At 65.6% G+C, this 55,843-nt stretch carries 50 protein-coding genes and 2 riboswitches; of the genes, 31 read left to right on the top strand and 19 right to left on the bottom strand.

Annotated features, from left to right (window positions below; translation table 11 throughout):
- The coding region (locus DY468_RS13050) for an acyl-CoA dehydrogenase family protein (RefSeq protein ID WP_164605232.1) at nucleotides 1–852 on the bottom strand (852 nt) is incomplete at its 3' end.
- Nucleotides 853–1,514: 662 nt separating this feature from the next.
- On the opposite strand from DY468_RS13050, the gene DY468_RS13045 reads away from it, so the two are divergent.
- The 6 genes from DY468_RS13045 to DY468_RS13020 all read left to right on the top strand — a co-directional run bounded on the left by DY468_RS13045 (nucleotide 1,515) and on the right by DY468_RS13020 (nucleotide 9,046).
- The gene (locus tag DY468_RS13045; protein WP_054164597.1) at nucleotides 1,515–1,991 is read left to right on the top strand and encodes a MarR family winged helix-turn-helix transcriptional regulator; all 477 of its coding nucleotides are present in this window, start codon (nucleotides 1,515–1,517) and stop codon (nucleotides 1,989–1,991) included.
- A gap of 308 nt (nucleotides 1,992–2,299) precedes the next feature.
- Nucleotides 2,300–3,445 carry an ABC transporter substrate-binding protein gene (locus DY468_RS13040; RefSeq protein WP_164605231.1) on the top strand — a complete coding sequence of 382 codons (1,146 nt, stop codon included), beginning with the start codon at nucleotides 2,300–2,302 and terminating at the stop codon, nucleotides 3,443–3,445.
- Nucleotides 3,446–3,563: 118 nt separating this feature from the next.
- Nucleotides 3,564–6,425 carry an ABC transporter permease subunit gene (locus DY468_RS24975; protein ID WP_164605230.1) on the top strand — a complete coding sequence of 954 codons (2,862 nt, stop codon included), beginning with the start codon at nucleotides 3,564–3,566 and terminating at the stop codon, nucleotides 6,423–6,425.
- Nucleotides 6,422–7,201 carry an ABC transporter ATP-binding protein gene (locus DY468_RS13030; protein WP_246700964.1) on the top strand — a complete coding sequence of 260 codons (780 nt, stop codon included), beginning with the start codon at nucleotides 6,422–6,424 and terminating at the stop codon, nucleotides 7,199–7,201. Before DY468_RS24975 ends, DY468_RS13030 begins: the two co-directional genes overlap by 4 nt.
- Nucleotides 7,202–7,256: 55 nt before the next feature.
- Nucleotides 7,257–8,009, top strand: a complete 753-nt coding sequence (locus DY468_RS13025; RefSeq protein ID WP_164605229.1) for a class II aldolase/adducin family protein — start codon at nucleotides 7,257–7,259, stop codon at nucleotides 8,007–8,009.
- Nucleotides 8,010–8,056: 47 nt separating this feature from the next.
- Entirely contained in the window at nucleotides 8,057–9,046 is a 990-nt protein-coding gene (locus tag DY468_RS13020) for a ketopantoate reductase family protein (RefSeq protein WP_164605228.1), read from the top strand.
- A 186-nt stretch (nucleotides 9,047–9,232) separates the two neighbouring features.
- Here the strand turns inward: DY468_RS13020 and atzF are convergent, their stop codons facing one another.
- The 7 genes from atzF to DY468_RS12985 are packed head-to-tail and all read right to left on the bottom strand — an operon-like array spanning nucleotide 9,233 to nucleotide 18,834.
- On the bottom strand, nucleotides 9,233–11,056 hold the full coding sequence (gene atzF, locus DY468_RS13015; RefSeq protein ID WP_164605227.1) for an allophanate hydrolase: 1,824 nt from the start codon (nucleotides 11,054–11,056) through the stop codon (nucleotides 9,233–9,235).
- Nucleotides 11,056–14,604, bottom strand: coding sequence for an urea carboxylase (gene uca / locus DY468_RS13010; protein WP_164605226.1), 3,549 nt, complete (start codon nucleotides 14,602–14,604; stop codon nucleotides 11,056–11,058). Before uca ends, atzF begins: the two co-directional genes overlap by 1 nt.
- A gap of 2 nt (nucleotides 14,605–14,606) precedes the next feature.
- Entirely contained in the window at nucleotides 14,607–15,242 is a 636-nt protein-coding gene (locus DY468_RS13005; RefSeq protein WP_047307426.1) for an urea amidolyase associated protein UAAP2, read from the bottom strand.
- A gap of 2 nt (nucleotides 15,243–15,244) precedes the next feature.
- Nucleotides 15,245–16,084: an urea amidolyase associated protein UAAP1 gene (locus tag DY468_RS13000; RefSeq protein WP_164605225.1), complete on the bottom strand. Its 840-nt coding sequence runs from the start codon at nucleotides 16,082–16,084 to the stop codon at nucleotides 15,245–15,247.
- Nucleotides 16,085–16,122: 38 nt separating this feature from the next.
- Nucleotides 16,123–16,914 (bottom strand): ABC transporter ATP-binding protein, encoded by a 792-nt coding sequence (locus DY468_RS12995; protein ID WP_164605224.1) that lies wholly within the window; start codon nucleotides 16,912–16,914, stop codon nucleotides 16,123–16,125.
- On the bottom strand, nucleotides 16,911–17,729 hold the full coding sequence (locus DY468_RS12990) for an ABC transporter permease (protein WP_164605223.1): 819 nt from the start codon (nucleotides 17,727–17,729) through the stop codon (nucleotides 16,911–16,913). Before DY468_RS12990 ends, DY468_RS12995 begins: the two co-directional genes overlap by 4 nt.
- A gap of 34 nt (nucleotides 17,730–17,763) precedes the next feature.
- Nucleotides 17,764–18,834: a putative urea ABC transporter substrate-binding protein gene (locus tag DY468_RS12985; RefSeq protein ID WP_164605222.1), complete on the bottom strand. Its 1,071-nt coding sequence runs from the start codon at nucleotides 18,832–18,834 to the stop codon at nucleotides 17,764–17,766.
- Between the two features lie 75 nt (nucleotides 18,835–18,909).
- Nucleotides 18,910–19,015, bottom strand: a riboswitch (guanidine-I (ykkC/yxkD leader).
- Nucleotides 19,016–19,232: 217 nt separating this feature from the next.
- Here DY468_RS12985 and DY468_RS12980 point away from each other — a divergent pair.
- The gene (locus DY468_RS12980; protein ID WP_164605221.1) at nucleotides 19,233–21,620 is read left to right on the top strand and encodes a PAS domain-containing protein; all 2,388 of its coding nucleotides are present in this window, start codon (nucleotides 19,233–19,235) and stop codon (nucleotides 21,618–21,620) included.
- A 25-nt stretch (nucleotides 21,621–21,645) separates the two neighbouring features.
- Here DY468_RS12980 and DY468_RS12975 read toward each other — a convergent pair whose 3' ends face one another.
- The gene (locus DY468_RS12975) at nucleotides 21,646–22,437 is read right to left on the bottom strand and encodes an IclR family transcriptional regulator domain-containing protein (RefSeq protein ID WP_164605220.1); all 792 of its coding nucleotides are present in this window, start codon (nucleotides 22,435–22,437) and stop codon (nucleotides 21,646–21,648) included.
- 363 nt (nucleotides 22,438–22,800) lie between these two features.
- Between DY468_RS12975 and DY468_RS12970 the strand changes: the two genes are divergently transcribed.
- The 7 genes from DY468_RS12970 (at nucleotide 22,801) to DY468_RS12940 (ending at nucleotide 30,535) form a co-directional block, all read left to right on the top strand.
- Complete coding sequence (locus DY468_RS12970; protein WP_164605219.1) at nucleotides 22,801–24,159, top strand: aromatic ring-hydroxylating dioxygenase subunit alpha; 1,359 nt, start codon at nucleotides 22,801–22,803, stop codon at nucleotides 24,157–24,159.
- A 31-nt stretch (nucleotides 24,160–24,190) separates the two neighbouring features.
- Complete coding sequence (locus DY468_RS12965; RefSeq protein ID WP_164605218.1) at nucleotides 24,191–25,621, top strand: glutamine synthetase family protein; 1,431 nt, start codon at nucleotides 24,191–24,193, stop codon at nucleotides 25,619–25,621.
- A 45-nt stretch (nucleotides 25,622–25,666) separates the two neighbouring features.
- Nucleotides 25,667–26,839: an ABC transporter substrate-binding protein gene (locus DY468_RS12960; RefSeq protein ID WP_164605217.1), complete on the top strand. Its 1,173-nt coding sequence runs from the start codon at nucleotides 25,667–25,669 to the stop codon at nucleotides 26,837–26,839.
- 374 nt (nucleotides 26,840–27,213) lie between these two features.
- The gene (locus tag DY468_RS12955; protein WP_164605216.1) at nucleotides 27,214–28,080 is read left to right on the top strand and encodes a branched-chain amino acid ABC transporter permease; all 867 of its coding nucleotides are present in this window, start codon (nucleotides 27,214–27,216) and stop codon (nucleotides 28,078–28,080) included.
- A 1-nt stretch (nucleotide 28,081) separates the two neighbouring features.
- Complete coding sequence (locus DY468_RS12950; protein WP_164605215.1) at nucleotides 28,082–29,080, top strand: branched-chain amino acid ABC transporter permease; 999 nt, start codon at nucleotides 28,082–28,084, stop codon at nucleotides 29,078–29,080.
- A complete protein-coding gene (locus DY468_RS12945; RefSeq protein WP_164605214.1) occupies nucleotides 29,077–29,841 on the top strand; it encodes an ABC transporter ATP-binding protein in 765 nt (254 codons plus the stop codon). Before DY468_RS12950 ends, DY468_RS12945 begins: the two co-directional genes overlap by 4 nt.
- On the top strand, nucleotides 29,822–30,535 hold the full coding sequence (locus DY468_RS12940; RefSeq protein WP_164605213.1) for an ABC transporter ATP-binding protein: 714 nt from the start codon (nucleotides 29,822–29,824) through the stop codon (nucleotides 30,533–30,535). The genes DY468_RS12945 and DY468_RS12940 overlap by 20 nt, the downstream gene beginning before the upstream one ends.
- Nucleotides 30,536–30,556: 21 nt before the next feature.
- Here DY468_RS12940 and DY468_RS12935 read toward each other — a convergent pair whose 3' ends face one another.
- Complete coding sequence (locus DY468_RS12935) at nucleotides 30,557–33,094, bottom strand: HWE histidine kinase domain-containing protein (protein ID WP_164605212.1); 2,538 nt, start codon at nucleotides 33,092–33,094, stop codon at nucleotides 30,557–30,559.
- 261 nt (nucleotides 33,095–33,355) lie between these two features.
- Here DY468_RS12935 and DY468_RS12930 point away from each other — a divergent pair, with 261 nt between their 5' ends.
- Nucleotides 33,356–34,096, top strand: coding sequence for a Crp/Fnr family transcriptional regulator (locus DY468_RS12930; protein WP_164605211.1), 741 nt, complete (start codon nucleotides 33,356–33,358; stop codon nucleotides 34,094–34,096).
- A gap of 12 nt (nucleotides 34,097–34,108) precedes the next feature.
- Here DY468_RS12930 and DY468_RS12925 read toward each other — a convergent pair whose 3' ends face one another.
- Nucleotides 34,109–34,840, bottom strand: coding sequence for a Crp/Fnr family transcriptional regulator (locus DY468_RS12925; protein ID WP_164605210.1), 732 nt, complete (start codon nucleotides 34,838–34,840; stop codon nucleotides 34,109–34,111).
- Nucleotides 34,841–35,025: 185 nt separating this feature from the next.
- On the opposite strand from DY468_RS12925, the gene DY468_RS12920 reads away from it, so the two are divergent.
- Nucleotides 35,026–35,601, top strand: coding sequence for a histidine phosphatase family protein (locus DY468_RS12920; protein WP_164605209.1), 576 nt, complete (start codon nucleotides 35,026–35,028; stop codon nucleotides 35,599–35,601).
- Nucleotides 35,602–35,654: 53 nt separating this feature from the next.
- A riboswitch (cobalamin riboswitch) is annotated at nucleotides 35,655–35,853 on the top strand.
- Nucleotides 35,854–36,045: 192 nt separating this feature from the next.
- Nucleotides 36,046–36,381, top strand: a complete 336-nt coding sequence (locus tag DY468_RS12915) for a cysteine-rich small domain-containing protein (protein ID WP_164605208.1) — start codon at nucleotides 36,046–36,048, stop codon at nucleotides 36,379–36,381.
- 61 nt (nucleotides 36,382–36,442) lie between these two features.
- On the opposite strand, the gene DY468_RS12910 is transcribed toward DY468_RS12915, so the two are convergent.
- Nucleotides 36,443–37,588 carry an acyl-CoA dehydrogenase family protein gene (locus DY468_RS12910; RefSeq protein ID WP_164605207.1) on the bottom strand — a complete coding sequence of 382 codons (1,146 nt, stop codon included), beginning with the start codon at nucleotides 37,586–37,588 and terminating at the stop codon, nucleotides 36,443–36,445.
- Between the two features lie 164 nt (nucleotides 37,589–37,752).
- A complete protein-coding gene (locus tag DY468_RS12905) occupies nucleotides 37,753–38,196 on the bottom strand; it encodes a MarR family winged helix-turn-helix transcriptional regulator (protein ID WP_110787906.1) in 444 nt (147 codons plus the stop codon).
- 158 nt (nucleotides 38,197–38,354) lie between these two features.
- Between DY468_RS12905 and DY468_RS12900 the strand changes: the two genes are divergently transcribed.
- From DY468_RS12900 to DY468_RS12870, 7 genes are all read left to right on the top strand, one after another.
- Nucleotides 38,355–39,554 (top strand): substrate-binding domain-containing protein, encoded by a 1,200-nt coding sequence (locus DY468_RS12900; RefSeq protein ID WP_164605206.1) that lies wholly within the window; start codon nucleotides 38,355–38,357, stop codon nucleotides 39,552–39,554.
- Nucleotides 39,555–39,718: 164 nt separating this feature from the next.
- Nucleotides 39,719–41,233 (top strand): amidase, encoded by a 1,515-nt coding sequence (locus DY468_RS12895; RefSeq protein ID WP_164605205.1) that lies wholly within the window; start codon nucleotides 39,719–39,721, stop codon nucleotides 41,231–41,233.
- 36 nt (nucleotides 41,234–41,269) lie between these two features.
- On the top strand, nucleotides 41,270–42,127 hold the full coding sequence (locus DY468_RS12890) for a branched-chain amino acid ABC transporter permease (protein WP_114358697.1): 858 nt from the start codon (nucleotides 41,270–41,272) through the stop codon (nucleotides 42,125–42,127).
- 4 nt (nucleotides 42,128–42,131) lie between these two features.
- Nucleotides 42,132–43,355, top strand: a complete 1,224-nt coding sequence (locus tag DY468_RS12885; RefSeq protein ID WP_164605204.1) for a substrate-binding protein — start codon at nucleotides 42,132–42,134, stop codon at nucleotides 43,353–43,355.
- A gap of 181 nt (nucleotides 43,356–43,536) precedes the next feature.
- On the top strand, nucleotides 43,537–44,580 hold the full coding sequence (locus DY468_RS12880; protein WP_164605203.1) for a branched-chain amino acid ABC transporter permease: 1,044 nt from the start codon (nucleotides 43,537–43,539) through the stop codon (nucleotides 44,578–44,580).
- Nucleotides 44,567–45,301 carry an ABC transporter ATP-binding protein gene (locus DY468_RS12875; RefSeq protein WP_164605202.1) on the top strand — a complete coding sequence of 245 codons (735 nt, stop codon included), beginning with the start codon at nucleotides 44,567–44,569 and terminating at the stop codon, nucleotides 45,299–45,301. The genes DY468_RS12880 and DY468_RS12875 overlap by 14 nt, the downstream gene beginning before the upstream one ends.
- Nucleotides 45,294–45,995 carry an ABC transporter ATP-binding protein gene (locus DY468_RS12870; RefSeq protein ID WP_164605201.1) on the top strand — a complete coding sequence of 234 codons (702 nt, stop codon included), beginning with the start codon at nucleotides 45,294–45,296 and terminating at the stop codon, nucleotides 45,993–45,995. Before DY468_RS12875 ends, DY468_RS12870 begins: the two co-directional genes overlap by 8 nt.
- A gap of 123 nt (nucleotides 45,996–46,118) precedes the next feature.
- Here the strand turns inward: DY468_RS12870 and DY468_RS12865 are convergent, their stop codons facing one another.
- Nucleotides 46,119–46,988, bottom strand: a complete 870-nt coding sequence (locus DY468_RS12865; protein ID WP_164605200.1) for an alpha/beta fold hydrolase — start codon at nucleotides 46,986–46,988, stop codon at nucleotides 46,119–46,121.
- Between the two features lie 243 nt (nucleotides 46,989–47,231).
- Here DY468_RS12865 and DY468_RS12860 point away from each other — a divergent pair, with 243 nt between their 5' ends.
- The gene (locus DY468_RS12860) at nucleotides 47,232–47,651 is read left to right on the top strand and encodes an ArsR/SmtB family transcription factor (RefSeq protein WP_164605199.1); all 420 of its coding nucleotides are present in this window, start codon (nucleotides 47,232–47,234) and stop codon (nucleotides 47,649–47,651) included.
- Nucleotides 47,652–47,664: 13 nt separating this feature from the next.
- On the opposite strand, the gene DY468_RS12855 is transcribed toward DY468_RS12860, so the two are convergent.
- Together DY468_RS12855 and DY468_RS12850 are read right to left on the bottom strand one after the other, a co-directional pair.
- On the bottom strand, nucleotides 47,665–48,039 hold the full coding sequence (locus DY468_RS12855; protein WP_164605198.1) for a rhodanese-like domain-containing protein: 375 nt from the start codon (nucleotides 48,037–48,039) through the stop codon (nucleotides 47,665–47,667).
- 52 nt (nucleotides 48,040–48,091) lie between these two features.
- Nucleotides 48,092–48,229, bottom strand: a complete 138-nt coding sequence (locus DY468_RS12850) for a hypothetical protein (protein WP_246700962.1) — start codon at nucleotides 48,227–48,229, stop codon at nucleotides 48,092–48,094.
- A gap of 195 nt (nucleotides 48,230–48,424) precedes the next feature.
- Between DY468_RS12850 and DY468_RS12845 the strand changes: the two genes are divergently transcribed.
- Nucleotides 48,425–49,039: an SAM-dependent methyltransferase gene (locus DY468_RS12845; protein WP_164605197.1), complete on the top strand. Its 615-nt coding sequence runs from the start codon at nucleotides 48,425–48,427 to the stop codon at nucleotides 49,037–49,039.
- A 7-nt stretch (nucleotides 49,040–49,046) separates the two neighbouring features.
- Here DY468_RS12845 and DY468_RS12840 read toward each other — a convergent pair whose 3' ends face one another.
- Nucleotides 49,047–49,562 (bottom strand): ArsC/Spx/MgsR family protein, encoded by a 516-nt coding sequence (locus DY468_RS12840; RefSeq protein WP_502706224.1) that lies wholly within the window; start codon nucleotides 49,560–49,562, stop codon nucleotides 49,047–49,049.
- Complete coding sequence (locus DY468_RS12835; protein WP_164605195.1) at nucleotides 49,456–50,049, bottom strand: DUF2478 domain-containing protein; 594 nt, start codon at nucleotides 50,047–50,049, stop codon at nucleotides 49,456–49,458. Before DY468_RS12835 ends, DY468_RS12840 begins: the two co-directional genes overlap by 107 nt.
- Before the next feature lie 246 nt (nucleotides 50,050–50,295).
- On the opposite strand from DY468_RS12835, the gene modD reads away from it, so the two are divergent.
- Nucleotides 50,296–51,138 carry a ModD protein gene (modD, locus tag DY468_RS12830; protein ID WP_164605194.1) on the top strand — a complete coding sequence of 281 codons (843 nt, stop codon included), beginning with the start codon at nucleotides 50,296–50,298 and terminating at the stop codon, nucleotides 51,136–51,138.
- 128 nt (nucleotides 51,139–51,266) lie between these two features.
- On the opposite strand, the gene DY468_RS12825 is transcribed toward modD, so the two are convergent.
- Nucleotides 51,267–52,901, bottom strand: a complete 1,635-nt coding sequence (locus tag DY468_RS12825) for a class I adenylate-forming enzyme family protein (RefSeq protein ID WP_164605193.1) — start codon at nucleotides 52,899–52,901, stop codon at nucleotides 51,267–51,269.
- Between the two features lie 244 nt (nucleotides 52,902–53,145).
- Between DY468_RS12825 and DY468_RS12820 the strand changes: the two genes are divergently transcribed.
- The 4 genes from DY468_RS12820 (at nucleotide 53,146) to DY468_RS12805 (ending at nucleotide 55,469) form a co-directional block, all read left to right on the top strand.
- Nucleotides 53,146–53,352, top strand: a complete 207-nt coding sequence (locus tag DY468_RS12820) for a hypothetical protein (protein ID WP_110787922.1) — start codon at nucleotides 53,146–53,148, stop codon at nucleotides 53,350–53,352.
- Nucleotides 53,353–53,430: 78 nt separating this feature from the next.
- Complete coding sequence (locus DY468_RS12815) at nucleotides 53,431–54,081, top strand: NUDIX hydrolase (protein WP_164605233.1); 651 nt, start codon at nucleotides 53,431–53,433, stop codon at nucleotides 54,079–54,081.
- A gap of 140 nt (nucleotides 54,082–54,221) precedes the next feature.
- The gene (locus DY468_RS12810) at nucleotides 54,222–54,596 is read left to right on the top strand and encodes a protocatechuate 4,5-dioxygenase subunit alpha (RefSeq protein WP_164605192.1); all 375 of its coding nucleotides are present in this window, start codon (nucleotides 54,222–54,224) and stop codon (nucleotides 54,594–54,596) included.
- Nucleotides 54,597–54,611: 15 nt separating this feature from the next.
- Nucleotides 54,612–55,469, top strand: a complete 858-nt coding sequence (locus DY468_RS12805) for a class III extradiol dioxygenase family protein (protein ID WP_164605191.1) — start codon at nucleotides 54,612–54,614, stop codon at nucleotides 55,467–55,469.
- Nucleotides 55,470–55,843: the final 374 nt, after the last annotated feature.

Genomic DNA, 55,843 nt, shown 5'->3' with positions numbered 1-55,843 from the left:
GCGCAGTTCGGCTTCGGCCTTGGCGACCGCGACCTGCACATAGCCGCGATCGGCGAGCTTGGGCGCGCCGGTGATCGAGACGCGGCCGCCTGCCATCTCGATCACGTCATCGAGCGCCGCGCGGGCGACGCCGAGGCCGACCACTGCCAGCACCTGCGCGGCGAGGCCGAGCGACGGGTAGCGATAGATATCGGCATCGACCGAGGCCGCACCGCCGCGGATCAGCGTCCACTCTTCGGGCACGACCACATCCTTGACCACGAGGTCGTGGCTGCCGGTGCCTTCGAGGCCGATCACGTTCCAGTTCGGCCGGATCTCGACCTTGTCGGCCGGCATCACCGCGACCCGCGGCAGTCCGCCGGAACTATCACCCTCGACCTGGATTCCGACGCCGATCAGTGAGGCGCCGGTCGAGCCGCTGCCGAATTTCCAGGTGCCGTTGACGAGGAAGCCATCGGGCGTGCGTTTAGCCGGCTGCAGCGGGAACAGGCCGCCGGCGAACACCACGTCCGGGCCGTTCGCATAGAGTTTGCGCAGCGTCGGCTCGGGCAGCGCGGCGAGATACGTGGCGGCGGCGCCGAAGCTCGCAACCCAGCCGGTCGAGCCGTCGGCCTGGGAGATCTTTTCGATCATCCGGCAGAACTCCGCCGGGCTCTTCTCGTCGCCGCCGAATATCCGCGCGACCATCGCCCGGTAGATGCCGGCCTTGCGCAACCGCTCGATGATGTCCTGGGAGACGTGCTGCTGCGCGCTGAATTCGGCGCGGCGGGCCCGGATATCGGCGACCAGCGCGTCGAAATCCTCGATCGGCGCGGCCGGCTTCAGGTGGATCACGCTGGCGACGTCGGTCATGGTGTCCTCTTTCGCGATTGGCGCTGGCGTCCGCGCTGTGAGGACCTTCGATGCCGCGAACCGCGCATCGACGACCTCGCTACTTGCAAAAGACAATCATGAACTACTCGAACATTCCAGTGAATTATCGAGCGTCCGCGCATCAATTTCGGGCGTTTGCCTGCACGCGATCTGCTCATCGTGCGAACCGGACAGGCAATCGGGCTGCTGCGGCGCACGCTGGGTGGCGCGCGCTGAGGCTGGAGCAGCCCATTGATGGATCGAAGCGCTGTCGCTCTCCACGGGCACTGAGTCCTCATCCTGAGGAACCCGTCGAAGCCGGGCGTCTCGAAGGATGGGGCCGCGCGGAACTCGCGGCCCATGGTTCGAGACGGCGCTTCGCGCGTCCTCACCATGAGGTGGTGCTTTTGGCTAGGCCACCTTTGCCAGCTCTGAATTCTGTCAGACGCCGCACTGCTCTAGCATCGGCTCAATCTGCAGCCCTCGCGTAGCGCGCGATGGCAGGAACCGTTCGGGATTCCTCGCGATATGCCGTGCCGCTCCGTCTGGAATAGTTGTCGATTGGCCTGACGAGATATTGTCATTTTCCACAATCTCGGGAAGTGTCGTGCACTGCAGCGAGCGACGCTGCAGCGCCACCGACCGACCAGCCAGGACAACAGATGCAGAGCAAGAACGACGGCATGAAGCGGCGAATCCGGGCTGACGACAGCCGGTTTCTTTCCAACCGCTCGCCGTTCTTTCACAATGTGCGGATGCTGGCGCGCTATTCGGCGCGGATGAACGCCATCCTGAAACCCGCCGGCCTCGACGTGCCGAAATGGCGGGTGCTGATGCTGCTGGTCGAGGGGCGGCCGATCACCGTGTCGCAGATCGCGGACGAGGCGGTGGTCAACATTTCCACCATGGCCAAGATCATCAACCGCATGACCGACGACGGTCTGGTGACGGTGCGGACCTCCAGCACCGATGCCCGCTCGACCGAAGTGTTCATCACCGAGGCGGGTGAGCAGGTGCTCGAACTGGTGCGCGACAAGGTCGCTTACCTGTTCAAGGAAGCGCTGCGCGGGCTGACCAAGGCCGAGGTGCAACTTCTCAACACGCTGTCGGTCAAGATCTACGACAACCTGTCGCCGTAGCTGCCCATAGCCTGCAAACTATGGAAAACGCGACCGTTTCCGTCGCTGCGGTGGGACGGGACGGCGCCTCGTGGTTGCGCCGCACGCAGGCGATGTGACTGCGAAAGCAGCAAACCGTCGCGAGATATTGTGCAGGCCGCCGTTATAAGTTGCTTGATTGTTCGCTGGAATATTTCACTAATTGGACCCGTCATGCAGACGGGAATTAGTCGCGTTCAAAACCCTCTGCTGATCACCGCGCCTGACCCGAGCGGCCGCAGCCGCGAAGCCGGCAGCGGCCCCGCAACGACGGATCGGAAGAGGGACTCATGCAGACATTCAAGGCGTTCGCGGTCGCGGCGATCCTGACGGCGCTGGCCGGCCCGGCGATGGCCCAGGTCAAGGTCGGCGTCATCGCGTCGTCGACCGGGCCGATCTCGGTGGTCGGCCTGCAGCAGAAGAACACGGTGGCGCTGCTGCCGAAGAAGATCGGCGACTTCACGGTCGACTACATCTACATGGACGACAATTCCGACCCGACCCAGGCCACCAAGGACGTCCAGAAGTTCCTGATCGAGGACAAGGTCGATGCCATCATCGGCCCGTCGGGCTCGCCCAATGCCATGGCGGTCCTGCCGTTCATCGCCGACTCCAAGACCGTGATGCTGGCGCCGGTCGGCACCACCGCGGTGGTGCTGCCGATGGACGACAAGAAGAAGTGGGTGTTCAAGACCACCCAGAACGACAACCTCGTCATGGATGCGCTGGTCGCGCACATGAAGAAGAACGGCGTCAAGACCGTCGCTTATATCGGCACCAACGATCCGCTCGGCGCCAATTTCGGCAAGGCCTTCAAGGCGGCGATCGCGCCCGCCGGCATCAAGCTGATCGCCGACGAGACCTTCAGCCGCGCCGACACCTCGGTCGCCGGCCAGAGCCTGAAGATCATCTCGGCCGCGCCCGACGCGGTGCTGGTCGGCGCCGCCGGCGCCACCACGGTGCTGCCGGAAGTCACCCTGGTCGATCAGGGCTACAAGGGGCGGGTGTACCAAACCCACGGCGCCGCGACGCCGGAGTTCCTCAAGCTCGGCGGCAAGAAGGTCGACGGCACCGTGCTGGCCGCCAGTCCGATGCTGGTGCAGTCTCAGGTCGGTGACGACGTGCCGTCGAAGGCGTCGGGCCAGGCCTATATCGACGCCTACACCAAGGTGTACGGCGTCGCGCCCGGCACCTTCGGCGCCAATGTGTGGGACGCCGGGCTGCTGCTCGAACGCACCATTCCGATCGCAGGCCAGAAGGCCAAGCCCGGCACGCCGGAGTTCCGCGCGGCGCTGCGCGACGCGCTGGAGAACGTCAAGGATCTGACCGGCGCGCAGGGCGTCTACAACATGACCCCCGCCGACCACTCCGGCTTCGACGCCCGCAGCATCGTCACCATCACGGTGAAGGACGGCGCCTGGCAGCTTCTCAAGTAACAGCCTCGCGCGCTGCGGATCGCCTGACGCGGTCCGCAGTGCGTTCAATCCCGGCCGGAACTTCGCTCGACTATCGCACGGCAGATGACGCAGCGCTCGCGTCGCCGAAAGGATCTTCGTGAATCTCGTCGTCGCACTGTTTTTGGCTCAGGACGGCATTGCCAACGGCGTGGTCTATGCGCTGCTGGCGGTGGCGATCGTGCTGCTGTTCTCGGTCACCCGCATCACCTTCGTGCCGCAGGGCGAGTTCGTGTCCTACGGCGCGCTGACCTTTGTGGCGATGCAGGACGGCCAGCGGCCCGGCACGATTCCGCTGCTCGGCCTGCTGATCGCGCTGCATGTCGTGGTCGATCTCGCCGCCGGCTGGCGCCGGCAGCGCGCTGTTGCCTTGCTGAGTTCGGCGTTACGTGCCGTCGCCGGCCCGCTGATCGTGTTGGCGCTGGCCTATCTCGGGAGCAGCTTCCACCTGCCGCTGATCGCCCAGGCAGTGCTGGCGATCGCGGTGATCACCGCCGCGGGGCCGCTGCTGTATCGGCTCGTGTATCAGCCGCTCGCCGATGCCTCGGTGCTGGTGCTGCTGATCGTCTCGGTGGCGCTGCATTTCGTCATGACCGGGCTAGCGCTCTACATCTTCGGTCCGAGCGGCCAGCGCTCGGCGCCGCTGATCGACATCACGTTTCCGGTGATGGGCGTGCCGATCGCCGGGCAGACGCTGCTGATTATCGGCATCACCGTGGCGCTGATCGGCGCGCTGTATTTCGCCTCGCAGCACACGCTGTACGGCAAGGCGATGCAGGCGGTTGCGCTGAACCGCACCGGCGCGCGGCTGATGGGCATCTCCACCGCGCTGGCGGGCCGCACCTCGTTCCTGCTCGCCGCCTTCATCGGCGCGCTGGCCGGCGTCTTGATCTCGCCGACCACCACGATTTTGTACGACACCGGCTTTCTGCTCGGCCTCAAGGGCTTCGTCGGCGCGATCCTCGGCGGGCTGGCGAGCTATCCGGTGTCGGCGCTCGGGGCGGTGCTGATCGGGCTGCTCGAAAGTTATTCGTCGTTCTTCGCCTCGACCTACAAGGAAGTCATCGTCTTCAGTCTGATCATCCCGATCCTGCTGGTGCAGACGCTGCGCCAGCATCGCATCGAGGAGGACGACCACGACAGCGAGGCGGTGCCGGCACAGCTCAACCTGTCGCCCGAGGCGCTGCGCCGCCGCCGGCGGATCAAGACCGGCCTCGGTGTCGCCTTCGTGCTCGCGGTTGCGGCCATGCCGGCGATCCTCTCGGACTATCAAGTGGCATTGCTGAACTATGTCGGGCTGGCGGCGATCGTCGTTCTCGGCTTGGTGCTGCTCACCGGCGTGGCCGGGCTGACGTCGTTCGCGCAGGCCGCCTATGTCGGGATCGGCGCCTATATCACCGGCTACGTCTCGTCGACCTACGGCGTGTCGCCGTGGCTGACGCTGCCGCTGGCGCTCGCCGTCGCCTGCGTGCTGGCGCTGCTCGGCTCGCTGATCACGGTGCGGCTGTCGGGGCACTATCTGCCGCTGGCGACGCTGTCGTTGGCGATCGTCGCCTACTATCTGTTCGCGGGTCTGCCGCAGACCGGCGGTCAGGCCGGCATGACCGACATCCCGCCGCTGACCGTCGCCGGCACCGCGGTGCACAGCCCGAAGGCGTGGTATGTCGGCATCTGGGGCGCGCTGCTGCTGCTGCAACTCGGGATGTCGAACCTGCTCGACTCCCGTCCCGGCCGCGCCATCCGGGCGCTGAAGTCCGGTGCGATCATGGCCGAAAGCCTCGGCGTCAACACCTGGGCGATGAAGATCGCCGCCTTCGTGATCGCCTGCCTGCTGGCGGCGCTGGCCGGCTGGCTGTACGCGCACTTCCAGCGCTTTCTCAATCCGTCGCCGTTCTCGTTCAACCAGGGCATCGAATATCTGTTCATGGCGGTGATCGGCGGCGCCGGATCGATCGGCGGCGCGCTGGTCGGCTCAGGCATCGTCGTTCTGGCCAATCAGTGGCTGCAGACCAATTTGCCGTTGATCCTCGGCATGCAGGGCGATTTCGAGATCATCATCTTCGGCATTGCCGCGATGGCGATGCTGCAGCTGTTGCCGCGCGGCATCTGGCCGGCGCTGCTCGATCTCACCGGGCTACGGGTGCCGAAGTCCTGGACGTTCTCGGCCGATGCCAAGCTGCCGCCGCTGCGCGACAAGCCGGTGCCCGGCGAGACCGTGCTGGCGGTGCGCGGCGTCTCGAAGAATTTCGGTGCCATCGCCGCCAACCGCAACATCAGCCTCGACGCCAAAGCCGGCGAAGTGCTCGCCTTGATCGGCCCCAACGGCGCCGGCAAGAGCACGCTGTTCGACCTGATCTCCGGCGTGCAGCGGCCGTCGAGCGGCAACGTGCACTTCCTCGGCCGCGAGAGCAGCTACTTTCCGCGCGACCTGTCGCGCGCCGGCATGGGGCGCACCTTCCAGCACGTCCGCATCGTGCCGGAGATGACGGTGGTGGAGAACACCGCGCTCGGCGCCCATGCCCGGGCCGACACCTCGTTCCTGGCGGCAGCGCTGCGGCTCGATCGGCCGAAGGAGGCGATGCTGATCGCCGAGGCGCTGCGCCAGCTCGAGCGGGTCGGCCTGCACGGCGCCGCCACCACCAACGCCGGCAGCCTCGCCCTCGGCCAACAGCGCGTGCTGGAGATTGCCCGAGCGCTCGCCTCCGATCCATGCCTGCTGCTCCTCGACGAGCCCGCGGCGGGACTGCGCCATCTCGAAAAGCAGGCGCTGGCGCAGTTGCTGAAGCAGCTCAAGGCCGAAGGCATGGCGGTGATCATCGTCGAGCACGACATGGATTTCGTGATGAACCTCGCCGATCGCATCGTGGTGATGCAGTTCGGGGAGAAGCTCGCCGAAGGCACCCCATGCGAGATCCAGCGCAACCCGGCGGTGATCGAAGCCTATCTGGGAGGCGCCGAATGACCACCAGCCGAATGACCACCACCAGCGACGTCCTGCTCCAGGCCCACAACGTCGACATCGGCTATGGCCGGGTCAATGTCGTCCACGGCGTCAGCCTCAATGTCCGCCGCGGCCAGATCATCGCCATTATCGGCCCCAACGGCGCCGGCAAGACCACGCTGCTCAGCGGCCTGATGGGGCTGCTGCCGGTTAAGGGCAAGCTGTCGTTCTTCGGCGAGACCGCGGCCGAGCAGCCCTCCGTCGAGGCTCTGGTCGGGCGCGGCGTCACGCTGATTCCGGAGACCCGCGAATTGTTCGGGCCGATGAGCGTCGAGGACAATCTGCGGCTCGGCGGCTTCGCGCGCTGGCAGCAGGGCCACCGCGACATCGAGGCCGGGCTCGCCGAAGTCTACGCGCTGATGCCGCGGCTGGAGGAGCGCAAGCGCCAGGCGGCCAAGACATTGTCGGGCGGCGAGCGGCAGATGCTGGCGATGGGCCGCGCGCTGATGTCGAGGCCGCAACTGCTGCTGCTCGACGAGCCCAGCCTCGGGTTGGCGCCGCTGATCACCCGCGACATTCTCCGCACCGTGGCGAGCCTGCGCGACCGCGGCATGTCGTGTCTCCTTGTCGAGCAGAACGCCAAGGCGGCGCTGCGGATCGCCGACTACGCTTATGTGATGGAATCCGGCGCCTTCGTGCTGGAAGGCCCGGCCGCCGAGGTCGCCGCCAACCCCGACATCATCGCCAGCTATCTCGGCGTCCGTTCGGCCGCCGCAACCGAGAGCCTGCAGCACTGACGACGCCGGGTCCGCCCGGCGAGACTTCATCACGCCCCAACAGGAGCATCAGCTCATGAACGCCCATGCCTCGATAGACCAGATGACGGAAGCCCAGCTCCGCACCGAGCTGGCGCTGTGCTACCGGCTGATCGATTTCTTCGGCTGGACCGAGATGATCTTCAATCACGTCTCGGTGCGGCTGCCGGGCGCCGAGAAGCGCTACCTCGTCAATCCGTTCGGCCTCAACTACAACGAGGTGACGCCGGACAATCTGCTCACCGTCGACGTCTCCGGCGAGCTGATCGGCAGCTCCGAGTACAAGCCGAATCCGGCCGGCTTCGCGCTGCACGGCGCGATCCACTCGGCGCGCGAGGATCTGCACTGCGTGCTGCACGCCCACACCACGCCGATGTCGGCGGTGGCGCAGAAGGCCGGCGGGCTCAGCCATGACAGCTTCTACGGCGCGCAGCTCACCGGCCGGGTCGGCTACCACACCTTCGAGGGCATCACGCTGTACGACGACGAGCGCGAGCGGATGCTGAAGAGCCTCGGCGACGGCGACGTGCTGATCCTGCGCAATCACGGCGTCGCGGTCGGTGCGCCGGACATTCCGCGCGCCTTCATGCTGCTGTGGACGGTGCAGCGCGCCTGCGAGATCCAGTGCGCGGCCGGCACCATCCCCGGCCCGGATACGCCGCTGCCGGATCATGTCCGCCAGCAGTGCGTCGACAGTTCGAAAGACTTGATCGCGGAGAGCAGCTTCGCCCGGCTGTTCTTCGACGCCGCGGTCCGGCGGATGATCAAGGCGCAGGGGCCGGCGTTCTGAACGCGATGAGCGGCAGCGCGCACGGCGCGGGCGCCATTGGGGCATCGGTGGCGCCCGCCTCTCGTTTGAAGCTGTGCGTGGTCGGCGCCGGGGCGATCGGCACCGCGCTCGCCGGCCGTCTGCATGCCGCCGGCCATTCGGTGGCGGTGCTGGCGCGCGGCGCGCGGCGCGACTTCATCGCGCGCCACGGCTTGTCGCTGAAGGACGGTGACCTCGACGCCGCGTTCCGCCCCGAACTGGCGGAGCTCGCCGATCTGTCGGCCTATGATCTGGTGATCGTCGCGGTGAAGGCCGGGGCTCTGCCGGCCCTGCTGCCGCCGCTCGCCGCCGCGATGCGCGCCGACGCGCTGCTGATGCCGGCGATCAACGGCCTGCCGTGGTGGTACTTCCTCGGCGAAAATGGTCCGCTGGCCGACCGACCGTTGCGTGCGGTCGATCCCGACGCCGCGTTGCTGCCGCTGTTCGGCCCGGAACGTCTGATCGGCTGCGTGGTCTACAGCCGGGTGACGATGCTCGGCAGCGGCCACGTCATCGTCAGCGGCCGCCAGGAGCTGCAACTCGGCGCCGTCAGCGGCGCGCCGCCGCTGGCCGGCCTCGCGGCACGCTTTGCGGAGTCGGGAATTGCCGTAACGGTCGAGGCTGATATTCGCCGGGCGGTGTGGCGCAAGCTGATCCGCAACGCGGCGACCAATGTGGTGTCTGCGCTCACCGACGCGACTCTGGAGCAGATCGGCCACGACGCCGACGCGACGCGGGTGGTGACAGATATCGCGGTGGAAGTCGCAGGACTGGCGGCGCGGCTGCATCGCGCGGTCGATCCCGAGCTGACGCAGTTGCTCGAGGTGCTGCGTACCGCCGGGCCGTTCGCGACCTCGATGCTGCAGGACCTGCGGCACGGCCGCGAACCGGAACTCGGCGCGATCGCCGACGCGCCGCTCGAACTCGCCGGCATGGTCGGCCATCCGATGCCGGCGCTGCAGGCGGCGACCACCTTGCTGAAGTTGCGGGTGCGGGTGCTGCGCGACAACGCGACTTGACGGCGCCGTGGCGCGGTCGCTTCTCGCGCCCGTCAGCATGTCGGCCGTCCGACGTCCGCTGCCAAGCAGTTTCGTCAAAATGCAGCAGTGCAAATCCGGCGCTTGATCCTCTCTCGTGACCCGCAAGACAGGATGTTCTCACGCCGACCCCAAGGAGATGGTTTCCCAGTGTTGAGGCCGGCCGTGTCAGCTCGCCAGGCTCTTCATATACGCCCGCCATCCGCCGAAAGCCGAAATGTCGGTCGCGCCTTTCAGGCCCTCGGCCTCGACGATGAAGCCTTTCGGCGTGGTGCCGTCGGCGAGCCGCGTGGTGCCGATGCCGAGCGGGGCGGGGATGCCGGCGACGAAGCTGCCGAAGCCTTCGGCGGAGATTGCCCAGACCTCGGTGGCGATCGGGGCGCCTTCGCCCGGTGCGACGCGCAGCAGGCCGGGGCGGAAGGGTGGGCCGCCTTGCAGGGCGAACAGCTTGTAGTCGGGCGTGGTGGACACCGCGCGCAGGAAACGCGCGCCGCGGCTGGTCAGCTCATGGTTGAGCGGCATGCCGGACAGATGCGCGCCGACCACCACCAGCTCGATCTCGTTCGCAGCGGCAGAGGACGAACTCTCAATGCGCGCCGGCACCTTGGTGCTGCTGGCGCCCACGGACACCTCGCTTGCGGCGTGAAGGCGCTCGCCCAGCGCGGCGAGCAGAGCGTCGCGGCCGGCCGGCGCGATCAGCGTGACGCCGGACGGAAAACCATCGGCGCGGAATCGGCCGGGTACGCCCAGCGCGCAGAGGTCGAGCAGATTGACGAAATTGGTGTAGGTGCCAAGCTCGCTGTTGGGGCCGATCGGATCGGCCTGCAAATCCGCGACCGTGCGCGGGCGCGGATAGGTCGGCACCATCAGCACGTCGATGCTGCTCCAGATCGCATCGGCGGCGCGGCGCAGCTCGGCCAGCCGGTACAGCCCGCCAAACGCATCGGCCGCGCTGAACGCCGAAGCCGAGCCGATGATCTTTCGCGTCACCGGATGCAGCAGCTCGGGCGTGGTCTCGATCACCTGCCGGATCGCCTGATAGCGCTCAGCGACCCACGGGCCGCTGTAGAGCAGATTGGCGACGTCGAACAATGGCGACATATCAACTGCACGAGCGGGTGCAGACACCACCGTCGCAAGGTCCGTCACCGCAAGATCGAATGCCCGTTCGGACTGCAGCTCGCCGGCGAATTTGCGGCTGGCCGTGTCCGGCACACCGACGCGCAGACCGGGCGGCAAAGCCGCGGGCTTGGTAGCTGCACCGGGATGCGGCCGCGACCAGGGATCGGCGCGGTCGAACGTCGCCATGACGCGATAGACTGCGTGCGCGTCTGCGACGGTGCCGGCGAACACCGAGATCGTATCCAGGGTCCGGCACGCCGGCACCATGCCGCGCGGCGACACGCTGCCGAGTGACGGCTTCAGCCCGACGATGTTGTTGAGCGCAGCCGGCACGCGGCCGGAGCCTGCAGTGTCGGTGCCGAGCGCGAATGTCACCAGACCATGCGCCACCGCGACCGCCGAGCCGCTGCTTGATCCGCCCGGGACGTAGCGCGGATCGATCGCATTGCGCGGCACCGGATAGGGCGTGCGCACGCCGACCAGCCCGGTCGCGAACTGATCGAGGTTGGTCTTGCCGATCAGGATCGCGCCGGCATCGAGCAGACGCTGAACCGCAAACGCGGTTTCGTTCGGCGTGGAGGCGAAGCCCGGGCAGGCGGCCGTGGTCGGCAGTCCCGCGACGTCGATGTTGTCCTTCACGGCGAATGGGATGCCCCACAGCGGCTTGGTATCGGGATCGAACGGGCCGAGCGCGGCGGCGTCGGCGAGAACATCGTGCTCGGGTCGCAGCGTGATGAAGATGCCGGGATCGGCCACCGCTGCGATCCGGCGATACGCCGCGGTGATGATCTCAGCCGGGGAGGCGCCGGCCGCATATGCGGCGTGCAGGTTCCCGATCGTCGGGAAGGTGGTGAGTTCAACTGCCGGCATCACACTTCCTCCAGCGCGCAGATCAGGTCGCCGGCGCGCAGCGTCTGGCCCGGCTTGGCATTGAGGGCTCTGACGATGCCGCGCGCGGTCGCCGGAATCGCGATCTCCATCTTCATCGACTCGATCACTGCCAGCGTCTGGCCGATTTCGACATGCTCGCCCGGCTCGACGGTGAGCTTCCAGACGTTGCCCGGCGCCTCGGTGAACTGGCCGACGCAGCCGTCCGGCACGTCGCCGCCGGAGCCGAGCGCGGCGGCGGTGTCATCCTCCACCACCTCGTCCAGCTTGGCGTCGCGCCAGCGTTGGCGCTCGGCCTCGAATGCGGTCTGCTGGCGGGTCTTGAACGCCGTAATGCCCTCGGCTTCGCGCGTCAGAAACGCCTTGTAGTCGGCGTAGGAGAACGTCGTCTCCTCGATCCTGAGTGGATACGCCCCGTGCGGAAACGCGGCGCGGGCGTCGAGCAGTTCGTCCGGCGTCACCGGGAAGAATCGGATCTGGTCGAAGAACCGCAGCAGCCAGGGATGGCCGGGCTTGAACATTTCGGTGCTGCGCCAGGTGTTCCAGACCTGGATGGTGCGGCCGAACAGCTGATAACCGCCGGGGCCCTCCATGCCGTAGATGCACATATAGGCGCCGCCGATGCCGACGGCGTTTTCGGGCGTCCATGTGCGGGCCGGATTGTATTTGGTGGTGACCAGGCGATGCCGCGGATCGACCGGGGTGGCGACCGGTGCGCCGAGATAGACGTCGCCAAGGCCGAGCACGAGGTAGTTGGCGTCGAACACGATGCGCTTGACGTCGTCTTCGCTGGCAAGGCCGTTGATGCGGCGGATGAACTCGATGTTGGACGGGCACCACGGCGCATCGGGGCGCACCAGCTCCTGATACTTGCGCATCGCCAGCACCGCCTGCGGATCGTTCCACGACAGCGGCAGATGAATGATGCGGCTCGGCACCGCCATTGCCTCGACCGAGGGCAGTTCGCGCTCGATCCTCGCCAGCGCGTCGAGCAGCTTGCGGCGCGACATCACCGCGCTGTCGTAGTGGATCTGCAGCGATCGGATTCCCGGGGTGAGATCGATGATCCCAGGCAGCTTCGCTTTCTCCACCGCCTCGGCAAGCACATGCACCCGCAGGCGCAGTGCGATGTCGAGCTCCATCGGGCCGTATTCGACGAGGAGATTGTCGTCACCGGCGCGGCGATACACCACCGGGATCTCGCCATCGTCATGGCGGCCGACGATCGCCGAGCCGAGCTCGGCAGGTGCGGAGATCACAGTCGGCCCTGCGACCGGATCATCGGCGCGCGTCACCGGCACGAAGCGAAGTTTGTCGCCGGGCTTGAGCTGGCCGACCTTCCACAATTCGTCGCGCGCCACCACAGCCGGGCAGACGAAGCCGCCGAGGCTTGGGCCATCGGGGCCGAGGATGATCGGCATGTCACCGGTGAAGTCGATCGCGCCGACCGCGTAAGCATTGTCGTGGATGTTGGAGGGATGCAGCCCGGCTTCGCCGCCGTCGGCGCGCGCCCATTGCGGCTTCGGTCCGATCAGCCGCACGCCGGTGCGGGCGCTGTTGAAGTGCACTTCGTAGTCGGAGGAAAACAGCGTCGCGATGTCGTCGTCCCGGAAGAAATCGGGCGCACCGTGGGGGCCGTAGATCACGCCGATCTGCCACGCGCGCGTCAGCGCTGGCCGTTCGTCATCGGTGAGCGCGCGCGGCTCCGCGACAGGAGCGATCGAGCCGAAATGCAGCACGTCGCCGGCCTTCAGCGCGCCGGTAGCGTGGCCGCCGAACGCGCCGAGCGTGAATACCGCGCGGGAGCCGAACACTTCGGGCGCGTCGAAGCCGCCGCGGATGGCGAGATAGCAACGCTGACCGGCGCCCTCGATCTTGCCGATCGCCAGCATTTGGCCGGCGCGCACAGCGATGGGCGCGTCGTTGCTAACCGCTGTGCCGTCGAGCTTTGCCGCCATGCCGGCGCCGCACAGCGCCACGACGGCGTCGGCGTTGAAGCGTAGCGTCGGACCGCTGACGGTGAGTTCGAACGCCGCGGTGGTTTCCGGATTGCCGACGATGCGGTTGGCGAGGCGGAACGAGCGCTCGTCCATCGGTCCGCTCGGCGGCACGCCGACGTGCCACAGATGCAGCCGGCCCGGCAGCTCCTGCAGGCCGGACTGCGCGCCCGGCGCCACCACGTCGATGGTGCGCGCCGCGAAGCTGAAATCGGCCAGCACCTTGGTGGCGACCTTGCCGCTGCGGAACAGATCGGACGTGGCGATCGCGCGCAGATAATCGAGATTGGTCTCGATCCCGGCGATGGTGGTCGCGGAGAGGGCGCCGGTCATCTTGTCGATCGCGGCGTCGCGGTCGGCCGCGTGGACGATCAGCTTGGCCAGCATCGGATCGTAGAACGGCGTCACCTCGTCGCCGGTTTCGATCCAGCTATCGATACGCGCGTCACCCGGAAACGCCACCTGGGTCAGCCGGCCGGCCGAGGGCCGGAAGCCGGCACCGGGATTTTCGGCATACAGCCGCACTTCGATCGCCGCGCCTTGCGGCGGACGCGGTGTGTAGATCGCAAGCGGGCTGTCGCCGGCAGCCTGGCGCACCATCCATTCGACCAGATCGACCCCGAACACCGCTTCGGTGACCGGATGCTCGACCTGCAGACGGGTGTTGACTTCGAGGAAGTAGAATTCGTTGCGGGCGACATCGTAGATGAATTCGACGGTGCCGGCGGATTCGTAGGCGACGCTCTGGCCGAGCGCGACCGCGGCCTGATGCAGCCGCGTCCGCATCTCATCCGAGATGCCGGGCGCCGGGGTTTCCTCGACCACTTTCTGGTTGCGTCGTTGCAGCGAGCAGTCGCGCTCGCCGAGCGCGATCACGTTGCCCTGGCCGTCGCCGAAGATCTGCACTTCAATATGGCGGGCGTCGGCGACGAAGCGCTCAAGATACACCCGCGCGTCGCCGAAGCTGGCACGGGCGGTGCGCTGCACGGTGGCGAAGCGCTCGCGCAGCGTCGCCTCGTCGTGGCAGAGCTGCATGCCGATGCCGCCGCCGCCCGCGGTGCTCTTCAGCATCAGCGGAAAGCCGATCCGCGCGGCTGCTTCCAGCGCCTCGTCGATGCTGTCGATCAGCCCGGTGCCGGGCAGCAGCGGCACGTTGCTGGCCTGCGCCAGTTCGCGGGCGCGGTGCTTCAGGCCGAACGCCTCGAGATGTTCGGGGCGCGGGCCGATGAAGGCGATGCCGTGCTGCTTCAGCCGCTCGGCAAAGCCGCGGTTCTCCGACAGGAAGCCATAGCCGGGATGCACCGCCTGCGCGCTGGTTGAGAGGCAGGCGTCGATCACGGCGTCGACGTTCAGATAGCTGTCGCTGGCGGCGTCGCCGCCGACCCGAACCGCTTCGTCGGCCTCGCGCACCGGACGGGTGAAACGGTCGGCGTCCGAATAGATCGCGACCGATGCGATCCCCATTCGGCGCAAGGTGCGGCCGATCCGCCCGGCGATTTCGCCGCGGTTGGCAACCAGAACTTTGCTGAACATGATCAGTCCTCGCCGGCCTCGTAGATCACCACCTGGATCGGCGTCGGGAAGAAGCCGTTGCAGGGATTGTTGACCTGCGGACAGTTCGAGATCAGGCACAGCACGTCCATCTCGGCGACCATCTCGACGTAGTCGCCGGGCTTGGAGACGCCGTCGACCACGGTGAAATTGCCGGAGGTGTCGAGCGGCACGTTCATGAAGAAGTTCAGATTCGGCACGATGTCGCGCTTCGACAGGCCGTGCTTGGCAGCTTCCAGCACGAAGTTCTCGCGGCAGGCGTGCAGATATTTGGTCTGGTGCCCGAACCGCACGGTGTTGCTCTCGCACGAGCAGGCGCCGGCGGAAGTGTCGTGCAGGCCGCAACTATCGGCCACCATCCGCAGCATGGTGCGGCCTTCGGTGGACATGATCCGCGTGCCGGTGGTGACATAGGCCGAGCCCTGGGCGCGCAGCGTATCCTGGCCGCTGTAGCGTTCGCCGTGATCGTCGGCGGCGTAGAACAGGGTGTCGACCGCCTGCTGGCCGTGGCTGTCGACGATGCGCAGCGTCTGGCCCTTGCGGATGATCGCCGACCACGGCACGCGCGCCGGGATCTCGGTGTCGAGCACGATGCGGGCGGAAGCGGGAATCGCGGTCATGCTCAGGCCCTCCCTGCGGCGCCGGGGAGATAGAATGCGTTGTTCTCGAACGCGCGTTTGGCTTCGAGCGACACGGTGCGGCACAGGTCGTCGGCAGCCGGTTCGGGGGCCTGATAGCGGATGATCTCGACATCGCCCGGTGCGTAACTGGGGGATGGGTCGAGAGGGTGCGGACAGTTCGACACCGCGACGAGCAGGTCGAGCTCGGCGCGCAGATCGACGAAGTCGCCCTTGTTGCGACGCTCGCCGTGCCATTCGAACCGGCCCTGCGAGTCGACGGCGACCGGCGCGAAGAATCCGATCGATGGATGCACGTCGCGGCGATCGAGCCCGAGCTTGCCGGCAGCGAGCACGAAGTTGTCGCGGGTGTTGCGCAGGCCGGTTGTGCCGTAGCGCGCCGCATTGGTCGCCGCGGTGGAACCGCCCACCATGGTGTCGTGCGCCCCGCTGGTGTCCTCGATGATCGACAGCAGCGCCCGGCCCATGTCGGACAGGATCACGCGGCCTTTGCGCAAGCTTGCCGCCCACTGCACCTTGATGGTGTCGGCGTGGTTCAGCCGCTCGCTCGGACAAAACGCATTCCAGGCCTGGATGCTGACGCAGGACGTGCCGTCGGTATTGACGAGACGCAGTGCTTCGCCGCGCCCGAGCCTCGTCACGTAGTACCAACCGCCGGGCACGGTCTCGCGATGGATGATCGTCTCGGCCGCGATCGGCGCGCCGTCGCGCGGCGTCGGCGGCGGCAGCGCCTTCGGCGCCTGCTGCTGGCCCAGCGCCTTGTGCTGTTCGTAGCGCAGCCGGTTGGCCTCGACTTCGGCCTTCTCTTGCTCGGTCAGGATCATGCTGTCCTCACGGTGAACAAATGCCGGGTCGTCCCGGCTCATGCTCCCTGTGCGGCCGGGTCGTCCCGGCCGGAGCGGATCGGATGGTCGGCGTGCGGCTGCGCGACGCGGCGCGGGAAGATTTCGAGATCGCGCGAAATCGTTGCGCCGTAGCGTTCGCGCTCCTCGGGACGGTTGCGATTGCGCTCGAACGCGATCACGCGCGTCGCCAGGCTGAACGCTTCGGACAGATCGTGCGTGACCATCACCACGGTGAGCTCGGTCTCGTTCCACAGCCGCTTCATCAGGACGTGGATGTCGGCGCGGATGCCCGGATCGAGCGCGCCGAACGGCTCGTCGAGCAGCAGGATCTTCGGACCACGCATGATCGCCTGCGCCAGCGCCAGCCGCTGCTGCATGCCGCCGGACAGCGCCGACGGATATTTGGTCTCGTGGCCTTTCAGCCCGACCTCTTCGAGCAGCGTCATCGCCTGCTCGGTCGCCTCGCGCCGCGCCCGGCCGAACAGCCGGCCGAGCAGCCGCGACTGCTGCAGTTCGCGGCCGAGCAGCACGTTGTCGAGCACGGTGAGATGCGGAAACACCGAATAGCGCTGGAACACGACGCCGCGATCGGCGTCGGGCTCGGGCTTGAGCGGTTCGCCGTCGATCAGGATGCGGCCGCGGCTCGGCGCTTCCTCGCCGAGCAGCATCCGCAGGAAGGTGGTCTTGCCGCAGCCGGACGGGCCGACCAGGGCGAGAAACGCGCGCGGCGCGACGTCGAGCGTGATCCGCTCCAGCACGATGTGGTCGCCGTATTCCTTCCAGACGTCTTCGAAGCGGATGGCGCTCATTCCGCCCTCACCGATGCGAACCAGGGGAATGCCTTGCGCTGCAGGAGGCGCAGCGCGAAGTCCATCGCGAAGGCGAGCAGCGTGATCCACACCACGTAGGGAATGATCACGTCCATCGCCAAATAGCGCCTCACCAGGAAGATGCGATAGCCGAGCCCGGAGTCCGAGGCGATCGCTTCGGCGGCGATCAGGAACAGCCAGGCCGGGCCGAGCTGCAGCCGCAGCGAGTCGATCAGCCGCGGCAGGATCTGCGGCAGCACCACGCGCAGCGCGATCTGCCAGGTCGAGGCCCCGAGCGTCTGCGCCTTGATCAGTTGCTCGCGCGGTAGCTCCTGCACCTTCATCGACAGGTCGCGGATGATGCAGGGCAGCGTGCCGATCACGATCAGTGCTATTTTGGAAGTCTCGCCGAGCCCCATCACGATGAACAGGATCGGCAGCAGCGCCAGCGGCGGCACCATCGAGGTCACCGACACGAACGGGCCGAGCAGCGCGTTGGCGGCCGGCAGCAGGCCGATCACGATGCCGATCAGGAGTGCCAGCGAGGTCGAAATCGCCAGCGCTGCCGCCAGTCGCTCCATGCTCGCCAGCGTGTCGACCCACATCAGATAGCTGCCGGTGCGGGCGTCGAGCTGGAACGCCATCTGCTTCACCGCCAGTCCCATGCTGGACAGCGCCGGCAGCAGCTTGTCGTTCGGATTCTCCGCCAGCCGAGCGCCGGAGCCCAGCAGATACGCAATGACCACCAGCACGAACGGCAGCGCCGCCATGTAGATGGCGAGTTGCCGTCCAGGCCTGATGTTCACCCATCGCATCGTCGCGCTCCGGCTTGGCTTGTGAGGTGATCGCTTACAGCTTGCCGGCCGCAGCCATGTCCATGAAGCTCGGGTCGAACCGCAGCTTCACGTTGGCCTTGTCGCCGAGCACGCTCTTGTCGGCGAGCTCGATGCCGACGGCGTCGGCCGACTTCGCGCCCTTGCCGAGCAGATCCTTCTCGAACAGGAACTTGCGGACGCGGTCCATGGTGCTGCCGATCGCCGCGCTCTTGGTGAAGGCTTCGGCGTCCGCGGCCTTGCTGAACAGCCTGGTCGAGGCGAGCTGGCTTTCGAAGCCGGTCAGATCGGTGCCCGAAGCCTTCGCCATCGCTTCCTTGGCGGCCTTGGCGTCGGCGCCGTCCGCCGTCATCTTCGCCATGGTCTCGTACCAGATCCCGACCAGCGCCTTGGCGAAGTTCGGATTGTCCTTCACCACCGCGGTGTTGGCGACCATCAGATCGATGATCTCGCCGGGGATCTGCGAGGAGTCGAACACCTTGTGGGCGTCGGGCGAGGCGAGGATTTCGGAGACGATCGGATTCCAGGTCACCACCGCGGTGACGTCGGCGGTCTTGTAGGCGGCGGCGAGGTCGGCGTCGGAGGTGTTGACCACCTTGACGTCCTTCTCGCTCAGCTTGTTGGATTCGAGCGCGCGCGCCAGCAGATAGTGCGACACCGAGAACTCGACCAGATTGACCTTCTGGCCTTTGATCGCGGCGAAATCCTTCTTGTCCTTCAGGATCACCGCGTCGTTGCCGTTGGAGAAGTCGCCGACGATCACCGCGGTGGTGTCGACGCCGCCGGCGGCGGGAATCGACAGCGCGTCCATGTTGGTGATGGTCACCGCGTCATAGGAGCCAGCGGTGTACTGATTGATCGACTCGACGTAGTCGTTGAACTGCTTCACCTCGATGGTGATGCCGTATTTGTCCGCCCACTTCTTCACGATGCCGGTGTCGGCGGCATAGCCCCAGGGCATCCAGCCGACATAGATCGACCAGGCGACCTTGAAGTCCTTCTTGGGGGCAGCGGAGGCTCCGGCGACGCTCAGGGCGACGATCGAGCCGGCGAGGATCAGAGTAGATAGCAAACGAGTCTTCCGCATCGGATCATTCCTCAGAAACTGGTCACGATGAGGAATTGACATGGACCATCGTTTGCCAATTCCTCGGCTTACGAGGTCTCCCGGGCTTTTGTCCCGCCGTGCGTCCGAAGGATTTCTCCCTTCGGGGGGCAGCTCTCGGACCAGCGTCTGCTTACAGACCGGAACCCTAGCCGCCAACTCTGGAGGCGATTGTTGCCTCAACTCCCTGGCGTTTGGAAGTATTGCGCCGCACAAACAATGTGCAGCTCACGACGGTTGTTTGGTCAAATTGGCGATACGACTGGCGGCGCTGGTAGGATCGTAAAGCCGATGTCGAGGGCGCCGGCCTCTTTTCTCGATCGGCGTCGCGCCAACCGGGCGTTTGCGCTAGGTTTGAGCAATCAGGCCGCAGAGGCGAGATGAACGACAGGCTGTCGGCGTCGGAGCAGGCGCTCATCGATCGGGAAAGAGAGCTGGCGGAGGTTCAGCGCATCGCCAAGGTCGGCGGTGTGGTGGTGGATCTGACCGCCGGCTTCCGCAATCATCGCTCGCCGGAGTATCTGGCGATCCACGGTCTGCCGCCCGAAGCCGTCAACGAGACGCATGAAGATTGGGTGCGCCGGTTGCACCCGGAAGATCGCGAACGCGCCGAGCGGCAATTCCTCGATCTCGTCAAAGGAACCTCCGAGCGCTATTCGTCCGAGTATCGCATCGTCCGCCCGAACGACGGCGAAGTGCGGTGGATCGCGGCGGAAGGCCGGATCGAGCGCGACGCATCCGGGCGCGCGGTGCGGATGGTCGGTGCGCATATCGACATCACCGACCGCGCGGTCGCCCGAGAGATGCTCCGCGAAAGCGAACAGCGGTTCAAGCTGATCGCCGACAGCGCCCCGGTGCCGATCTGGGTGACGCGCCTCGACCGCACCCGCAGTTTCGTCAATCGCGCCTATTGCGACTTCATCGGGGTGCCTTACGAGGACGCGCTGCGGTTCGATTGGCGGAGCATCATTCATCCCGACGATGTCGCTGAGGTGGTGCGCAACAGCCTCGCCGGCGAAGCCTCGCTGAAACCTTTTCATCTGGAAGGTCGGTATCGCCGGGCCGACGGGCAATGGCGGTGGATCAGGTCGGAGTCGCAGCCGCGATGGGATCCGGCCGGCAGTCACATCGGGTTCATCGGCGTCGCCCACGACATCACAACCGCCAAGCAGGCGGAGATCGACCTGCGCAATGTCAACGACACCTTGGAGCGGCTGATCGCGCAACGCACCGCGCAACTGCATTCAAGCGAGTCGCAGCTTCGCGCGATTCTGGAAACCACCAATCAGTATCAGGGATTGCTCGATCTGAAGGGGCGCCTGCTCTACATCAATGCCACGGCACTGGCAGGCATCGCGGCCGAGCCGGCACAAGTACTCGGTACGCTGTTCTGGAAGACGCCGTGGTTTGCCTCCGCGTCCGGAGCATCCGAGGCGATCGAGCGCGCGTTCCACTCGGCGTGCACGGGAGAAACCGCCCGTGTCGACCTCGAACTGCCGCTCTCTGCCGGCGCGCGCCACATCGATTTCTCGCTGCGGCCGGTCTCGGACGCGCAGGGCGGCATCATGGCCGTGCTGGCAGAAGGCATCGACTCGACCGAGCGCCGACGCAACGAGGAAGCGCTCCGACAGGCGCAGAAGATGGAAGCCGTCGGGCAGCTCACCGGCGGCGTCGCGCACGACTTCAACAACCTGCTCACCATCATCCGCTCCGCAGTTGATTTCCTGCGGCGGCGCGATTTGCCGGGGGAGCGTCGCCGTCGCTATGTCGATGCGATTTCCGATACGGCCGATCGCGCTTCGAAGCTGACCGGCCAGTTGCTGGCATTCGCGCGCCGGCAGCCGTTGTCGCCGGTGGTTTTCGACGTCGCGGCCCAGATTCAGAGCATCGCGAGTCTCATTCGTCCGCTGGTCAGCAGTCGTGTCGAGATCGATATCGAGACCGGCGCTGGTCCGAACTACGCCGTCGCCGATATCGGCCAATTCGAAACCGCGCTGGTCAATCTCGCCGTCAACGGCCGCGATGCGATGAACGGCGAAGGCAGGTTGTCGATCGCGCTCCGCCGCGTCGATGAAATCCCGCCGGTGCGGTCGCAGCCGGCGCGGCCCGGCGAGTTCGTGGCGATCTCGGTCACCGATAGCGGCAGCGGCATCGCGCCGGCCAATCTCGACGTGATCTTCGAGCCGTTCTTCACCACCAAGGAGGTCGGTCGCGGCACCGGGCTCGGTCTCAGCCAAGCGTTTGGTTTCGCCAAGCAATCCGGCGGTGAGATCAGCGTGCACAGCACCCTCGGCGAAGGCTCGACGTTCACCATCTATCTGCCTCAGGCGCAGGCCCCTGAGCAGATCGCGGTAGCGAAGCTGTCGCGCACCGATCCGGCCGGCGGCCTCGGTCATCGCATCCTGGTGGTGGAGGACAATGTCGAGGTCGGCAAGTTCTCGACCGAGCTGCTGCAGGATCTCGGCTACACGATCAAATGGGCGAAATCAGCCGACGAGGCACTGGCGGCGCTGGCCGAAGACGAGTTCGCGTTCGATCTGGTGTTTTCCGACGTGATCATGCCCGGCAAGAACGGTGTCGAACTGGCGACCATCATCCGCGAGCGTTATCCGGGGCTGCCGGTGGTCCTGACCAGCGGCTACAGCAGCGTGCTGGCCGAGAACGCACACCAAGGCTTCGAACTGATTCAAAAGCCGTATTCGGTCGAGGCGCTGTCGCGGGTGTTGCGGCGGGCGATTTCCGAGCGAAGGACGCGGCCGACCGGATGAGAGAATTCGCCGGCGTCAGGCGCTTTCACATCATCAATGGCTTGGCTTCTTCGGCCATCGCTTTCAGCAGCGGCAGGAATCGGTCGATCATTTCGCCGGTCGTGATGCGATCGACATGGGCGCCGATATTGGCCGCCGCGACCACCGTGCCGTCGTAGCGGCGGATCGGCACCGCGACCGAGCGGAAGCCGGGCTCGGCTTCGCGGTCGACCAGCGAATAGCCTTTGGTGCGATCGGCGATGATGGTGGCGATCACCGTCGGCTTGTCGACGATGGTCTGTTCGGTCTGCTTGGTCAGGGTCATGCTGTTGATGATGGCAGCCAACTCGTCATTGCCGAGCCGTCCGAGCAGCACACGGCCGACCGAGGTGCAGAACAGCGGCAGCCGATAGCCGAGGTCGATGCCTGCGGAGAACACCCGCGCCGGGCTGGCGCGAGCGACGAACACCGCATCGTCGCCGTCGAGAATTGCCAATGAGCAGACTTCCTTGGCGTCTGCAGAGACACGGTCCATCAGCGGCTGCAGCACCGCACTGATCTGGTTCGACGCCAGATACGCGGAGGCGAGGCCGAGCACACGCGGGGTGAGGGCGAACAGTCGTTCGTCGCTGCTGACGAATCCTGCGGTTTGCAGCGTCAGCAGGATGCGGCGTGCGGTGGCGCGCGGCAGGCCGCAGGCTTTTGCGACGTCGCTCAGCGTCATCGGCCGCTGCTCGGTGCCGAAGGCTTCGATCACCCGCAGGCCGCGCGCCAGGCTCTCGATGAATTCGGCGCTCTCGCGCGTCACGTCGTCGGGGGTTCGTTTCAATTTCGGCATCGATCGGTACTTTAGTATGGGGCGATGCCCGGATGTTGAAAAGAGACCGAGCCGCGGCGATTAACCGCTGACCTATACGACTGTCCGCCATGCGAACACAAGTTCGCTGGCGAGAGGCCGGTCTGATGCACGCCTAGGCGCTGAACGCGCAGAATTTGCGCTTGCCTAGTTTGCTCTTTAGAGGCAGTCTCATTCTAAACGAACATATGTTCGTCTATTGAACAATCTTACAGGCGGCGAAGGAATGGTCACGATCGAGGTCTGCGGCTATGGCAGCAACGGGCTGCCGCGTTTGCGGACCGCCTTCGACCGCGCGCTCATAAGAAGGCAGCCGGTCGAGGCTGCGCGAAGGAGGCCAACGCCATGATGAGCCAGGAACAGAATGATCTGATCACCCGGGTCGGACCGGGGACGCCGTGCGGCAAGCTGATGCGCGCCTATTGGCAACCGGCGGCGCTGGTCGACGAGCTGGAGGGCGAGCGGCCGATCAAGCCGGTGCGACTGCTCGGCGAAGACTTCGTGCTGTTCAAGGACGAGACCGGCCGCTACGGCCTGATCGATCGCGACTGCCCGCATCGCGGCGCCGATCTCGCGTTCGGGCGGCTGGAGAACGGCGGTCTGCGCTGTGCCTTCCACGGATGGCTGTTCGACGTCGACGGCAACTGCCTCGACACCCCCGCCGAGCCGGCCGGCTCGCCGCTGTGCAAGAACATCAAGCAGCGCGCGTTTCCGGTGGTGGCCAAGGGCGGCATCCTGTGGGCCTATCTCGGCGCGGGCGAGCCGCCGGCGTTTCCGGAGATCGATTGCTTCATCGCGCCCGACACCCATGTGTTCGCGTTCAAGGGCTTGATGGAGTGCAACTGGCTGCAGGCGCTGGAGGTCGGCATCGATCCGGCGCACGCCTCGTTCCTGCATCGCTTCTTCGAGGATGAGGACACCTCGCAGGCCTACGGCAAGCAATTCCGCGGCGCATCCGCCGGTAGCGATCTGCCGATGACCAAGGTGCTGCGCGAATACGATCGTCCGATCATCAATGTCGAGCACACCGAATACGGCCTGCGGCTGATCGCGCTGCGCGAGATCGACGAAGAGCGCACCCACGTCCGCGTCACCAATCAGCTGTTCCCGCACGGCTTCGTCATCCCGATGAGCACCGAGATGACGATCACGCAGTGGCACGTCCCGGTCGACGACACCCACTGTTACTGGTACGCGATCTTCACCAGCTACGCCGCGCCGGTCGACAAGGTGAAGATGCGCGATCAGCGCCTCGAACTCTACGAGCTGCCGGACTACAAGTCGCGCAAGAACAAGACCAACGATTACGGCTTCGATCCGCACGAGCAGGCGACCGCGACCTACACCGGCATGGGGCTGGACATCAACGTGCACGACCAGTGGGCGGTGGAGTCGATGGGCGCGATCCAGGATCGCACCCGCGAGCATCTCGGCCAAAGCGACAAGGCGATCATCCAGTATCGCCGGCTGCTGCGGCAGGAGATCGAAAAGGCCGCCTCCGGCGCCAAGCCGCTGCTGGCGCTCGACGAGGCCGCCGCCCGCGCGATCCAGGGGCCGGCCACGATGGACGGCATCGGCCCGAGCCGCGGCTGGGAGACCTATTGGATGGAGGTCGACGTCAAGCGTCGCCGCGGCGCGCCCTGGGCTGCGCCGGTGCCGTCCGAGATTGCGGCGAAGGTGCCGCATCTGACGGCAGCGGAATGAGACGGCGCGGCAACGGATCGAGGATCGAACGTTGAGTCTGGTTGAGAAATACGGCCTCTGGTCCGACGAGCAGATCGAAGCGGCGGCGCGGGTACGGCGGATCGCCGAGGAGCAGGGGCTCGAGACCATCCGGTTCTCGTTCCCCGACCAGCACGGCATCTTGCGTGGCAAGACGTTGATCACCGCCGAGGCACTGAATTGCCTCGACAGCGGTGCTTCGATCACCACCACGATGCTGTGCAAGGACACCTCGCACCGCACCGTGTTTCCGGTGTTCAAGGCCGGCGGCGGCTTCGGCATCAAGGAGATGGAAGGCGGCGCCGACGCCATCATGCTGCCTGACCCGACCACCTTCCGCGTCCTGCCCTGGGCGCCGAAGACCGGCTGGGTGCTGTGCGATCTGTATTTCGGCAATGGTCAGCCGGTGCCGTTCGCAACGCGCGGCCTCTACCGATCGGTGCTGAAGCAGCTCGCCGACCGCGGCTACGACTACATGGCCGGGCTCGAGGTCGAATTCCACGTCTTCAAGCTCGACGACGTGATGATGTCGCCGGAGCACGCCGGCCAGCCCGGTGAGCCGCCGGCCGTCAGCCTGCTGTCGCACGGCTATCAGTATCTCACCGAGCAGCGCTACGATCAGATCGAGCCGGTGCTCGACCTGATCCGGCACGACGTGATGGCGCTCGGCCTGCCGCTGCGCTCGATGGAAGTCGAGTTCGGGCCGAGCCAGTGCGAGTTCACCTTCCAGCCGACCGTCGGGCTGATGCCGGCCGACCTGATGGTGCTGTTCCGCAGCGCCGTGAAGCAGATCTGCCGGCGCCACGGCTATCACGCCACCTTCATGTGCCGGCCGAAGATTCCCAACGTGGTGTCGTCCGGCTGGCACCTGCATCAGTCGCTGGTGTCGCGTACCGACGGCAGCAACGCCTTCGTGTCGCAGACCGAGGTGCTGTCCGATCTCGGCAGGCACTATCTCGCCGGTCTGTTGCATCACGCCCGCGCCGCGACGGTGTTCACCACGCCGACGATCAACGGCTACAAGCGCTATCGCTCGTATTCGCTGGCGCCGGATCGCGCGATCTGGGGCCGTGACAATCGCGGCGTGATGATCCGCGTGCTCGGTGGGCCGGGCGATCGCGCCACCCGGATGGAAAACCGGGTCGGCGAGCCGGCTGCCAATCCGTATCTGTATATGGCCTCGCAGATCCTGTCTGGCCTCGACGGCGTCGATCGCAAGCTCGATCCCGGCCCGTCGGCGGACACGCCTTACGAGACCCAAGCCGACCTATTGCCGAAATCGCTGCGCGAGGCGATCTTCGCGCTGCGCGACGATCCGTTCTTCCGAACCACGATGGGCGACGGGTTCATCGACTACTACACCTTCATCAAGAATGCCGAGATCGAGCGTTTCCAGGCGGAAGTCACCGAATGGGAGCAGCGCGAATATTTCGAGATGTTCTAGCGGTCAGCGGCACCAATTTCGTCAGCCAGAGGAGAGGAAGCACACATGAAGGGACTTCGAACGGTCTGCGCGGCAGCTGCCTTGTCGTTCGTCGCGGCAGGCGCCCACGCCGACACCATCAAGGTCGGCGTAATCGGCACCATGTCGGGGCCGTATGCGCTGTTCGGCCAGAACTTCAAGATGGGCATCGACGCCTGGGTCGCCGAACACGGCAACAAGGTCGGCGGCCACACCGTCGAGTTCGTCTATCGCGACGAGGTCTCGCCTAATCCGGCGCAGTCGAAGGCGCTGGCGCAGGAACTGATCGTCAAGGAGAAGGTGCAGTACATCGCCGGCCTGTATTTCACGCCGAATGCGATGGCGGTGGCGCCGCTGCTGCAGGAAGCCAAGGTGCCGATGGTGGTGCTGAACGCGGCGACCTCCTCGATCACCGAGAAGAGCCCCTACATCGTCCGTACCTCGTTCACGATGTTCCAGAACACCGTGCCGGCCGCGAAGGTCGCCAAGCAGAAGGGCGCCAAGAAGGTCGCGATCGCGGTCAGCGATTACGGTCCGGGCATCGACGCCGAAGCGGCGTTCAAAAAGACCTTCGAGGCAGAGGGCGGCAGCGTCGTCGAAGCGATCCGGATGCCGCTGTCCACTACCGACTTCGGTCCGATCATGCAGCGCATCAAGAATTCGGGCGCCGACATGATCTTCACCTTCCTGCCGGCCGGCCCGCCGACGCTCGGCTTCGTCAAGGCCTATATCGACAACGGCCTCAAGGCGGACGGCGTGAAGCTGATGTCGACCGGCGACGTCGTCACCGAGCCTGACCTGCCGAACATCGGCGATTCCGGCATCGGGATTCTGTCGACCTATCACTACGCGGTGTCGCACGACTCGCCCGAGAACAAGGCGTTCCTGGCCCAGCTCGAAAAGGGCGGTGCCAAGCTCGGCGACATCACCATGACGTCGGTCGCGGCCTATGACGGCGCTCGCCTGATCTACAAGATGATCGAGGCGACCGGCGGCAAGCAGGATCCCGACAAGGCGATCAAGGCGGTCGAGGGCATGAAGTGGACCAGCCCGCGCGGACCGGTGTCGATCGATCCGACCACCCGCCACATCACCCAGAACGTCTATCTGCGGGAAGTGGTGAAGCAGGACGGCAAGCTGATCAACAAGGAGATCGAGACCTTCAAGGATCAGCCCGACTGGGGACTGGTTAAGCAGTAAGCCGAAACTTTGGGCCCTTCGCGCTTGGTTCGTGACTTGGCGCGGAGGGCTGTTGTCGACTAGATCGGTTCAGTTCGTCGTAGAATCAGGCTGGCTGTCGGGATGGTCGCCGCGACCACCACCTTATGGTGAGGAGGCGCGAAGCGCCGTCTCGAACCATGGGCCGCAAGGAACGCGTGGCCCCATCCTTCGAGACGCCCGGCTACGGCGGGCTCCTCAGGATGAGGACACAGTGCAATGTGGAATGGGCGACAGCGCCTCTATCAATCGGTGAGGCGCTCTAGCAAAGCGGCGTGAAGTCGAGTCGGGAGTGAGGTTGTGAGGGCTGAATTGAATCGAACCAGATCGGTGGCGTCCGCGTGGGCGGCTCTGTGATGCAGACGATTCTCGGAATCCTCCCCGACGCTCTCGCCTACGGCATGGTGCTGTTCACGATCTCGATCGGTCTGTCGATCATGATGGGCCTGATGCGGGTGGTCAATCTCGCACACGGCGCGTTTGCGATGATCGGCGGCTACTTTGCCTCGTTCGCGCTTACCTCGCTCGGTGTGTCCTACCCGATCGCGATTCTGATCGCGGTGATCGGCGCGGTCGTGATTTCGGTGCCGTTCGAATTTCTGCTGTATCGGCGGATCTATCGTCGCTCCGACGAACTGACCCAGATCCTGCTGACGATCGGCATCACCTTCTTCATCGTCGGCGTGGCGAACTACATCTTCGGCCCGACCTCGAAGCCGATCCCGCTGCCGGAGATGCTGAAGGGGCCGTTCGATCTCGGCTTCCGGATGATCCCGGCGCACCGGCTGTTCGTGATCGGCTGCGGCGTCGTCACCGCGGTGGCGCTGTGGCTGATGATCGAGAAAACCGAATTCGGCGTCCGGCTGCGCGCGGCGGTCGACAATGGCGATATGGCCGAGGCGCTCGGCATCCGCACCCAGATCGTCTATTCGGCGACCTTCGCGCTCGCGGTCGGCCTCGCGGCATTCGGCGGCGTGGTCGGCGCCGAGCTGCTCCCGGTCGAGCCGTTCTACGCGCTGCGCTATATGGTGACGTTCCTGGTCGTGGTCTCGGTCGGCGGCGCCGGCTCGGTCACCGGTGCGATGGCGGCGTCGCTGCTGCTCGGCCTCGCCGACACCACGGGCAAGTATCTGGCGCCGGAATACGGCGAGTTCTTCTTCTATGTCGCGGTGATCGTGATCGTCTACATTTTCCCCCACGGTCTGTTCGGAAAGGCGCACTAAGATGGCGACCTTGTCCGTCACCGCTGCACCGTCGGCCTGGGCCGGTCTCCGCAACGATCTGATCGCCGCCGCGGTGATCGCCGTGCTCGGCGCGATCGGCTGGTTCGTGTATCCGGACGATCTGGCGTTCCTGACCCGCGTGATCGGGCTCGCCTTCCTGGTGATCTCGCTCGATCTCGTCACCGGCTATTGCGGTGTCGCGACGCTCGGCCATGCGGCGCTGTTCGGCGTCGGCGCCTATGCGGCCGGCAATTTCTGTCTGGCCGGCGTCACCGATCCGATCCTGATGCTGCTGATCGGTGCGCTTGCCGGCATGGCCACCGGGCTGGTCTCGGGCCTGCTGGTGACGCGCTTCCGCGGTCTGCCGCAACTAGTGCTGTCGATCGCGTTCGGTCAGCTCGTCGCCGCGCTCGCCAACAAGCTGTCGTCGATCACCGGCGGCAGCGACGGCCTGGCCGGCATCTCGGCGAGCCCGGTGTTCGGCATCTTCAATTTCGACATGTTCGGCCGCACCGGCTACGTATTCTCGGTGATCGTGCTGTTGATCACCATGGTCGTGCTGCTGCGGTTCGCGCGCTCGCCGTTCGCGCTGATGTGCCGTGCCATCAAGGACGACACGCTGCGGACGCGGATGATCGGCGTCTCGGTCTATCCGCGACTGGTGGTGATGTATTGCGTGGCCGGCGCGGTCGCCGGTCTCGGCGGCGCTCTGACCGCTATCAACACCGGTGTGATCGGGCTCGACAGCGTCAGCTTCGAACGTTCGGCCGAAGCCCTGATCATGCTGATCCTCGGCGGCGCCGGCAATCTGTGGGGCGCGTTGATCGGCGCCATCCTGTTCGAGCTCTTTCATCACTACGTCTCGGCCGCCAGTCCGTTCCACTGGATGATCCTGGTCGGCGTGCTGCTGATCGTGGTGGTGCTGTTCTTCCCCAAGGGGCTGGTCAACGAGGTGACCCGGCGGATCGGCGATTTCCGGCAGGCGAGGGCGGCGCGATGACGACCTTGCTCGAAGTCCAGCACCTGTCGAAATCGTTCGGTGGCCTGCGCGTCACCGACGACGTCTCGTTCACGCTGGCGAGTGGCGACCGGGTCGCGCTGATCGGGCCGAACGGCGCCGGCAAGACCACGCTGGTCAATCAGCTCTCCGGAGATCTGGCGCCGTCGGACGGCCGCATCCTGCTGGCCGGTGAGGACGTCACCAAAGCGCCGATCCCGGAGCGCGTCCGCGGCGGATTGGTGCGCACCTTCCAGGTGACGCGCCTGTTCACCAGCCTTACGGTCGCCGAGAATGTCGCGCTGGCGGTGATGCAGCGCCGGGGTCTGACCAGGCGGATGTTCTCTTCGGTCCTGGACAGATCCGACGTCCGCGACGAGTGGCAGGGCGTACTCAGTCTGCTCGGCATCGGTCATCTGGCGGCGACGCCGGTGACCAAGCTGGCTTACGGTCAGCAGCGGCTGCTCGATCTGGCGATAGGCCTCGCCATGAAGCCGCGAGTGCTGGTGCTCGACGAGCCCGCCGCCGGCGTGCCGCACGACGAGTCGCCGCGGATTCTCGAAGCGATCGGGCGGATGTCGCCGGAGATCGCGATCCTGATGATCGAGCACGACATGGATCTGGTGTTCAAATTCGCAAAGCGTGTGCTGGTGCTGGCGAACGGCGCACTGATCTTCGAAGGCACCCCCGCCGAGGTGAAGGAAAACGACGCCGTCCGTGCGGCCTATCTGGGAAACTATGCCGATGCCCGCCGCGCGTCTTGACGTCGAAGGCCTCAGCGCCGGCTACGGCTCGGTGAGCATTCTGAGCGACATCAGCTTTTCGGTGCCGGCCGGCGGGCGACTGACGGTGCTCGGCCGCAATGGCGTCGGTAAGACGACGCTGCTGGCGACGCTGATGGGGCTGACCACCCACCAGGGCGGCTCGGTGCGTCTCGGCGAGCGCGACGTCACTGGGCTCAAGACCTTCGCCCGTGCCGCCGCCGGGCTCGGCTACGTGCCGCAGACCCGCGACATCTTCCGCTCGCTCACGGTCGAAGAGAATCTGTTCACCGGCCTCAAAGGCCGGCCGCGAAGCGAACTCGAGCCTGTGTATGCAATGTTCCCGCGGCTCGCCGAGCGGCGCAACCATGGCGGCATGCAGCTCTCGGGCGGCGAGCAGCAGATGCTGTCGCTGGCGCGGACGCTGCTCGGCAGACCCAGCGTGCTGCTGCTCGACGAGCCGCTCGAAGGCCTCGCGCCGGTGATCTGCGATCAGTTGATGGAGACCATCGTCAAGCTCGCGCAATCCGGCGAGATGACCGTGGTGCTGGTCGAACAGCAGATCGAGCGCGCGCTCGATTTTGCCGACGAGGTGCTGGTGGTCGAGCGCGGCCGGATCGTCTGGCGCGGATTGGCGTCGGACTTCAGAGCGGACCGCGAATTGGCGGACCGGCTGCTCGGGGTCGGCATCGGCTGAGTTCGCGCGGTGGAGCGCTCGTCAGTCGCTGGCGTCGAGGACCGCCGACAGCGCGACCCGGAGCGAGTCGATCGAATACGGCTTGCGCACGATCGGCAGCTCGCGCAAATCGGTCGGGATCATTGCGGTGTCGCCGTAGCCGGTGGCGAAAATGAACGGAATGCCCCGCGCCGCGAGTTCGGCCGCAACCGGCAGTGAATTGCCGCTGCCGAGATTGACGTCGAGGATCGCCAGCGTCGGCGGCGCTTGCGCAATCGCCAGCAGGGCCTCCTCCACCGACGACGCCGAGATCACCGATTTGGCGCCCATCGCTTGAAGCATTTCTTCCGCGTCGAGGGCGATCACCAACTGATCCTCGACCAGCAGGATCGAGGCCGCCGAGATGTCGAACTCGCCGCCACCGATCGATCGGTCTCTGGCCGGCGGCGCCGACTGGCGCTGCTGCGTCTGCGCGACGAACCTGCTGGGGATGCACAGTTTGGCCACTAAACCATCGGGGGCATAGTCGACCTCGCTCGTTCCACCGAGATCGAACGGAATGCTCCGGCTCAACAACACCGTGCCGAAGCCTTGCCGGCTCGGCGCGCGGACCGGTGGGCCGCCGCTCTCCGTCCACTCGATCTCGCATCGACCGTCGTCGCGCACGGTCCAGACGACCCCGAGCCGTCCGGACCTGCGCGACAAACCACCGTACTTCGCCGCGTTGGTGGCCAGCTCGTGCAGCACCAGGGCCAGAACCGAATAGGCACGCGCGTCGAGGCCGATGTCGGGACCGTCGAGGGTGATTTGTTCTGCCGGGTAGGGCGACAACTCGGCCCGGATCAGATCCTGCAGAGCGCCGCCGCCGTCGGAGCGAACCACCTGATCATGGGCGAACGACAGCGCCATGATTCGACCGCGCAACGCGGCTGCGAATTCTTCGAGAGAGCGACCATCGTCGACCGGCTGATTCACCAGCGACTTGATCAGCGCCAGGATGTTCTTGACGCGGTGGTTCAGTTCCTCGTTCAACACCCGTTGCCGGACCTCCGCCTTCTTGCGTTCGGCGGAGAGAACTTCGCTTTGGCGCAGCAGCACCTCGCGCAGCCCGACCTGGACGGTCGCGGCGTTTTGGCGATCGTCGTCGTTCCAAGGGACCGATTGCTTTTCGACCTGCTCTTTCCAAATCGCGAAGCTCTTGCGCGGGGTGAGCCGATCGCCCAGCGGACCGGTGTCGTAGGTCTTGTTCGGATCGCCCGCCCAGTCCAACGTCTGCACTTGCTCCTTGCGAAAGAACATCAGGTAGTCGCGCGCGGTCTGAGAGAGCGGAATCGCCAGCATCCCGGCGGCGGCGCCGGCATAGTCCGACGCCGCGACGATGCGATCCGACAGGGCATGCGTAGCGACGATGTCGGTGCTGTCGCGCTCGGCGAGGAATTGCAGGATGGCCGGCAGCGCTGCGGGCGGCGGAGTCGAGCCGCGCGCGGTCCAGACGCCGTTCATCCAGAGTCCGGCGCCGTCGCAGGGGATCAGTTGAGACATCCGCTCGAGGTTATCGCGCAGGAAATCATCGACGGCCGCGTCGAACGACATGCCGCTCATCAGTCCGTCGAGAGTCCGCCGGGTATGAAGCGATGTCTGAAATCGGCGTTGATGATGGACGGCGGTGAAATGCAACGAGAAGAAATCCGCGAACATCTCGGCGGCGACGCGCTGTGCCATCGGCACCGTGCGTGATTCGTAGTGATGGCAAGCGACCAATCCCCACAGCGCGCCGTCCATGATGATCGACAGCGACATCGACGCTTTGACGCCCATGTTGCGCAGATACTCGAGGTGGATCGGCGATACGCTGCGCAGGTGCGCATAGGATAGATCGAGCGCAGCACCGGAGGCATCGCGCTCCGGCACGATGGGGCTGCTGCTGTCGCGGGAATCCGAAATGACCCGGATTGCGTTCTTCAAGTAGAGCTGACGCGCCTGCTGCGGAATGTCGGAGGCGGGGAAGTGCTGACCGAGAAAGCTCTCGAGGTCGGCTCGCTTGGCTTCGCCGATCACCTTTCCTGAACCGTCGGCGGCGAACCGGTAGATCATCACCCGATGATAGCCGAGCATCGCCTGCAGGTAGCGTGGGACGCGCGCCATCATCTCGTCGAGCGACTGCAGCTCTTTGGTGCGTGCGATGATCTGCCGGGTCAACCGCAGCGGGTTGTCCGCTTCATCGGCTGCCGCCGGTTCGAACTCGATGATCGATGTGCCGTCGTGTCGGTGCAGCGACACGTCGAAGGTGCGCCCGGTCGCGCTGTCGTGCCAGCCGAAGATCAAGGCGGGGCGCTTCGGATCTACAGCCTGGGCGAGTGCGTTGCGCAGCGCGTGCGCGTCGTCCTCGTGGAAGTAGCCGGCGAGCGGTTCATCTGTCCGCGGCGTCTCGCGGCCGAGTATGGCGCCGGCATTCTGCGACGCCCGGGTGATGCGGACCGCCTGAGCGTCGCATGCGAGCAGGCAGCCGTGCGGCTGAATTCGTCCAGGAATGTGGATCGGCTCGCGATCGCAGGAGGTGAGATCCACTTCATTGGCCATGATGTGGTCCACGTTGAGCCCGAGCGCCACGAGCGTGCATCCGCTCTCGCTTCCGCGCCCGCGGGCGGGAAAAAGGCGTGCTTGTCGAAGGAGTTGAAGCGCAGAGCACCAAATAGAAGCCTATGCGGTGAGCGGAGGAAGCAGCCGTCCGTTAGGCTTGGGCCGGAGACACGCATCATCGGGTGTCTCACTGGGACGCTGGAACCAACTTAGCGATCTTGCATTGATTGTTCCGTTCACTAGTGGACACAGGAACAGCCGATGCTTGAATCTTTGGAGCGACCCAATAACAATTTATTGCGAGCTTTGAACTCGCACGATTACGAGCTGATCCGTCCGCATGTGCGATTTGAGACAAAGGTCGCGGAAGAACTTCTGTACCGCCCGGGAGACCATGTCGGCAGTGCTTACTTTCCGTGCGGTCCGAGCCTGGTCTCGTATGAAGTGACCGACGGCGACGGCCGTAACGTCGAGACCATCCTGGTGGGGCGGGAAGGGGCGGTCGGCGGCATCGTCAGCTCGGGATTTCTGCCGGCTTATTGCCTGATCGTCGTCAAGTTCGACGGCCCGTTCGTCCGGCTGCCGATCATCAACATTCAGTCCGCCAAGGATCGTTCGCCGAGCTTCAAGAACCTGTTCGCGCGATACGCCGATTGCCTGATGGCGCAGATATTCCAATCGACTGCTTGTAACGCGATCCACTCGATCGAACAGCGGACGGCCAAATGGATCGCCGCGGCGATGGATCGGACCGGCGACAACCTGGTGCCGCTCACCCACGAGCAGCTCGCGGCGATGTTGGGGGTCGGGCGCAGCTACACCAGTCGCGTGCTGCAAGCGTTTCGTCAGGAAGGAATTCTTACTACCCGGCGAGGCGCACTGATCGTCGACGACGCGGACAAGTTGCGGTTGCGCGCCTGCCGCTGCAACTCGGCGGTGAAGGATCATTTCGACGTCGTGCTGCGCGGCGTCTACCCCGAACCGGACGACGCCGCAGCCTAGCTCGAATGAGCTTCAGCGGAGCGGCGGGCGCTTGAGATGCAGATAGCCGGGATCGAACTCGCCGATCTTCGCCAATCCCTGCCAGTTGCGGATGGTCAGAACGCCGTGACGAAAATCCATCGTCTTGGAGGCACGCAGCACCGAGATCGTCCGATTGACCGTCGCGATCGCCATCCCGAGCGTATCGCCGAGCTGGGACAGGCCGATCGGTAGCTGCATCGCATTGCCGTCGGTCAGCTTCGATACCTCGGCGCGGTAGAACAGCTCGCAGAACAGGTGCGCCATCCGGGCTCGCATTGTCCGCGCGCTGTTGTTGGTGATCGCTTCGCGGAAGATCGCCGCGTCGACCAGGGTCTCGCGCCAGATCGCGGTGCCGAGGCCGGGACGGGTCTCGAACATCCGCAAGATCTCCCGATGCGGGATCGTGGCGGCGGTCGCCGGACCGATCGCGCAGATCGAATGATCCATCCGTTCGAGGAACATGCCTTGCGAGTCGGGCAGATCGCCGACCATGTGAAACGACAGAAACTGACGACGGCCGTTCTGCTGCAAATGATACCTGCCAACCATGCCCTCGACGACCAGCGCAGCGCCCTTCGGCGATTCGCCCTGCTGGACGAGGTCTTCGTTGCTATCGAGTTGACGCAAGCTGTAGCTGAGGTTCCGAATCGCCGTCAGATCCTCGGTGGACAAGCGGGAATGCTCCCGCAGCTTATCGATCAAGACGCGGTGGACGTCCTTCATCGGGCTTCCTCTTTGGAGCGTATCATCTGATACGGGATGCGTCTTAACGCTGCATGGCGGAACAAGTTGCAATTCGCGGCGCGCGTAGGCCGGGCCCGGCTTCTTGCGAACCGGGGCTCGGCCATGCTCTGTCGTATCGGGACAAACTTTGCGGCATGTCGTCCGCTGTTTTGCGAGGAATTTCGATGACTGAACTTGGCCGGCTGTGGCTAGTCCGGCATGCGCCGGTGGACGGCCCGAAGGGCGTGATTCACGCGCCCGATGCTCCGGTCGATCTCGGCGATACGGCGCGGCTGGATTGGCTGCGCGAGGCGCTGCCGGCGGAGGCCGTGATCGTCGCCAGCCCGAGCCGGCGCACCCGCGAGACCGCCGTGGCGCTCGGCTTTCAGCCGCAGCTGGAGCCGGATTTCCGCGAGCAGGATTTCGGGACCTGGACCGGGCGTCGCCACGACGATCTGGCGCGCGAACTCGGCCCCGCTTACGATGCTTTTTGGCGGGATGCGGCTCGGCTGGCGCCGCCGGGCGGCGAGAGTTTTGTCGATCAGATCGATCGGGTGCGGCGCGGCCTGGCCCGGCTACCCGGCGGCGACTCTGTTCTGGTGGTGCATTCCGGCACCATCCGCGCCGTGCTGGCGATCGCACTCGGGGCTTCGCCCGATGCGGCGCTGAGCTTTGTGATCGATCCGCTGTCGCTGACGCAGATCGACCGGCTCGGCTCTGCAGGCTGGCGCATCGCTTACGTCAATCGCGTGCCGGGCTAGCGCGGGCGCCTGTCCGCCGAGGCTTTTTGCTTGCACGCGCTGCTGCCGCATGCTCTGGTTTTGCCGTCTTCGGTGCCTCGCTTGCGAGGTGAAACTGGGAATACGGTGAGGTGTTTTCACCAACTCCGTAGCTGCCCCCGCAACTGTGAGCGGATCTGTTTGGATCATATGGCCACTGACGTCATCGGCGTCGGGAAGGCGATCCAGGCGATATCCGCGAGCCAGGAGACCGGCCGAAGACGGACGTATCTAACCGATCGACGGCGGGTCGAGAGCGGAGCAGCGATGACCGAATTCTCTTAGCAGGCGAAGCCGCGCGCAGGCGGTGGTTTGCAGCGTCGTTCGACGACGGCCGCCGCCTTGCGCCATCACCCCATCAGAACCAGCCACAGCGTCGCTGCGAACCGAGTTCGCGGTCCCGTGCTGCGGCGAGAGGGAGCGGTCATGGAGCCGAAAGACACGACCACTAACGAAGCTTTCAAGGGCTTCACCAATCAAGCGTGCCCGTTTCTGCCGTGTCATCGCGGCGTCGAGCGCGAGTTCAATTGCCTGTTCTGCTACTGCCCGCTCAGCGCCTACCAGTGTCCCGGGCCCTACAAGACGTTCGTCGATCGCAACGGTCTGACGCGCAAGGACTGTTCGGACTGCACCCTGCCGCACAACGGCTATCGCCGCTCCTGGAATTTCATCCAGCGCTGGCTGGAGCGCCCGGTGCCCTGGGACGGTCAGCCGCAGGATCCGCGTCGGCTCAAGCGCGAAGTCTCGGACAGCGGCGACTGACCGCCGCGGGCGCCTCCCTTGCTGCCTCGCAGAGCAGCAGCAGGAGGCGCCTGGACGCTTGTTACAGCGATCGTGCGATCAGCAGCTTCATCACCTCGTTGGTGCCGCCGTAGATCTTCTGGATCCGCGAATCGATGAACATCCGGCCGATCGGATATTCCTGCATGTAGCCGTAGCCGCCGTGCAGCTGCAGGCATTCGTCGACAGTCTCGACCTGCTTCTGGGTGGTCCACCATTTCGCCATCGAGGCGGTGACGGCGTCGAGATTGCCGGCGATCAGCTGCACCAGACAGAAGTCGACGAATACCCGCGCGATGAAGGCTTCGGTCTTGCGCTCGGCGAGCGTGAAGGCGGTGTTCTGGAATTCGATGATCGGCTGGCCGAAGGCTTTGCGTTCCTTGGTGTAGTCCGAGGTCAGCGCCACGGCGCGTTCCATCGCCGCCACTGCGCCGATCGCGATGATCAGCCGCTCCTGCGGCAGTTGCTGCATCAGCTGCACGAAGCCTTTGCCCTCTTCGCCGCCGAGCAGGTTCTCCTTCGGCGTGCGGGCATTCTCGAAGAACAGCTCGGAGGTGTCGGAGGCGTGCAGGCCGATCTTGTCGAGGTTGCGGCCGCGCTTGAAGCCGGGATTGTCCTTGGTCTCCAGCACGATCAGCGACAGCCCCTTGGCGCCGGCGCCGCCGGTGCGGGCGACCACGATGATCAGGTCGCAATTCTGGCCGTTGGTGATGAAGGTCTTCTGGCCGTTGATGACGTAGTCGTCGCCGTCGAGCTTCGCGGTGGTGCGCACGCTCTGCAGGTCCGAGCCGGTGCCGGGTTCGGTCATCGCGATCGCGCCGATCAGCTCACCGCGGGCCATGCCGGGCAGCCAACGCCGCTTCTGCTCTTCCGAGCCGTAGTTGAGGATGTAGTGCGCCACGATGCCGCTCGAGACGGTGACGCCGCTCAGCGCGTCCGGGACGATCTTCTCCATGTCCTCATAGACCGCGGCGTCATAAGCGAAGCTGGCGCCGAGCCCGCCGTATTCTTCCGGAACGCTGGGCAGCAGAGCGCCCATCTCGCCGAGCTTCAGCCAGGCCGAGCGATCGACCATTTTCTGCTTGCGCCACTTGTCGCCGTGAGGAGCGAGGTCCTTGGCGAGGAATTTACGAAACTGGTCGCGGAACGTGTCCAGCTCTTCGGTCATCCAGGGCGATCGGTATTGCATGTTTCCTCACTCGAATGGGCGGCCGCTTGGCACGGCGCATCGCCCGCTGATCTAGGCCAGTTCGGCGGTGCAGGATAGTCGTTGCGATCGCCGCATCTTGCGGCGTGTCGCTGCAGGCGGCTGCGCTGTTCGCAGCCGCAGCATACGCAATGCTGGAAGGTCGCTCAGGTCGCGCTGTCGATCAGGCTTTCAAGCAGCCGCTTCAGCTCGGCGGTGGCCTTGTCGCCGTAATTTTCCGCGATGTGCGCTTCCTGACTCAGTGCCAGTGCGTTCAGCCGCTGGGTCAGCGCCTTGCCGCGGTCGGAGCTGTGCATCAGCACCTTGCGACGATCCTCCGGATCCTGAACCCGGTACACCAGCGAATCCGAAACCATCCGGTCGATGATCTTGGTCAGGGTCGGATGATTGAGCAGAACCGCTTCGGCGAGCTCGCCCATCGAATGCCCCTTGCCGTCGGACAGCACCTTGAGGATGCGCCACTGTTCCACCGGAACCCCTTCGCCGCGCAGCCGCGCTTCGAGCTGGCGGTTGATCTCACGATTGGCCTGCGCCAGCAGGTAGGCGAGATGTTCTGTGATCGGCGGATTACGACTGGGCGATTTGGCCACGATGAGACTTTATCGTTCCGTTTGAGTGAATCGGATGCGCAGTTTGCTGCATCTATATGCACAGCAATCCTTGAAGATTCAATATTTTCGAATAGCATCAATCGTCGAACCCGGGGAGGGGACTTCGGCGGGATCACCCGCACCAGGCAGGAGAGGGCGTGCTTTCGGCTGTCGATCTCGGACATAGTGGGCTCGGATACAGTGGCGCCTATGGAGTGCCGCCGCTCGGCTTTCTCGAGCGTGGCGCACTTCCCGACGCGCGTTGGGTTGAAGGGCCGGGAGACGGCGGCGGTGCGGCCTCGCGCCGTGCCCGCAACAAGCTGCGCGTCGCAAACTTCGTCACCTTCCAAGGCTCACCCGGACTGTGGGGGCCGGCTTCGACCAATGCGGCGCTGCTCGCGGCCGCCGAGATCAACAAACGCGGCGGCATCCTCGGCCGCGAGATCGAGCTGGTGTTCAGTGATGCCGGCGGCCCGATCGAGGACGTCATCCACCGCGTCTCATTGGCGGTGGATTACGACGACGTCGATATCGTGATGGGCTCGCATATCAGCGCTGTGCGGGTCGCCTTGCGCAAAGCCATTCGCGGCCGTGTGCCGTACATCTACACGCCGGTCTATGAAGGCGGCGAGCGGACCCCCGGGGTGATGGCGATCGGCGAAACGCCGCGCTGGCAGAGCCGGCCGGCGATCGACTGGCTGGCGCGGGAGAAGAAGGCGCAGCGCTGGTATCTGATCGGCAGCGATTACGTCTGGCCGTGGCTGTCGCACCGTGCGGTCAAGAAATACATCAAGGATGCCGGCGGCAAGGTGGTCGGTGAGGAGTTCGTGCCGCTCGGCGAGGACGATCACGAACGCCATCTTGACCGGATCCGGGCCGCCCAGCCCGACGTGGTGCTGATCTCTCTGATCGGCAACGACAGCGTCACCTTCAATCGCGCCTTCGCCGAAGCGGGACTTTCTCGCCACATCCTGCGGCTCGCCGGCGCGATGGACGAGACCGTGCTGCTCGGGATCGGCGCCGACAACACCGAGAATCTGTTCTGCGCCTCGGGTTACTTCGGCTGCCACGACAGCGCCGCCAACGACGCGTTCCGCGATTCCTATCGGCGGATGTTCGGACCGACCGCGCCGCCGATCGGCTCGGTCGGGCAGTCGAACTACGAAGGCCTGCGATTTCTCGCGACGATCGCCGAGAAGGCGCAAACGCTGCAGGCCCGCTCGCTGCTGCAGGTAGCGCGCAACGTCGTGTATCAGGGTGGACGCGGCGAGGTGACGATCCGCGATGGTCGTGCCCGGATGACGATGCATCTCGCCGAAGCCGACGGCCTGGATTTCAAGCTGCTCCGGACGTTCTGAATCGAACCAGTCCGTCAGTCGCGGTTCGTCGCAAAATAATACTTGAAAAGGAAAATATTTCCCTGTGTATTAACGCCGTGACGCGGCGGCGCTTCTACTGAGCCGCCGCCGGCGTCCCTCCCCGGGTCGCCATTGCCGATCCGCCTACGCGCAGGAGAACCAACTTGGCCGTTTCGCTTCCCACCCCCACGCAGATTCTCGAAGTCGCCGATCAGTGCGGCCTGTCGCTCACCGACGAGGACATCGTCTCGTTCCGTGGCCTGATGCAGCCGTCGATCGACGCCTACAACGTGGTCGCGGCGCTGCCCGATGAAGTGCCGCTGGTGAAGTATCCGCGCACGCCTGGCTATACGCCTGGTGCCGAGGATAACCCGCGCAACGCCTGGTATCGGAAGTCGAGCGTGAAGGGGGCGGCGTCGGGCAAGCTGAAGGGCAAGACCGTCGCGCTGAAGGACAACATCATGCTGGCCGGCGTGCCGATGATGAACGGCTCGTCGACTCTCGAAGGCTACGTGCCGGACTTCGACGCCACGGTCGTCACCCGCATTCTCGATGCCGGCGGCGAGATCGTCGGCAAAACCCATTGCGAGCATTTCTGCATGTCCGGCGGCAGCCACACCGGCTCCAATGGTCCGGTGCACAATCCGCACAAGATGGGCTACTCGGCCGGCGGCTCGTCGTCGGGCAGCGCCGTGGTGGTCGCACTCGGTGAAGCCGATATGGCGATGGGCGGCGACCAGGGCGGCTCGATCCGGATGCCGTCGTCGTTCAGCGGCACCTACGGCATGAAGCCGACCTGGGGGCTGGTGCCCTACACCGGCATCATGCCGATCGAGATCTATGTCGATCACACCGGGCCGATGACCGCGAATGTCGAAGACAACGCGCTGCTGCTCGAAGTCATCGCCGGCGACGACGGCTACGATCCGCGCATCCGCGCTCCCAAGGTGCACGACTACACCAAGGCGCTCGGCCAGGGCATCAAGGGCATGAAGATCGGCATCGTCCGGGAGGGCTTCGAGCAGCCCGGCGCCGAGCCTGCGGTGAATGAAAGCGTCCGCGAAGCAGCCAAGAAGCTGGCGAGCCTCGGCGCCACTGTGGAGGAGATCTCGATCCCGGCTCACAATCTCGCCGGCGCGGTGTGGATGCCGATCGGCACCGAGGGCATGACCCAGACCATGATGTTCGGCGACGGCTACGGCCTCAGCCGCCCGGACCTTTACTCGACCACGCTGATGAAAGCGCATCGCGGCTGGCGCGGCCAGGCGGACTCGCTGTCCGAAACCACCAAGATGATGCTGCTGCTCGGCACCTACATCAACAACACGTTCGGGCCGCGCTACTACGGCAAGGCTCTCAACATCTCGCGCCGGATCGCAGCAGCCTACGACGCCGCGCTGGCGAACTTCGACCTGCTGCTGATGCCGACCACGCCGATGAAGGCGACGCCGCTGCCGGCGCCGGGCGCGCCGCGCGAGGAGGTGATCGGCCGTGCGTTCGAGATGATCACCAACACCGCGCCGTTCGACATCACCCATCATCCGGCGATGTCCATCCCCTGCGGCATGGTGGATGGTCTGCCGGTCGGCCTGATGCTGGTCGGCAAGCACTTCGATGAGCCGACCATCTACCGCGCCGCCCATGCCTTCGAGCAGTCGGGCGACTGGAAGAAGATGTGATCGCGGTCCGGTCGTCCGTCAGCCGGTAAGGTCCGAATGGAAAACCTGTTCGCTGCCCTGTTCGAAATCCTGAGCTTCGGTTCCATCGTCGTGCTGGTGGTGCTGGGGCTCGGGATCATCGCCAGCATGATGGGCATCTTCAACTTCGCGCAGGGCGAGTTCGTCCTGCTCGGCGCCTACATCACCTATCTGGCGCACACCGCCGGCCTGCCGGTGTGGACCGGCATGGTCGCGGCGCCGTTCCTGGTCGGCGCGTTCGGCCTGGTGCTCGAACGCCTCATCGTGCGGCGGTTCTACGCCGCGCCGATCGTGGCGATGCTCGGGACCTATGCGCTCGGTCTGATCATCCGCGAGATCGTCCGCGGCCTGATCGGCGGCCTCTATATCTCGGTGCCGGAGCCGATCGGCGGTTCGATCACCGTCGGCGACGTGCATCTGTCGACCTGGCGGCTGGTGATCATCGTCGTCACCGCGCTGGTGATGATCGGCAGCTATCTGTTGCTGTCGCGAACGTCGTTCGGGCTGCGGGTGCGGGCGTCGCTGGAAAATCCGGCGCTGGCGCGGGCCTCCGGCATCTCCACCAATGCGATCTACGGTGCCACCTTCGCGTTCGGTGCGGCGCTCGCCGGACTCGCCGGCGCGCTGATCGTGCCGGTGTTCTCGCTGTTCGCCGATCTCGGCCTGCGCTTCCTGATCCAGGGCTTCATCGCCGTGATGGTCGGCGGCGTCGGCTCGTTCGCCGGTCCGGTCGCCGGCGCAGGCATCATCGGCACCCTGTCGGCGGCGCTGCCCTGGGTGATCCAGCCGGTGATCGCCGACGTGCTCGTGTTCGTGCTCGCCATCATCTTCATCAAATTCCGGCCGCAGGGCCTCGTTTCGGGAAAAGGAATCTAGCCTGATGTCCAGCGACTCCAACTTCGAGATGAACCGCCGCCGGTTCCTGTCCAATTTCGCTTTCGCGAGCACCGCGATCGCCACCGGGGTCGGAAGCTGGGTGATTCCGGCGGACTGGGCCAATGCGGCTGCCGGCCCGATCAAGGTCGGCATCGCCACCGATCTCACCGGCCCGATCGGCTATGCCGGCAATGCGGATGCCAACGTTGCCAAGATGGTGGTGAAGCAGATCAACGATGCGGGCGGTCTGCTCGGCCGGCCGTTGGAGCTGCATATCGAGGATACCGCGTCGAACGAGGCGGTCGCGGTCGGCAACGTCCGCAAGCTGATCCAGCGCGACAAGGTCGACGTCGTGCTTGGCGGCGTCACTTCGTCGATGCGCAACGCCATCAAGGACGTCATCGTCGCCCGCGGGAAGACGCTGTACATCTATCCTCAGCTCTATGAAGGCAAGGAGTGCACGCCGTATCTGTTCTGCACCGGCCCGACGCCGGCGCAGCAGTGCGACGAATTCATTCCGTGGCTGATCAAGAACGGCGGCAAGAAGTTCGCGCTGCCGAGCGCCAACTACGTGTGGCCGCATACCCTCAACGTCTACGCCCGCAAGGTGATCGAAGCCAATGGCGGCGAGGTGGTGCTGGAAGAGTACTATCCGCTCGACCAGATCGACTTCTCCTCGACCGTCAACCGCATCATCTCCAACAAGGTCGACGTGGTGTTCAACACCGTGATCCCGCCCGGCGTCGGTCCGTTCTTCAAGCAGCTCTATGAGGCGGGATTCCTCAAGAACGGCGGCCGTCTGTCCTGCGTGTATTACGACGAGAACACGCTCGGCATCAATCAGCCGAACGAGATCGAAGGGCTGGCGAGCTGCCTCGATTATTTCAAGGCGGTCGCCAAGGACGATCCGGTCAGCGCCAAGATCCAGGCCGAGTACGACAAGGAATTCCCCGGCACCTTCCTGTTCGCCGCCGGCAGCGCCGCCACCGGCACCTATCGCGGCCTGAAATTGTGGGAAGCTGCGGTGAAGGAAGCCGGCAAGATCGACCGCGACGGGGTCGCCGCGGCGCTCGACCACGCCAAGATCGCCGAAGGCCCCGGCGGCCCGGCCGAGATGGTCCCCGGCAAGCGCCACTGCAAGATGAACATGTACACGGCCGTCGCCAAGAACGGCAGCTATGAGATCGTCGAGCGCAGCAAGGGTCTGGTCGACCCGAAGGAATGCTGATGCGGTCGCCAACGTCTTGCCCTGGCAGAACTTCACCTGCCGCGCCGCGTCGGCTCGCGCGGACTTCACCTCTCCCCGCGTGCGGGGAGAGGTCGACAGGCGTCGCGAAGCGAGGCCGGTCGGGTGAGGGGGCGCCGCGTTCGAACGCGCCCCTCTGGTTCGCGGTCGGTCGGGCGCCTCAATGACAGACGTTTCGTCGACACTTTCGGAGGCCTCCCCGCCGCGCGCCAAGCGTCGCCGCGCGGTGCTGCCGATCATCGAGATCGCGATGCTGGCGGTCTTCCTGCTGCTGCCGCTGGTGCTGCAGGACTATCTCACCGTGTTCATGACACGGGTGCTGATCCTGTGCCTGTTCGCGCTGTCGTTCGATCTGGTGTGGGGCTATGCCGGGATCATGAGCTTCGGCCAGGCGGTGTTTTTCGGCGGCGCCGGCTACGGGGTGGCGCTGCTCGGCCGCGACCTCGGGATCTCCTCGATGCTGCTGGTGGTGCCGGCCGGTGTGCTGATCGGCTTCGCGCTGGCGCTGCTGATCGGCGGCTTTCTGCTGCTCGGCCGCAATCCGTCCAGCGTGATCTTCGTGTCGCTCGGCACCTTGACGGCGTCTTACGCCTTCGATCGGCTGGCGCGGGGCTGGTACTATCTCGGCGGCCAGAACGGCATTCCCTCGATCCCGCAGATGACGATCGGCAGTTACGACCTCGGCGAGGGGCCGGTGTTCTATTATCTGGCGCTGGTGATCCTGGTCGCGGTTTATGCCGTTTGCCGTTACCTGGTGCGCTCGCAGTTTGGCCTGGCGCTCGCCGGCCTGCGCGAGAACGAGCAGCGCATCGCCTTCTTCGGCTACAAGGTGCAGCATCTGAAGGCGATCATCTTTTCGCTCGGCGGCGCGATCGCCGGGCTCGCCGGCAGCCTCTACGCCTTCCACGAAGGGTTCGTCTGGCCGAACATGCTCGGCGTGGTGATGTCGACCCAGGTGGTGCTCTACGTCTTGTTCGGCGGCTCGGGCACGTTGATCGGCGCGGTGATCGGCACGGTGGTGATCGAGATCGTGTCGTTCTGGCTGTCGAATTCCTACCAGGACATCTGGCCGATCATTCTCGGCGCGCTGATGCTGCTGGTGATCCTGTTCCGCCCCGCCGGGCTGATCAGCCTGATCGTCAGCCACAGTGAGCGGATCGGCAGCTTCGGCCGGCCGCCGAAGGGGAGCGACCATGGCTCTGCTTGAAGCGCGCGGCATGAAGAAGGTGTTCGGCAAGCTCACCGCGCTGAACGGCGCTGAGCTGACCGTGCAGCCGAACGAATTTCACGGCCTGATCGGCCCCAACGGTTCCGGCAAGAGCACGATGATGAAGTGCATCGCCGGCGCCGAAGTGCCGACCGAGGGGCGTGTCGGCTTCGACGGCGCCGACATCACGTCGGCGTCCCCGGCCGAGCGCGCCCGTGCCGGCATGAGCCTGAAGTTTCAGATCACCTCGGTGCTGCCGGCGCTGACGCTGTACGACAACGTGCTGCTGGCGCTGCAGGGACAGACCGCGCTCTCCAAGCTGATGTTCTCGCGCACCCGCGGGCTGCTGCACGACAAGGTGATGGCGATGCTGGAGCAGTTCCGGCTGGTCGATCGCGCCGGCGAGCATGCGTCTGCGCTGTCGCACGGCCAGCAGCAATGGCTGGAGATCGCGATGGCGCTGGCGCCGGAGCCGAAGCTGCTGCTGCTCGACGAGCCGACCGGCGGCATGAGTCTGGAGGAGCGCCGCGTCACCGGCGAGCTGCTGGCACCGATCAAGTCACGCTGCTCGCTGGTGATCGTCGAGCACGATCTCGATTTCATCCGCGACATCTGCGATCGCCTCACCGTGCTCGATCAGGGCGCGGTGCTCGACACCGGAACGGTCGAGCAGATCCAGGCGAGTCCGAAGGTCCAGGAGGTGTATCTGCGCCGTGCTTGAGGATCATTATCTCGACATTCGCGAGCTCGACGCCGGCTACGGCCGCAGCCAAGTGTTGTTCGGCGTGACGCTGTCCGCGCCGTGGCGCGGCGGTGTCGCCATTCTCGGCCGTAACGGTGCCGGCAAGACCACGCTGATGAAGGCGATCATGGGCGAACTGCCGGCCAAGCGCGGCAGCGTTTCGCTGGATTCGCGCGACGTCACCAAGCTGCCGACCGAGCAGCGCGTCCGCGCCGGCTTCGGCTATGTGCCGCAGGACCATCCGGTGTTCGCCCGGCTGTCGATCCGCGACAATCTCGCGGTCGGGGCGCTGACCAACAAGGACAGCCGCGCGGTCGACCGCGTGCTGGAGATGTTCCCGAAGCTCGGCCAGCGGCTCGATCAGGCGGCCGGGACGTTGTCCGGCGGCGAGCGCAAGATGCTGGCGATCGGCCGCGCGATGCTGTCGGAGCCGAGCGTGCTGCTGCTCGACGAGCCGACCGAAGGGGTGTGGATCGGCGTGATCGAGGAGATCACCGACCGGCTGATTGCGCTCGCCAAGGAAATCGCGGTGGTGATCGTCGAGCAGCATCTGGACCTCGCCCTGCGCGTCGCCGACCGCGCCTTCGTGCTCGACCGCGGCCGCGTCGCTCTCACCGGCACCGCCGACGAGGTCCGCAACGATCCGCGGCTGCTGCAATATCTGGCGCCGTAGTCACGTCCAACGACCTCTCCCCGTCATTGCGAGCGAAGCGAAGCAATCCAAGGGCCCCGTGCCCTGGCTGGATTGCTTCGTCGGCTTCACCTCCTCGCAATGACAAGGAGGCGAGTTCGTACTTCAAGACCCGGATGGCAGCTCGACGAATTCCGCAATCAACCGCAGCACCTCGTCCGGCCGGTCGTGCTGCAGCCAGTGGCCGGCCTCAGCGACGATCTCGGCACGGGCGTTCTTGAAATAGCGTGAGGCTTCTGCGGCCCGAGCCGGATCGATGAAGCTCTCGCCGGCAAACAGCAGCAGCGTCGGGCAGGCGATCCGTCCCCACAGTTCGGCGTATTCGCTCGGCGCCAGCCGGTGCGGCGCCGTCACCCGCTGATAAGGATCGAATTTCCACGAGAAGCTGCCGTCGTCGTTGCGGCGGGCGCCGTGGCCGGCGAGGTGCAGCGACAGGTCGTGACCGAGGCGTTTGTTGTGCGCGCGCATCTGTGCGGCGGCATCGTCGATCGTCGGGTAGCGGCGCAGCTCGCGCCCCTCCAGCCGGTCGAGCTGACCGAGCCATTTGGTCATCCGCTCGTGCACCGGCGCCATCGTGGCGTCGGGGCGGACCGTGACGCCGTCGAGCACCACGAGCCGATCGACGTGGTCAGGGAATGTCCCGGCATACAGCATCGCGATCATGCCGCCCATCGAATGGCCGATCACGGTCGCGGGCGGAGCAGCGGCCAGCGCCGGCAGGCGCGTCAGATCGTACACGTATTCCGGCAGCGCGTAGCTGCCGCCGCGCGCCCAGTCGGAATCGCCATGGCCGCGCAGATCCGGCGCGATCACATGAAAGTGCGGCTGCAGCGCGCGGGCGAGATGATCCCAGCTTCGGCCGTGATCCTTGCCGCCGTGGATCAGCAACAGCGGCGTCGCCTCGGCATTGCCCCAGTCCCAATAGTGCAAGCGCAGGCCGTGGGATTGGAAGAAGCAGCTTTGTGGTTGTTGCATTGTGGTTTTCGAGCGTTTCCACGGCTGCAATAGCCCGAGCCGATCACCGCTTCAATGGCTACGCCGGACCGAAAGTGTGCGGCCGGTGCATCCCATAGGGCGCAACGGGGGTAGGCTGACAATCTACCACAACAAGGGTATGGATGAGTCTTGCGACGATCGCGGCGCCGACATCGCGCGTCGACGTCGCCGAGCTGGGCGCGCGTCGTCCGCGTCCTTCATCAACCGAGCGGAGACCCCTTGATGGCTGCGGCGAGCGGAGTCCGGAAGACCTCTCCGGCGCTGAAGCGTGTCGACACAAGCGAGCTCCGCGAAAATGCCGTGGTCGCCGCTGAATTCCTGAAGACGCTGTCGAACGTGTCGCGGCTGATCATGCTGTGCCAGCTCGCCGAAGGCGAGAAGTCGGTGTCGGAACTCACCGAATTGCTGGACGAGCGGCAGCCGACCGTGTCGCAGCAGCTTGCGCGGCTGCGCAGCGAAAAGCTGGTACAGGCGCGCCGCGACGGCCAGCAGGTGTTCTATTCGCTCGCCAGCGAGGAAGTCCGCAGCCTGATCCTGGCGCTGCACGCCACCTTCTGTCGCAAGGACCGCGACAAGGACAAATCGTCTGTTGCGCGCGCCAAGACCACGCCGCGCCGGCATCGCCAAACCGTCGAAGCCTGAGCGAGGTCGCGCCTCAACCCTCCTGTTTGCTGCCGAACAGGCGTTGGAACAGACCCGGCGGCTTCGGTCCCTGCACCGTCGGAAAGCCGGCCTTGCGCCACGCCAGAATCCCGCCGCCGAGCACGTAAGCCTCGCATACGCCGCTGGCCTTGGCTTCGATCTGGCCCGCATACATCCGTGTGCGCCCGCCGGAATGGCAAAAGAAGATCGCTTTGCGGTCCTGTGCGTCGGCCAGATCGCCGTGCTTGAAGCTGGTCAGCGGCAGCTCGATGGCGCCGTCGATATGTTCGCGCGCGATCTCGTGCCGTTCGCGCACATCGACCAGCACCGCGCCGTCCTGCGCGACCATGCGGTGCGCTTCGATCGGCGAAATCGTCTTCACGCTCATGTTGCACTCCGCTTGCTCTGGCGAAATCGGGCTGTGGCTCGGTAACAGAACGTCACCGGACCGTGGTGAGATAGTGATGTTCGAACAGTCGCTTCAGCCAATGGAACAGCTGCATCTTCGGTCTGACGAAGTTGAAGCGCGCGTTGCGGAACACCAGCAGGCTTGAGCCGATGATGGTGATGTTGCGCATCGTGGCCAATCCTTATTGGCGCGCCCTCTGTCGCCTCCCAGTCATCCGTTGCACGGCTATGACCCGGCGGTCTGTGACGATGTCACCGCGGCAGTGCGCCTGATCTGACATCAAGCATCGGGCATTGCGCGGCGTGCGTGGGGCCGGCAAGCTGGCGCCCGCGGCGCGGCATTCTTGAAAGAGGAATCGGCGATCATGACGTCCGAACATTTCAACATGTGGGAGAGTCGCTTCTCGGGGGACGAATATGTGTTCGGCACCGCCCCGAATGCGTTTCTGGCGTCGTGCCGGAACTTGCTGCCGAAGCAGGGCCGGGCGCTGGCGATCGCCGATGGCGAAGGCCGCAACGGCGTGTTCCTGGCCGAATGCGGACTGTCGGTCCTATCGGTGGATTTCTCGCCGAACGCACAGTCTAAGGCGCAGCGATTGGCCGCCGCGCGCGGCGTGACCATCGAAACGCAATGCGCCGACCTGTTGAGCTGGCAATGGCCGCGCGATGTCGACGTCATCGCCGGCATCTTCTTCCAGTTCGTCGAGCCGGAGCAGCGCCCGGCGGTGTTTCAGAACATCCGTGATGCGCTGAAGCCCGGTGGCCTGCTGCTGATCGAGGGTTATCGGCCGAAGCAACTGGTCTACAAGACCGGCGGGCCGAGCCGGGTGGAGAACCTCTACACCCGCGAGCTGCTGGAGCAGGCGTTCGGCGATTTCGACGACCTCACTATTCGCGAGCACGACAGCGAGGTCGACGAGGGGGCCGGCCACGCCGGGATGTCAGCGCTGATCGATCTGATCGGCTGGAAGCCGAAGTAATCGGCGTTCAATCGTCCATCGCGCAGCCGTCGAAGACGCGCGGGCCGCCGCTCTGCAGTCCGAGCCAGGAGTCGACGACCGCCTGATCGAAGCCGACCTCGCGTCGGTCGCCCGATTGCATCAGCGGGCGCCGGATCAACAGCGGATCGTCGATCATCAGTCCGAGTGCCGCGTCCTCGCTGAGCGCGGCGAAATCGATCGTGCCGGCTTTCACCTTGGGCGACGACTGGTTGAACCAAGCGACCAGCGGCTTATCGCCGAAGAACGGGCGCAGCGTCTCGCGCGTCCACGGCTCAGCCAGCAGGTTGCGAACCTCGAGCTGGTGACCGGAGGCGGCGAGCAACGCCTTCTGCCGCGCATTGCCGACGCAACCGGGCTTTTCGTAGAACACGACGTGGGCCATCGCAGCGCTTCCTTCAGCAGATCGTCTTCCACAGCCAATCCTCGCCGCCCGGTCGATCGCCGGATGCCGAGGCCGCGAGCCGCGGCGCAATGCCGGCCCACCAGGTCTCGACGGCGTCACGGCTGCAAGGCAGCATCGCGCCTTCGTCGCCGATGAACTCGCGCCAGGCGTCGACGCATTTCTCCGGCACCGCCGTGAGCAGCGGCAGGCCGGCGACGATCGCCTCGGCGAATTCGTTGCGGAGGCCTTTGCCGGTCGCTTCCTGTTTGGAAAATTTGTTGATCACCACGAGTGTGACCGCGCCCGCGACGGCCCGGGCCACTGCCTGTGCCGACTCGGCGAGGCCGCTGGCGTCGAGCTTGCAGGATCCTGCTCCGCTGCCGAGCGTCTGTGAGATGCCGATCGCGTTGCCGGTCATCAGGTCGATCAATTGCATGTCGACCTTCCTGCCGGCGGCGTCCTTGATGTTTCGCTGGACGATGCCGCCGAGCCGGTCGCCGGCGGCGAGCCGGGCGAACGCGAACTCCGCCAGCAGCGTGTCGACATCATCCTCGCCGCGATAGATGATCGCCGCGACCCGCGGAGCCTCTGCGCTGCTATGCGTCATCCCTGCACCCTCCGGTCGGTGTGCTGATCATCGGTTTAGCAAGCGCCGTGCCGATCGCCCGAGCGCTCCCTTTGCCTGCTAGGTGATTGATTTGGCGATCGTTTCATGCCGGTCGCCAGCTCTGAATCTTTGGTCGCAAAGCCGACAGCGTTGTATAGTCATGGACATAACGGTCCGAAGCGGAGATGTTGCGCCGGAACTGCCGCACGTCAAATACGCCGAAAGACGACATTGGGGATCTGCCGTATGCCTGCCGCTACCACAGCCGAACTGGAGCGCCTGCTCGACGACGACGTGCCGTGCGGCGACCTCACCACCGAAGCGCTGGGTATCGGCGCCGCGCCCGGCGTGATGACGTTTGCGGCGCGCGATCCGATGGTGCTGGCGCTCGCCGAAGACGCCGCCGCGATCATCCGCCTCTGCGGTTGCGAGGTCGAGCTCGTTGCTTCGTCCGGCAGCCGACTCGCGGCGGGTGCGCCGATCCTGACCGCCCGCGGCAGCGCCTCAGGCTTGCTGCGAAGCTGGAAGGTGGCGCAGACGCTGATCGAGATCTGGTCCGGCGTCGCCACCGCCGCGCGCGACATCATCGATGCGGCGCGCGCGGTGTCGCCGAGCATCGCGGTGGCCTGCACCCGCAAGAATACGCCGGGCACCAAGCGGTTTGCGGTTGCCGCCGTGAAGGCCGGCGGCGCCACCATGCACCGGCTCGGCCTGTCCGAGACCGTATTGGTCTTCGGCGAGCATCGAGGCTTCCTCGACGAGCCGTTGGCGGCGACGGTGGCTCGTCTCCGCGCCACGCTGCCGGAGAAGAAACTGATCACCGAAGTGTCGTCGATCGACGCCGCACTCGCTGCGACCGAGGCCGGCTTCGATGTCTTGCAGCTCGAGAAATTCGCGCCCGCCGACGTCGCGGCGCTGGTGCAGCAGCTCGCCCCGCGGCCGTCGCGTCCGGTCGTCGCGGTCGCCGGCGGTGTCAACGCCGGCAATGCCGCGGCCTATGCGGAGGCGGGCGCCCAGGTGCTGGTGACCTCGGCGCCGTACACGGCGAAGCCCCGCGACGTGCAGGTGCGGATCAAGCCGGTGAAGTAACCACAACAACTGCGTCATGGCCGGGCTCGACCCGGCCATCCATCTTCTTGCGAAACAGATGGATGCGCGGGTCAAGCCCGCGCATGACGGTCCATATTTAAGCGACTGCTTGCTTTTCGCTTCGTGGACTACGTGCCGCTATAACTCGCTGCCCGGTCGGCGATCGTCTCCCTCAGCACCGTTTTCTGGATCTTGCCGTTGGCGTTGCGGGGCAGGGGCTCAGAGCGGATGATAATGCTCTCCGGGACTTTGTAGTCCGACATCCGCGCCGCGCAGTAGGCGGCGACGTCGTGCTCGTTCAGGCTGGCGCCTTCGTTCGTCACCACGATGGCGTTGACGCGCTCGCCGAGCACCGGATCGGGCGTGCCGATGATCGCGGTCTCCAATACGCCGTCGATGCCGCAGATCACGTTCTCGACCTCGGCCGAGAAGATCTTGAAGCCACCGCGGTTGATCATGTCCTTCTTGCGGTCGAACACGCGGACGAAGCCGTCCTGGTCGATCGAGCCGATGTCGCCGCTGCGCCAATAGCCGTTGACGAACTCCTTGGCGTTGGCGTCGGGCCGCTGCCAATAGCGCGGCACCACCATCGGGCCGGCGATCAGGAGTTCGCCCGGCTCGCCGGGCGCGACCTCGTTGTCGTCGGCGTCGAGCACGCGAACGTGCGCGTAAGGAATCACCTGGCCGACGCTGTCCATATGATCGCGCCAGTAAGCCTCCGGCATGATTGTGGTCGGCGAGGTGGTCTCGGTCGCGCCGTAGGCGTTGCGAAGCTGCAGGTTCGGCAGCCGCTTGCTCAGCATCTCGATGGTCGGCACCGGCATCGGCGCGCCGCCGAAGCAGCCGATCCGCCAGGCCGAGAGGTCGTAATGCGCGAAGTCCGGGTGCATCACCGCCAGCGTGTAGATCGCCGGCACCAGGATCGAATAGGTGATCTTTTCGCGCGCCGCGAGGGCGAGGAAGTCGGCGGTCTTGAACGCCTGCCGCATCAGCACGACGCAGCCGCCGGCCGCGATCGTCGCGTAGGATACGCCGACGAGGCCCGTCACATGCGACAGCGGCACTGCCACCAGGCCGCGGTCGTGTTCGGTCAGTTCATGGGCGCGGGCGAACGCATAGGACGAATGCAGGATGCTGAGATGCGTGAGTTCCGCGCCCTTCGGTTTGCCGGTCGTGCCCGAGGTGTAGAGGATCACCGCGGTGTCGTCTTCGTGCATCTCTACGCGGGGCGCGTTCGTCGGATCGCCACTGAGCAGATCGGCAAACGGCCGCGCGCCCTCGGCGGAGCCATGCGCGACGAAGCGGTGCGCGAGCTGCGGCACGTCGGCGGCCGCCGGGATCTCGTCTGCCAGCTCGGCCTCGAACACGACCACTTTGGCGCCGCTGTTGTTGAGCAGGAAGTCCAGTTCGGCGCGGCGCTGCCGGATGCCGATCGGCACCACCAGCACGCCGAGCCGGTTGCAAGCGAGCGTTACCGCCAGGAACTCCCAGCAATTGCCGAGAAACAGCGCGACGCGGTCGCCTTTTTCGATGCCGAGTGTGGACAGCGACACCGCGATCTTGCGCACCAGCAGATCGAGTTCGCGATAGCTCAGCGCGCGGTCGTCGACGATCGCCGGACAGTCGCCGAACTGCGCGACAAGTTCGTCGAACATGGCTGCGAGATGGGCCGGGCGCTCGGAGAAGCACAACATCGACCGGCCGTCGTAGTGAGTCTCGCGGCGCAGCGCGCCACCGATGCCGGCCTCGGGCCAGAACGTCATGGGTGTTTCCTCGTTGGTCGTTGGGACGCCGCGGTTACCTCCACGATCGTCCGGCGGCTGTTTGCAGCGCTACCGCAATTCTATCCCGGCTCGGCCGGGAACCGCCAGCCGGTGTTTCGGTGTGTCGTCGCGCGGAAATTATTCGCCTTCAGCGATGCGCTGACACAACGACGTCAGCATTGCCACCTAGGATAGCAGATTGCGACGGCGATAACCGCCGCAAGTCGATATCAGGGAAGAAGCGATGAGACTCTCCGATGTGGAATGTGAATGCGGTGCGATGTACCGCTGCGCTGAATCCGAAACGCTCGACGGCGAGCCGGGCAATCTGCACTGCGCCAATTGCGGCAGGATCGTCGAGGCATGGCAGACCCGCAGCAAGCGGGTGTATCGCTGCGTACTGACGCCGGACCGCAGCTACCCGGTGGTGACGCCCCCGCCTGCGCCTTGAGCAGCTGTCGTCATCAGGCGCGAGAACGCTGAGGTGTCATGTTCCGTGGCAGCTCGCTTGGCGGCCGCTTGATCCTATATTGAGGAGGTTGAATTCCCGACGACGAAGGGCGGTAGATTGCGAACTCCGGTGCTGGCAGCAGGCGGAATCGTGTTGCGGCGCGGCAAAGACCCGCGGTTTGCGGTCGTGCGGATGCGTAAGCGCAACGATTGGGTGTTGCCCAAGGGTAAACTCGACCACGGCGAGACGCCGCGCGCGGCCGCCGAGCGAGAGGTGCTGGAAGAGACCGGCCACGTCGTTGCGGTGCACGAGTTCATCGGCACGTTGGCTTACGATTCCGGCGGCCGCTTCAAGGCGGTGCATTTCTGGCGGATGGAAGCCGAGCCTGAACAGACACTGCCGCTGATGAAGGACATTCGTGCGGTCGACTGGCTGCCGCTCGACGAGGCAATCCTGCGGCTGTCGCGCAGCTACGAGCAGGCGTTCCTGAGCGAAGTTGGCACCCTGGTGCTCGAAGCGGCCGGCCATTTCTCCTCCGAAACTCCTGTAGCGCCGCCTCCGCCGCGCTGTCCGACCAGTCCGCTGCCGACCGGCGATGAGATGGTCGCCGATCTTGCCGAGGCGCCGTCTTTGGCGCTGGAGCAGCCTTACGAGGCGCTCGAGCCACAGCCTCCGCAGTCGCTGCTGCACCGATTGCTTCGGTGGCTGCGAGGTGAGCGGCGTTTCTGATCGCCCCAAGGCGCAGCGCATCCCGGCTGTCGGGATTCTCCTGACATTTGATTCAAGTCAATCGAGCCCTCCTGCCGCCGCCTATCGTTCGCGAAATTTGGCCGCAAGGCCACAGGCAGGAAACGTCATCAGGGGATGCCATGAGTGAGGCATTGGCAGTTGGCGCCGGACGCGCCAAGCGCGAGATTTTCGGGACGCCGATCTTCGGACCCGAAGCGGCGCAGAAGGGCTACGCTCTCAACAAGATGTGCTTCTCGTTCAACGACGCCGGCGCACGTGCCGCGTTCGTCGAGGACGAGGCTGTATACTGCGCACGCTACGGGCTCACCGCTGCGCAGACCGAAGCGATCCTCGAGCGCGATCTGCTCAAGCTGCTCGACGAGGGCGGCAACGCCTACTACCTCGCCAAATTTGCCGGCATCCTGGGCCTCAACATGCAGGACATCGGCGCGCTGCAGACCGGCATGACGGTCGAGCAGTTCAAGGCGAAGTTGCTGGCGGCGCGGGACAATTGAGCGGGGAGACCTGAAATGGCGACGATCATCGGCGGCCTCGCCGCATCTCACGTCCCGGCGATCGGCGGGGCGATGGCCAAGGGCCTGCAGAAGGATCCGTACTGGGCGCCGTTCTTCGACGGATTCGAGGCGCCGTGCCGCTGGCTGGAGGCGGCCAAGCCCGACGTGGCGGTGGTGATCTACAACGATCACGGACTCAACTTCTTCCTCGACAAGATGCCGACCTTCGCGGTCGGCGCCGCGCCGGAGTATCGCAACGACGACGAAGGCTGGGGCATCCCGGTGATGGCGCCGTTCAAGGGCGACACCAAACTGTCGTGGCACATCATCGAGACCCTGGTGGAATCCGAATTCGACCCCGTCACCTGCCAGGAGATGCTGGTCGATCACGCCTATAGCCTGCCGATGGAGCTGTTCCTGCGCGGCCGCGCCCACGACATTCCGACCGTTCCGGTGGTGGTCAACACCGTGCAGCATCCGCTGCCGTCGCTGCACCGCTGCTTCAAGCTCGGCCAGGCGATCGGCCGCGCCATCGAGAGCTATCCGGAAGATTTGAAAGTGGTGGTGATCGGCACCGGCGGTCTGTCGCATCAGCTCGAAGGCCAGCGCGCCGGCTTCATCAACACCGCGTTCGATCGTCGCTGCATGGACGCGATGACCGGCGACATCGAGAGCCTGCTCGGCATCGACCCGCACGAACTGGTCGAACTCGCCGGCAGCCAGGGCGTCGAGGTGATGAACTGGGTCGCGATGCGCGGCGCGCTCACCGGTGACGTCCACGAACTTCACCGTAACTATCATTTGCCGATCTCCAACACCGCGTCGGGCATCATGCTGATCGAGAACCGGCCGAGGCTGGCGCAGGCGGCGTAGGGCCTTTGTGCGTCCGAGCCCTTAGTCCCTCATGGTGAGGAGCCGCGGCGAAGCCCGTAGGGCGAAGCCGGGGCGTCTCGAACCACGAGGCCGATGCGCTGCTACGCGTGTGCTCGGAGCCCATCCTTCGAGACGCCCCGGCTTCGCCGGGGCTCCTCAGGATGAGGTTGGTGCAGGTGGCGACTACAGTGCGAAGTGATGTTGGGCCGCGGCGCCGCTACACAAAAATCGTCATGCCCGGGTCGAGCCCTACGAGATTCACACATCTGGCCTTAGCTTCCAGCCTGCGAGCATGGCTCTGAGGGATTGGAGGCCGTGGAGGATCACGATGGGGCCTGGCTTGCCGTAGTAGCCGGTCCATCCGCCAAGGCGGG

Origin of the sequence: Rhodopseudomonas sp. BR0M22 (assembly GCF_010907035.1) — a bacterium.
Taxonomy (GTDB): domain Bacteria; phylum Pseudomonadota; class Alphaproteobacteria; order Rhizobiales; family Xanthobacteraceae; genus Rhodopseudomonas.
The sequence above is the reverse complement of the archived record's forward strand: the minus strand, read 5'-3'. Positions and strand labels throughout refer to the sequence as shown.

What these genes read in the sequence shown, in the direction of transcription:
- DY468_RS13045 (WP_054164597.1), top strand. Translation starts at nt 1,515, where the DNA reads ATGCAGAGCAAGAACGACGGCATGAAGCGGCGAATCCGGGCTGACGAC.
- DY468_RS13040 (WP_164605231.1), top strand. Translation starts at nt 2,300, where the DNA reads ATGCAGACATTCAAGGCGTTCGCGGTCGCGGCGATCCTGACGGCGCTG.
- DY468_RS13030 (WP_246700964.1), top strand. Translation starts at nt 6,422, where the DNA reads ATGACCACCAGCCGAATGACCACCACCAGCGACGTCCTGCTCCAGGCC.
- DY468_RS13025 (WP_164605229.1), top strand. Translation starts at nt 7,257, where the DNA reads ATGAACGCCCATGCCTCGATAGACCAGATGACGGAAGCCCAGCTCCGC.
- atzF (WP_164605227.1), bottom strand. Translation starts at nt 11,056, where the DNA reads ATGCCGGCAGTTGAACTCACCACCTTCCCGACGATCGGGAACCTGCAC.
- uca (WP_164605226.1), bottom strand. Translation starts at nt 14,604, where the DNA reads ATGTTCAGCAAAGTTCTGGTTGCCAACCGCGGCGAAATCGCCGGGCGG.
- DY468_RS13005 (WP_047307426.1), bottom strand. Translation starts at nt 15,242, where the DNA reads ATGACCGCGATTCCCGCTTCCGCCCGCATCGTGCTCGACACCGAGATC.
- DY468_RS13000 (WP_164605225.1), bottom strand. Translation starts at nt 16,084, where the DNA reads ATGATCCTGACCGAGCAAGAGAAGGCCGAAGTCGAGGCCAACCGGCTG.
- DY468_RS12995 (WP_164605224.1), bottom strand. Translation starts at nt 16,914, where the DNA reads ATGAGCGCCATCCGCTTCGAAGACGTCTGGAAGGAATACGGCGACCAC.
- DY468_RS12990 (WP_164605223.1), bottom strand. Translation starts at nt 17,729, where the DNA reads ATGCGATGGGTGAACATCAGGCCTGGACGGCAACTCGCCATCTACATG.
- DY468_RS12985 (WP_164605222.1), bottom strand. Translation starts at nt 18,834, where the DNA reads ATGCGGAAGACTCGTTTGCTATCTACTCTGATCCTCGCCGGCTCGATC.
- DY468_RS12980 (WP_164605221.1), top strand. Translation starts at nt 19,233, where the DNA reads ATGAACGACAGGCTGTCGGCGTCGGAGCAGGCGCTCATCGATCGGGAA.
- DY468_RS12975 (WP_164605220.1), bottom strand. Translation starts at nt 22,437, where the DNA reads ATGCCGAAATTGAAACGAACCCCCGACGACGTGACGCGCGAGAGCGCC.
- DY468_RS12970 (WP_164605219.1), top strand. Translation starts at nt 22,801, where the DNA reads ATGATGAGCCAGGAACAGAATGATCTGATCACCCGGGTCGGACCGGGG.
- DY468_RS12960 (WP_164605217.1), top strand. Translation starts at nt 25,667, where the DNA reads ATGAAGGGACTTCGAACGGTCTGCGCGGCAGCTGCCTTGTCGTTCGTC.
- DY468_RS12955 (WP_164605216.1), top strand. Translation starts at nt 27,214, where the DNA reads ATGCAGACGATTCTCGGAATCCTCCCCGACGCTCTCGCCTACGGCATG.
- DY468_RS12950 (WP_164605215.1), top strand. Translation starts at nt 28,082, where the DNA reads ATGGCGACCTTGTCCGTCACCGCTGCACCGTCGGCCTGGGCCGGTCTC.
- DY468_RS12945 (WP_164605214.1), top strand. Translation starts at nt 29,077, where the DNA reads ATGACGACCTTGCTCGAAGTCCAGCACCTGTCGAAATCGTTCGGTGGC.
- DY468_RS12940 (WP_164605213.1), top strand. Translation starts at nt 29,822, where the DNA reads ATGCCCGCCGCGCGTCTTGACGTCGAAGGCCTCAGCGCCGGCTACGGC.
- DY468_RS12935 (WP_164605212.1), bottom strand. Translation starts at nt 33,094, where the DNA reads ATGGCCAATGAAGTGGATCTCACCTCCTGCGATCGCGAGCCGATCCAC.
- DY468_RS12930 (WP_164605211.1), top strand. Translation starts at nt 33,356, where the DNA reads ATGCTTGAATCTTTGGAGCGACCCAATAACAATTTATTGCGAGCTTTG.
- DY468_RS12925 (WP_164605210.1), bottom strand. Translation starts at nt 34,840, where the DNA reads ATGAAGGACGTCCACCGCGTCTTGATCGATAAGCTGCGGGAGCATTCC.
- DY468_RS12920 (WP_164605209.1), top strand. Translation starts at nt 35,026, where the DNA reads ATGACTGAACTTGGCCGGCTGTGGCTAGTCCGGCATGCGCCGGTGGAC.
- DY468_RS12915 (WP_164605208.1), top strand. Translation starts at nt 36,046, where the DNA reads ATGGAGCCGAAAGACACGACCACTAACGAAGCTTTCAAGGGCTTCACC.
- DY468_RS12910 (WP_164605207.1), bottom strand. Translation starts at nt 37,588, where the DNA reads ATGCAATACCGATCGCCCTGGATGACCGAAGAGCTGGACACGTTCCGC.
- DY468_RS12890 (WP_114358697.1), top strand. Translation starts at nt 41,270, where the DNA reads ATGGAAAACCTGTTCGCTGCCCTGTTCGAAATCCTGAGCTTCGGTTCC.
- DY468_RS12885 (WP_164605204.1), top strand. Translation starts at nt 42,132, where the DNA reads ATGTCCAGCGACTCCAACTTCGAGATGAACCGCCGCCGGTTCCTGTCC.
- DY468_RS12880 (WP_164605203.1), top strand. Translation starts at nt 43,537, where the DNA reads ATGACAGACGTTTCGTCGACACTTTCGGAGGCCTCCCCGCCGCGCGCC.
- DY468_RS12875 (WP_164605202.1), top strand. Translation starts at nt 44,567, where the DNA reads ATGGCTCTGCTTGAAGCGCGCGGCATGAAGAAGGTGTTCGGCAAGCTC.
- DY468_RS12865 (WP_164605200.1), bottom strand. Translation starts at nt 46,988, where the DNA reads ATGCAACAACCACAAAGCTGCTTCTTCCAATCCCACGGCCTGCGCTTG.
- DY468_RS12860 (WP_164605199.1), top strand. Translation starts at nt 47,232, where the DNA reads ATGGCTGCGGCGAGCGGAGTCCGGAAGACCTCTCCGGCGCTGAAGCGT.
- DY468_RS12855 (WP_164605198.1), bottom strand. Translation starts at nt 48,039, where the DNA reads ATGAGCGTGAAGACGATTTCGCCGATCGAAGCGCACCGCATGGTCGCG.
- DY468_RS12850 (WP_246700962.1), bottom strand. Translation starts at nt 48,229, where the DNA reads ATGCGCAACATCACCATCATCGGCTCAAGCCTGCTGGTGTTCCGCAAC.
- DY468_RS12845 (WP_164605197.1), top strand. Translation starts at nt 48,425, where the DNA reads ATGACGTCCGAACATTTCAACATGTGGGAGAGTCGCTTCTCGGGGGAC.
- DY468_RS12835 (WP_164605195.1), bottom strand. Translation starts at nt 50,049, where the DNA reads ATGACGCATAGCAGCGCAGAGGCTCCGCGGGTCGCGGCGATCATCTAT.
- modD (WP_164605194.1), top strand. Translation starts at nt 50,296, where the DNA reads ATGCCTGCCGCTACCACAGCCGAACTGGAGCGCCTGCTCGACGACGAC.
- DY468_RS12825 (WP_164605193.1), bottom strand. Translation starts at nt 52,901, where the DNA reads ATGACGTTCTGGCCCGAGGCCGGCATCGGTGGCGCGCTGCGCCGCGAG.
- DY468_RS12820 (WP_110787922.1), top strand. Translation starts at nt 53,146, where the DNA reads ATGAGACTCTCCGATGTGGAATGTGAATGCGGTGCGATGTACCGCTGC.
- DY468_RS12810 (WP_164605192.1), top strand. Translation starts at nt 54,222, where the DNA reads ATGAGTGAGGCATTGGCAGTTGGCGCCGGACGCGCCAAGCGCGAGATT.
- DY468_RS12805 (WP_164605191.1), top strand. Translation starts at nt 54,612, where the DNA reads ATGGCGACGATCATCGGCGGCCTCGCCGCATCTCACGTCCCGGCGATC.